Source organism: Acidimicrobiales bacterium, assembly GCA_035531755.1.
Lineage (GTDB): Bacteria > Actinomycetota > Acidimicrobiia > Acidimicrobiales > UBA8190 > DATKSK01.
Genome location: DATKSK010000005.1, coordinates 1 through 57,671, shown reverse-complemented (window position 1 = coordinate 57,671; position 57,671 = coordinate 1). Strand labels below are relative to the sequence as shown.

The following is a 57,671-nucleotide window of genomic DNA, read 5'->3' as shown; positions in this document are numbered from 1 at the left end:
AAGTCTCTTGGGGCCACCACCACGACCGGTGGATGTTTCTTGCTCAGGTCCGCGCCATCAATGTCCTGGTCACTGGACTACTCACCTATCCGCGCGGCCTCTTACGTGGTCTCGACGAATTCGGCCACGATCCGGCCGAGCTCCTCCCCGCGCTCCTCCGGGACGAAGTGGCCGGCACCGCGGATCGTGGGGTGGGCCCGCCCCTCCGCCCCCGGCACTCGTCGCCGGAAGACGGTCTCCCACCCCCGGGTGGCCGGATCGGCGTCGGAGTAGGCGGTGAGCAACGGCCGGTCCCACTGCTCGAGCGCCTGCATGGTCCGGCGCCCGATGGCGGCCCCGGGGTCGTTGCGGGTCAGGGGGATGAGCCCGGTCATCTGCCGCATGCCGGCGGTGAAGGCGCGGCCGGGGAAGGGCGCGTCGTACGCGGCCCGCACCGCCGGGGAGAGCGGGCCGGCCGCCGAGTACACCAGATGGCTGGCCACCAGGTCGGGCACGCGCTGGCAGTACCGCACGTAGTCGAGCAAGGCCTCCTCGAGGACGACGCGGGACTCGCCGAGCCCGTGGTTGGCCCAGGTGAGGACACCGTCGAGCGCGGGGTCGGCCGTGTGCAGGACGGTATTGGCGACGACCACGCGGGCGAAGCGGTGCGGGGCGCCCGCCAGCACGCTCAGCCCGATCGGGCCTCCCCAGTCGTGCACCACGAGCGTGGCGTCACGCAGGTCGAGTGCGTCGACGAAGCTCGCCACCCATTGGACGTGGCGCTCCAAGGTGTAGTCGGTCGGTTCGGCCGGCTTGTCCGACCGGCCGAAGCCGATGTTGTCGGCGGCGATGGCCCGCAGCCCTCGTCCGGCCAGCTCGTCGATCACCGTCCGGTACATGTAGGACCACGTCGGCTGGCCGTGGACGAGGAGCACGACCGGGCTCTCGGCCGGGCCCGACTCCACGTAGTGCATGCGCAGCGGCTCCACGCCTTCGGCGCGCACGGTGACGTAGTGCGGCTCGTACGGGAAGCCCTCGAGCCCGGCGAAACGCTCGTCGGGGGTCCGCAGCACCACCGCCTGCAGATCCTGCGACGCCCCCGGATCGGCGTCGGTCACCCGTCCGCGGCCATCGGGTCAGGCGTCGCTCGGTGAGTGCGCCTTCTTGGCCGCCACCCACGCCTGCACCACCGGGGCGAAGTTGGCGGGGTTGTAGACGTCCTCCTCGGAGGAGAAGCGCATGCCGCCCGCGTACTTCAGGATCGTGACGTTCGGGGACTGGTAGACCTCTCCGTCACCGGGGTCGTTGAACCTGTTCTCTATCTGGCAGATCCACCAGCCCCGCTCCTCGTCGCAGACACACCAGTCGTGGGGGAACATCGTCATCTCGGTGTTCGGCCACTGCGCCATGGTCGTGGAGATCCATCTCAGGATGGCGTCGCGCCCGACAAACCGACCGAAGAGGTGTTCGACGTACTCCGCGTGCTCGGTGAACAGGTCCACCCACGGGCGCCAGTCACCGGTGCGCCCCGCCTCGTTGGCGACCGCCAGGTAGTTGTCGTGTGCCGCCTGGAGCTCGGCGCGATCCCACGTGCCCATGTGTGCCCGCTCTCGTCAGATCAGTCGAGGGCCAGGCTGGCGGCCCCGAACCCCGCCGGGTCGACCCGATCGGCCACGAGCCGGTAGAAATCCACGGTGTCGGCGACGATCCGGACGTCGACGGGGCCCTCGGGGACCAACCTGGCGATGAGCGTGGTGTCCGGCGAGCCCACGGCGCGCACCATACCGCCCGATGGGCGCTCGTGCCGGGTTCGCCCGGCCGCCCCCGTGGGCGAGCGCGCCGGGGCGCGCCTACCCTGGCCTCATGACGACGCGCACCGCGGGCCTGCCGGGTCCCTCGTCGGGGGCCTGACGTGCGCAGCGGCAACATCGTCCTGGTGGTGTCGGTCTTCCTGGCCAGCGCCGTGGAGATGGTGGAGGCCCTGACCATCGTCGCCGCCGCCGGTGTCACCCGGGGGTGGCGCTCCGCGCTGCAGGGGGCCGGCACCGCCCTGGCCGTCTTGGCGGTCCTCGTGACCGCCATCGGGCCCGCACTCGTCCACTACGTGCCGCTCGGGGGACTGCGGGTCGTCGTGGGCGGCCTCCTGCTCGTCTTCGGCCTGCAGTGGCTGCGCAAGGCCGTGCTGCGTGCCGCGGGGCTCAAGGCCAAGCACGACGAGGACGCCATCTTCGCCGAACAGGTGGCGCAACTCTCGACCGGGCGTGACACCACGGCCTTCGTCGTCGCCTTCAAGGGCGTGTTCCTCGAGGGCCTGGAGGTGGTGGTGATCGTGCTCACCCTGGGTGCCGCCTCCCACCGGCTGGGCCTCGCCGCAGCCGGCGCGGGCGCCGCGGTCGTGGTCGTGGGAGCGGTCGGCGCCGTGGTGGCCCGACAACTCGCCGGGGTGCCCGAGAACGCCATGAAGATGGCCGTCGGCCTCATGCTCGTGAGCTTCGGGACCTTCTGGGCGGGGGAGGGTGTCGGCGTGCGCTGGCCGGGCGCCGACCTCGCCATCCCGGTGCTCGTGGCGGCATACGGGGCCGTGGCGTGGGCCACCGTCGCGTTGTCGGGGCTCGCCACGACGCGCGCCGTGAGCGGTGAGGGCGAACGGAGCCCCGGTGTCGAAGTCGCCTGAGGCCGCCCGCCCCGACGGCGGGTCACCTCCCGCCGGCACGCCGCCGACCGCGTCCTCGCGGTGGATCGCCGCCTTCGGCCACTTCTGGTGGGACTTCCTGATCGGCGACACCCCCGAATTGCTGGCGGGTGCCGTCCTCGCCGTGGGGGTGGTGGCGCTGCTGGCCCACAACGGCGTGGCGCGGGCGGTGACCGTGGGCTCGATGCCGGTGCTCGTGACCGCGCTGCTGCTCGTCTCCGTGCGTCGGGCACGCCGTGCGCAACGAGTGCAACGAGTGCAACGAGTGCAACGGTCGCGCGCCGTGAAGGGCGGGCAGGAGGCCCAGCACCCGACGGGCGGATAATGCCGCCGGGCCGACGCCCCCGTCGGTGGCGGGACTTGTCCCGCGACCGATCCGGGCCCCGACGGCGATCGTGTGGTCGTCGCTCGGGGGGTCAGCCGTCGAACGGTTTGGCCGCCAGCTCCTCGCGCAGCTTGTACTTCAGCACCTTGTTCAGCGTGTCGTTGCGCGGGAGGGCGTCGACGACCTCGAGCTGCTCGGGGACCTTCTGGGTCATCAGCCCCGCGGCGCGCAAGTAGGCCACCATCTCGTCGAAGCCGAGCGGCTCCGCCCCTTCGGCGGTCTCGACCACCGCGCACACCCGCTCGCCGCGGGCGCGGTCGGGCAACCCGACGACCGCCACGTCGCCCACCTTGGGGTGGGTGTAGAGCAGGTCCTCGATCTCCTTGGCCGAGATGTTCTCGCCCTTGCGGATGATGATGTCCTTCAGCCGTCCCGTGAGCACCACGTGACCGTCGGGCCGGACGTGCCCCACGTCGCCGGTGCGGAAGTAGCCCATGGCGTCGAACGACTCGGCGGAGAGCGCCGGGTCGGTGTAGCCCTTGCACACCATCGGGCCCCGGACGCGCACCTCGCCGTCCACGCCGGTGGGGGCCTCGTCCTCGTCGAGGGTCACGATGCGGATCTCGGCGCCCGACACCGGCTTGCCCACGGTGTTGGCGAGCTGCTCATCGGTGTCGGTGGGCGAGCCCATGCAGATCATGGGGATCTCCGTCATGCCGTAGCCGTGGGCCACCGGCACGCCGATCTCGCGGCCCACCTCGTGGAACACCTCCGGCGGCATCGCCGCTCCGCCGCCCGACAGCAGCCGCAGTGACGGGATGATCTTCTTGCCCGGCTGCTTGCGCTGCTCGTTGAGGTACGCCAAGTAGAACGCCGTGCTGCCGCCGGCCATGGTGACGCCGTGCCGTGAGAACACCTCGACGGCGGTCTCGGGCACGAACGATTCCAGCAGCACGGCCGAGCATCCGTTGGCGAGCACCATGACCAGGTAGTCGGGGCCGGCGATGTGGGCGAAGGGGAAGGCGATGGACCCGACGTCGTCCTCGCTCATGTCGAGGGCGATGGCGAGCCCCCGGCCGCCGGTCACCAGGGTCGTGTCGGTGTGGCGCACACCCTTGGGGTCCGAGGTCGTGCCCGACGTGTAGTAGATCCAGCGGACCTCGTCGTCACCCCCCGCCGGCGGGGGCGGCAGCGTCGCCGGGTCGCCCTCGGGCAACGAGTCGTAGGCCACGACGACCGTCGGTCGCCGGTCGAGCCCCGCCGCCATCGACTCGGCCATGGCGACGTAGTCGAAGCCCTTCCACACCCCGGGCACGAAGAAGAACTCCGCGCCGGTCTGGCGCAGGGCGAAGGCCACCTCGCGCTCGCGGTAGATGTGGATGATCGGGTTCTGCACCGCACCGAGGCGGGCGAGCGCGCACGAGAGCACGACCGTTTCGAACCGGGTCGGCAGCTGCCACGACACCACGGTCGAGGACCCGACGCCCATGGCGTGCAGTCCGGCGGCCACCACCTCGCAGCGGTCCCGGAACTCGCCGAAGGTGAGCGCCCGGTCGGACTCGTCGACGAGCATGCGCCGGTCTCCGGACGCCCCCGCGCGCGCCGCCACGAGCTCCCAGATCGATCCCACGTCGTAGATGGCGCCGCTCACGTGGAATCAGCCCTCGTGCCCTGTGCCCCTGTCCGCCGACTCAGGACAGGCGCTCCACGACCATGGCCATGCCTTGGCCGCCGCCGACGCACATCGACTCGAGGCCCCAGGTCTTGCCGTCGTCCTCGAGCGCGTTCAGCAGGGTCGTCATGATGCGGGCGCCGGTCATGCCGAAGGGGTGGCCCAGCGCGATGGCGCCGCCCTTCACGTTGAGCTTCCCCCACTCGATGCCGAGGTGCTTCGCCGACGGGATCACCTGAGCGGCGAAGGCCTCGTTGATCTCGACCAGGTCGATGTCGTCGATCGTCTTCCCGGCGCGCTTGAGGGCCTGGCGGCATGCGTCGACGGGGCCGAGGCCCATGATCTCGGGGTCGAGCGCGGAGACACCGCTCGACACGATGCGCGCCAGGGGCGTGATGCCGAGCTCGCTCGCCTTGGTGTCCGACATGACGACCACGGCGGCGGCACCGTCGTTGAGGGGGCAGGCGTTGCCCGCGGTCACCGTCCCACCCTCACGGAACACCGGCTTCAGCTGCGCGAGCTTCTCGACCGTGGTGTCGGGCCGGGGGCCGTCGTCCTCGGTGACCACCGTGCCGTCCTCGAGCGTCACCGGGATGATCTCGCGCTCGAAGAAGCCGTTCTTCTGCGACTCGACGGCGAGGTTCTGGCTGCGCGCCCCGAACTCGTCCATCTCCTGGCGGCTCACCTTCTCGTACTCGGCCACGTTCTCCGCCGTCTGGCCCATGGCCATGTACACGTCGGGGAGCCCCCCGAGCGGTGTCCAGGGCTCGGTGACCGCCGGGCCCCGGGCCGTGGTGCGGGCCTCGGCCTCGGCGAACGCCAGGTTGTGCGGACCGGTGTCCGAGGCCCCGAACTGAAAGCGACTGACCGTCTCCACGCCGGCGGCCACGAAGACGTCACCCTCGCCGGCCCGGATGGCGTGGGCCGCCATGCGGATGGTCTGCAGCGACGAGGAGCAGTACCGGTTGACGGTCACCCCGGGCACGTCCACCCCGGCGAGGATGGCGGCCACGCGGGCGACGTTGTAGCCCGCCTCGCCCGCCGGCTGCCCGCACCCGAGCATGACGTCTTCGACGAGCGCCGGGTCGAGCTGCGGCACCTTGGCCAGGACCTCTCTGATGACCAGGGCGGCGAGGTCGTCGGGCCGGCAGCTCACGAGGGAGCCCTTCATGGCGCGCCCGATGGGCGTTCTTCCGGTGGCGACGATGACGGCGTCGGGCATGCGTGTCGGCTCCTCGGTGTGTGCTGGGGAAGGGCCCTAGGTTGGCACAGGCCACCGGGTACGACCCAAGCCGGGCTCAGCGGTGCCCCGTCGTCTCGAGCCGGTGCAGGTCGCCGGGCGTGATCCGCACCGACGGGACCACCCCCCGCATGGGGCCCACGGCCACCGTGCGGGTGGCCACGCCCCCGCGGGCGAGGACGGCGGCGAAGCGCGCTGCGCTCAGACCGTCGGGGTCGGCGGCGTTGGGGAAGCCGGCGGTGGTGCGCCGCACGTCGGACGCCGTCGGGCCCGGGAACAGCCAGGCGGGGTTGCCGGCGCCCGCCACGTCGGCGGCGACGTCGGGGGCCCGGACCGAGTCGGTCGGCGAGGCCGTCACCGACCCGCCGGAGACGAAGTCCAGCGCGTAGGCCACCCAGTACTCGGCGTAGGCGTCCGTGATCCCCGCCCGGCGCAGCCCCGAGGCGACCGACGCCGGGGTCGCTTCGGTCCTTGCACCCGTGATGGCGAAGGGTCGGGCGGCGAACGTCGTCACCACGTCCAACGTCTGCACGGCGGACACACCGGCCGCCGCCACGACGGCGGTGACCAGGACGGCCCGGGCCGTCCGGCGCCACGGGCCCCGGGCGACGACGCCGATGACCTCGTTGCCGGCGCCCAGCACGGCCAGGGCGATGAGCGGCGGGAAGTACACGGCGAAGCGGCCGTCCTGCCAGTAGCCGGTGGGGGCCCGGGCATAGAGCCAGGGGAAGGCCACCAGTGCCACGACGAGGAGGCGCGCCCGGGGCACGCGGCGGGCGAGCACGACCAGCGACAGCACCAGCACCACCAGGAGCACGCCGTAGAGGACCGGTCCGGCCGCGCCGCCCAGCCACGTGCCGCGTTGCATGGCCCGCGTCCCCAGGATGATCGGCAGGGTCTTCGAGAACAGGATCCCCAGCCGGTGCAGGTAGGTGCCGTCGGCGGCGCCGTAGTGCGACCCGACGCGCAGCGACGCGAAGTGCGTGTGCGCGTTGGTGTACAGCCACGGGAGCATGCCGGCGACGAGCGCGCCGAGGAGGACGCCGCCGTCCGCCGCCACCGCCCGCCCACCCCGGCGCCACGCCGACCACGCCACGAAGGGCGCGGCGGGGACCGCGAAGTAGAGGATCTCGGGTGACGCCCACCACCCGACGCCCGCCGCCGCGCCGAGGAGCGCCCACGTCGAGCGGCGGTCCTCGCCCGTGGAGATGCGGAGTGCCGCCAGCAGCACGAGGAGCCCGCACACGAGTTGCGCACCCCGGAAGCCGAAGGCCTGCACGGAGTTTCGGACGTCGGACTCGGGCCATACCCACGCCAGCGCCGCCGCCACGCCCCCCACCCCGGTGCCGAACATCCGCCGCCCGAGGCGCCACAGCACGACGCACGCCGCCGCCTCGATCAGCCCGGGGCAGGCCCGGATCAGCCAGGCGTGGGTGCCGAACACCCCGAAGAGCACGGCGAGCCCGAGCGGCTCGACCCCGCCGTAGTCCTGGCCCCAGTAGAAGGTGTGCAGGTGCCCGTGCAAGGCCTGCTTGGCCATGAGGCCGACCACGGCCTCGTCGGAGTTGACCGGCGAGTTCGACAGCAGCCACAAGCGGGCGAACACGCCGAGCCCGACGGCGGCGAGGCACACGAGGCCCACCCACGCCGTGGCGGCGGGAACGCCGGGCCGCGGGCACCCGAGCGGCGCCGGGGTCTCCACGGCGCGCAGGTTAGCGGCCGGCGACCGGCATGGCGCGGGCGCGAGCTACGGTGGCCGGCGTCGCAGCACCGGGAGGGGAGAGCACCATGCCCGTCGACCCGCAGGTACGGACGTTCCTGGACGGCTTCGAGGATACGACCGAGCCGATCTCGACGTCCTCCCCGGCAGAGGCCCGCGAGGTCATGAAGCTCGCCGCCCTGCTGGCGCGCGCCCCCGAGGCACCCGCGCCGACATCGGACCGGACCGTGCCGGGCCGGGGCGGGGACATCCCGGTGCGCGTGTACCGCCCCGACGCCGAGGGGCCGCTGCCGGTGGTGGTGTACTTCCACGGCGGCGGCTTCGTGATCGGCGGGATCGAGTCGCACGATCCCCTGTGCCAGCAGCTCGCCACGAGGGTGCCCGCCGTGGTGGTGAGCGTCGAGTACCGGCTCGCCCCCGAGCACCGCTTCCCGGCCGCCGTCGACGACGCCTTCGACGCCCTGCGGTGGGTGTCGGCGAACGCCGCCGCGCTGGGTGGCGATGCCGCCCGGCTGGCCGTGGCCGGCGACAGTGCCGGGGGCAACCTCTCGGCCGTCGTCAGCCTGCTGGCACGCGACGCCGGGGGACCGCCGGTCGCCTTCCAGCTCCTCATCTATCCGGCCACGGACCTCACCATGTCCACGCCGTCGCACCGGCTCAACGGCGAGGGCTACCTGCTCACCCGGGAGGAGATGGACTGGTTCATGGGCCATTACCTCCCCGACGACGTCGACCGGCGACTCCCCACGCTGTCGCCGCTGTTCGCCGACGACCTGTCGGGGTTGCCTCCCGCCCTGGTGGTCACCGCCGAATTCGACCCGCTGCGCGACGAGGGCGAGGCCTACGGTGCACGCCTCGAGGAGGCCGGCGTGGAGGCCCGCGTGGCGCGCTACGACGGCATGATCCACGGGTTCGTCAGCCTCGACGCCATCGTCGACGGCGGGGCACGTGCCATCGACGAGTGCGTGAGCGCGCTCCAGGAGGCCCTGTCGTGACCACCCGCCCCGACCGCCGCCCCTGACCGCTTTCCTCCGGGTGCCCGACCCCCGTCAGCCGTCGGGCAAGCCGTCGGGCGAGCCGTCGAGGGCGTCGTCGGGCGAGCCGTCGAGGGCGTCGACGGTCCGCCACATCTGCAGGTGCGGGCCGATCCCGGGCACGTCGACGGCACCGCGCGACACGAAACCGGCACGTTCGTAGAGGGTGGAGGCGCGGACGCGGGCGTTGCACCACACCAGGCCACCCCCCTGGGCGCCGACGTGGTCGAGGAGGGCCCGCACCACCAGCGTGCCCAGTCCGGCACCGCGCTGATCGTCGCGGGTCGCCATGCCCCGGATGCGCCAGGCCCGAGCCCGGGCGGGCTCCCACGGTGGGGCCTCGGGAAGAACGGTCCCGACCGCCACGATCCCGGTCGTGCCCGGCGTCGGACTCCCGGCGTCGGCGTCGTCGGCGTCGTCGGCGTCGTCGTCGGCGATGCGGAGGGCGACGTGCGCGCTCGCCGGGTCGTCGTCGCGCTCGTAGGCGGACTCGGCGTCAGGCCACCCCGGTCGCAGGACGGCGTGGCGCAGCGGGCGCACCACGGCGGCGGCCACCAGCTCGACTACCGGCGGGCCGTCCACGGGCCCGAGCGTAGGGGCGGCAGCTGGCCCTTCGAGCGGGCAGAACTGTAACCTGTTCCAAGTTCGACCCGGAAGAAGGGCAGGGCGGGCATGGAGATCGGGTACACCGAGGAGCAGCAGGCGCTTCGTCAGCAGCTGCGCGACTACTACGCCACCCTGCTCACCCCCGAGGTCGAGGAGGAGCTGTCCCAGAGCCACGGCATCGGGCCCACCGTCCGCCGGATCGTGAAGCAGATGGCGGCCGACGGCTGGCTCGGGATCGGCTGGCCCGAGGAGTACGGGGGCCAGGGCCGCTCGGCCATCGAGCAGTTCATCTTCTTCGACGAGTCGATGCGCTGCGGTGCCCCGGTGCCCATGCTCACGATCAACACCGTCGGCCCCACCATCATGAACTTCGGCAGTGACGAGCTGAAGGCCTTCTTCCTGCCGAAGATCCTGGCGGGGGAGATCCACTTCTGCATCGGCTACACCGAGCCCGGCGCCGGCACCGACCTCGCCGCCCTGCAGACGCGCGGCGTGGTGGACGGCGACGAGCTCGTCATCAACGGTCAGAAGATCTTCACGTCCCTCGCCGGTGACGCCGACTACTGCTGGCTGGCGGTGCGGACGGATCCCGAGGCCCCGAAGCACAAGGGTATCTCCATGGTGATCGTCCCCATGAACACGCCCGGCGTGCGCGTGGTGCCGATGTCGCTCATCGGCGACCACAACATCAACACCACGTACTGGGAGGACGTCCGGGTCCCGCTGACCAACGTGGTGGGCGGCCTGCACAACGGGTGGAGCCTCATCACCAACCAGCTCAACCACGAGCGAGTCACGCTCTGCTCGCCGGGCATCATCGAGCGCGCCCTCGGGGACGTGCGCACGTGGGCGCAGGACACCACCCTCGCCGACGGGCGCCGGGTGATCGACCAGGAGTGGGTGCGCATCCACCTGGCCCGCGTCCACGCCAAGCTCGAATTCCTCAGGCTCATCAACTGGAAGGTCGCCTGGAACGGCACCCAGGGGCGTCTCGACGTGGCAGATGCCTCGAGCATCAAGGTCTTCGGCACCGAGTTCTACATGGAGGCGCTCCGGCTGCTGTCCGAGGTCGTCGGCCAGTCCGGCTACCTGCGCCGGGGCTCGTCGGCCGAGGTCCTGCACGGTCGGCTCGAGGCCTACACCCGGGGCCTCGTCATCCTGACCTTCGGCGGCGGCACCAACGAGATCCAACGCGACCTGATCGCCATCTTCGGCCTCGGCATGCCGCGGTCGCTTCGCTAGGCAGGAGACGACATGGACTTCTCCTTCACCGAGGAGCAGGAGACCCTCCGCGAGCTCGCGGCGCGCCTCTTCTCCGACCTCGCCACACCCGAGCGCCTGAAGGAGGTGGAGGCCACCGACGACCGCTTCGATCGCACGCTGTGGGCCGCGCTGGCCTCCGCCGGGCTGCTGGGCGCGTCCCTGCCCGAGTCGGCCGGTGGCGCGGGGCTCGGCTTCGTGGCCGCCGGCATCGTGGCCGAGGAGGCCGGGAGGGCCGCGGCGGCGGTGCCCGTCGTGCCCGCCGTCGTCCTCGGTGCCGCCCCGATAGCGCAGTTCGGCGACGAGTCGCAGCAGCGACGCTGGCTCGACCCCATGGTGGCCGGCGACCTGGTGCTCACCGCCGCGCTGGTGGAAGAGGGGGGTGACCCCGCCGACCCCGCCACCACGGCCACCCGCCAGGGCGACGGGTGGCGCATCGACGGCGCCAAGTCGTACGTCCCCGCCGGCATGCTCGCCGGTGCGGTGATCGTCTCGGCCCGCACCGACGACGGCATCGGGCTGTTCGTGGTGGACACCGCCGCCCCCGGCGTGATGCGTCGTACCCAGGAGGCCACCAGCCGCCAGATCGAGGCCGAGATGGACCTGGCCGGCGTGGTCGTGGGGGCGGGCGAGGTCCTCGTGGCCGGTCCCGACGGCGCCGACGCCCTGCGCTGGCTGCTCGAGCACGCCGAGGCGGCGCTGTGCCTCCAGGTGGCGGGCGCCTGCAAGGCCGCCGTGAAGCTCACCGCCGAGTACACGGCCCAGCGCGAGCAGTTCGGCAAGCCCATCGCCACCTTTCAGGCGGTGGGCCAGCGCGCCGCCGACGCCTACATCGACGCCGAGGCCGTGCGGCTCACCGCGTGGCAGGCGGCGTGGCGGTTGTCGGAGGGCCTGCCGGCGACGGCGGAGGTCGCCGTGGCCAAGTTCTGGGCCGACGACGGCGCCCAGCGGGTGGTGCACGCCGCGCAGCACCTCCACGGCGGTGTGGGCGTCGACCGCGACTACCCGTTGCACCGCTACTACCTGCTCACCAAGCACCTGGCGCTGTCCCTGGGCGGTGCCACGGCCAGCCTGCTGCGGCTGGGCGAGGTGCTCGCCACCGAGCCCGCCTGACCGTTCGGCGTACTCCGCCGTCAGCCGATGGCGTGCACCGTGGCGCCGTCGAGCTCGCGCACGAAGTCGGCCCCGAGGGCCCTCGACGGTGTGTACGCCCCGGGGGCGACCGCACCGGCGCCCAGGCGATCGGCGATCCGCACCACGGCATCGGCGGTCAGGTCGTAGGGGTCGAGCGTGGTCACGGTGCCCGCCACCGACCGTCCCGAGGCGTCGGTGACCTGGCCCCACAGCTGGCCCTGCGTCTTCGCCCGGGTCTGCGCCGACGGTCCGGGTAGCCGGCCGACCACGCGTTTGAGCATCCCCTGGACTACCCGGCTGCGGGCCGCCGGCCCGGCGACCTGGGCCAGCGCCACCATCGGCACGAGCGCAGGCGGCAGGGCGGCGTACACCACGACGTTCGGGATCCCGGTGGAGTGGTACGCGGTGGAGACGTCGCCCCAGGCGATGGCGTGCGCCGTGGCGCGCCCGTCGGCGAAGTCCACGGTGCGCCGGCGGCGGTCCCCGGGCACCGCGGCGATGATGCCGGCGACCCGGGCACGCCCGGCCGTGCCGAGCGACTCCATCGCCGTGCGGGCCGTGCCGGGGCTCACGCCACCGGTGGCGCGGATGGCGAGCTCCAACGAGACCGCGTCCGGCATCGCCCGCGCCAGCAACGCGGCCAGGCAGTCGGAGGGGACCACGTCGAAGCCGGCCCCGGGCAGCAGGACGACACCCCTGTCGCGGGCCTCGTCGTCGCGGGCGAGCACCGCCTCGAATACGTCGATCTCCCCGGTGATGTCGAGGTAGTGCGTCCCGGTGGCCAGGCAGGCGTCCACCATGGCGAGGGACGTCGCGGAGAACGGGCCGGCACAGTGCGCCACGACGTCGATGCCGTCCAGCGCGGCCCGCAAGGCGGCGGCGTCGGACAAATCGACGATGCGGTGTTCGAGCTCGAAGCGTTCGCCGAGGGCCCGCAGCCGCCGCTCGTCGCGCCCGGCGAGCACCGGAAGTCCGCCGCGCTCGGCGGCCAGCGCGGCCACCAGGCGCCCGGTGTACCCGTAGGCGCCGTAGATCATCCATGTGGTCATACGCTCACCTCGGGCCCCGGTCGTCGCCACCCTACCGGCCGCCGTGGGCGTCGACGTGGTGTGTCGGGCGCCCCACCACCGGCTACAGCATGAACTCCGCCATCATCCGCAGCGTGTCGGGGCTGCCCGCCACCAGCAGGGTGGTGGCGATCGACTCCTGCCAGGCGTCGAGCTCGTCGCGGATCTTGTCGCGCGGGCCCACCAGGGCGATCTTCTCCACCATGGAGGTCGGCACCACGGCGGCGGCCTCGTCCTTGTGCCCGTCGAGGTAGAGCTCCTGGATCTTCTGCGCCTCGGCCTCGAACCCCATGCGCACGAACACGTCGAAGTGGAAGTTCATCTCCCGTGCGCCCATGCCCCCGATGTACAGGGCGAGCATCGGCCGGTAGAAGTCGGCGGCCCGCTCGACGTCGTCGTCGACGACCACCGGGCAGAAGGCGATCACCTCGAAGTCCTCCAGCGAACGCCGGGCGCCGGGCCGGGCGAACCCCTCCTGGAGTGACGACGCGAATTCCCCCATGTGGTTCGGCGAGAAGAAGATCGGGAACCAGCCGTCGGCGATCTCCGCCGCCAGCGCCACGTTCTTGGGCCCTTCGGCGCCGAGGACGATGGGGATGTCGTTGCGCAGCGGGTGCACGATCGGCTTGAGCGGCTTGCCCAGGCCCGTGCCCCCCGGGTACGGCAGGGGATAGTGCGGCCCGTCGTTGGTGACGGGCGCCTTCCGGGCGAGCACCTGGCGGACGACGTCCACGTACTCGCGCGTGCGGGCCAGCGGCTTCGGGAAGGGTTGCCCGTACCAGCCCTCCACCACCTGGGGCCCCGACACGCCGAGGCCCAGCACGAGGCGCCCCCCGCAGAGGTGGTCGAGCGTGAGGGCGGCCATGCCCATGGCGGTGGGCGTGCGTGCCGACAGCTGGCACAGGGCCGTGCCCAGTCGCACGCGGTCGGTGCGCGACCCCCACCAGGCGAGCGGGGTGAGGGCGTCGGACCCGTAGGCCTCGGCCGTCCAGATGGAGTCGAACCCGAGTCGCTCGGCCTCGGCCACGAGCTCGGGGGCGTTGGCCGGCGGGCCGGCTCCCCAGTACCCCAGTTGCAGTCCGAGCTTCAGGCTCCCCATCGGGCCCTCCTCGTGGCGTGGCGTCGGTCCCCCGGCCCGTGTGCCGGGCCGCGCTCAGCGCATCTTGGCCAGGATCTCGTCCGCGAAGCGAGCCGAGGCGTCGACCCGGGCGCGCAGCTGGGCCTCGGGCGGGTCCGACGGGTCCACCGTCGCCAGCATGGCCGGCGCGCACAGGACGTCGGTGACCCCGTGGTCCTCCTCGAAGCTCCGGTACAGCGCCGCATCGGGACGCGCCCACAGCGACAGGTAGATCGAGAACGGCTCCTCCGCCCGCCCGGCGCGTCGGCGCTCCTCGGCCAGGGCGCCGAGGTACGCACGGGCCTGGTCGGGCTTGTAGGCGCCCGCCGCCACCCAGCCGTCGCACAGCGTGGCCGCCCGCCGTAGCGCCGGCGCCGAATGGCCCCCGCCGATGATCGGGATGGGCCCCGGGGGTGCGGGCTCCATGCGCATGGCGGGGACGTCGTAGACGGGCCCGTGGTACTCGACCCAGCCGCCTGCCCACAGGGCGCGCAGCGCCGGGATCATGTCGTCGAGCCGCTTGCCGCGGGTGTGGAAGTCCTGGCCCGTGGCCTCGAACTCCTCGGCGCACCACCCCACGCCGACACCGAGGGCGACGCGGCCCGAGGAGATCACCGCGGCGGTGCCCACCTGCTTGGCCACGGTGACGAGGTCGCGTGCCGGCGCCACGTAGACACCGGTCGTGAACTGCACGCGCTCGGTCACCGCCGCCATGGCGGAGATGAAGCACCAGGCGTCGGGCCAGTGCGTGTCGGGGTCCCAGTGATCGCCGAACCCCGGCGCACCGTCCTCGCGCGTCGAGTAGGTGTAGCGCGACTGCCGGTCGCGCGGGAAGAACATGTGGTCCGACACGTACAGGCCGTCGTAGCCCTGGGCATCGGCCGCCTTGGCCAGCTCGAGCGCCTGCAGCGTGGGCAGGAACGTCACCGACTGGTGGAACCGCATCATCTTCCCGCCCCCTCAGGTCGCCTGCGCCCGGCGACCGCTCGTCAGCGCCCGACCGGGGCGCCCGGGGTGAACGCCACCGGGAGGTGCTTCACCCCGTTGATGAACGCCGACTGCAGGCGCTGTGCGTCCCCGTCGAGGCGGATGTCGGGCATGCGGTCGAGGATGTGCTGGAACATGACACGGATCTCCATGCGCGCCAGGTTCGCCCCCAGGCAGAAATGCGGGCCGCCGCCCCCGAAGGCCATGTGGGGGTTGGGCGTGCGCCCGATGTCGAAGGTGTCGGGGTCGGGGAAGACGTCCTCGTCACGGTTGGCCGAGATGTGGAAGAAGACGACCTTCTCGTCCTCCCCGATCTGCTGCCCCCGGATCTCCACCGGCCCGGTCGTCTGGCGGCGGAAGTTCATCACCGGGGTGACGAAGCGCAGCATCTCCTCGGTGGCGCTCGGCAGCAGGGAGCGGTCGTGCACGAGCCGCTGCCACTGGTCGGGGTTCTGGAAGAAGGCGTGCATCGCCCCGGAGATCAGGTTGCGGGTCGTCTCGTTGCCGGCCACCGTGAGGAGGAGGAAGAACAGCTCGAGCTCGAGCTCCGAGAGCGTGTCTCCTTCGAGCTCGACGGTCGACAGCACGCTCATGAGGTCGTCGGCGGGGTTGGCCCGCTTCTTGGCGAAGAGCTCGGCCGCGTAGGCGTACAACTCCATGGCGGCTTCCTGGGCGTACTCCTCACCGGCGGCGTCGGTCTGGAACTCGGGGTCCTCCTGGCCGATCATGCGGTTCGACCAGTCGAACATGTTGTGGCGGTCCTCCTGGGGCACGCCGAGGAGGTCGGCGATCACCTGCAGCGGGAGCTCGGCGGACATGTCGGTGACGAAATCGGCTCGGCCCGTCTCGATGACGGCGTCGATGATGGCGTCGGCCGACTCGTGGATCTTCTGCTCGAGCTGGGCGATCATGCGGGGGGTGAAGCCCTTGTTCACGAGGCGCCGGTACCGGGTGTGCAGGGGCGGGTCCATGTTGAGCATCATGAGCCGCAGCTGCTCGATGGCATCGTCGGGCATCTCCCACAGGAACGTGGCCCGCTTCGCCGAGGAGAAGTGCTCGTAGTCCCGGTTCACGGCGACGCAGTCGTCGTACTTGGTCACGCACCAGAAGCCCGGGCCGTCGGCCTCCTCGTGCCAGTAGACGGGCGCGTTGCGGCGGAGGTGGGCGAACCACTCGTGGGGGACGGCGGGGACGAACTTGGTCGAGTCGGTGAGGTCGATCTCGCTGAGCTCCATGGCGGGCGCCTCCTCGGTGTTCCGGTGATCCGTCCCGGCCCGCCTCGCAGGCTCGTGGCCGCCATGGGCCGCGGGCCGCCGGTGCCGGACCCGCGTTTTCAGAACGTGTTCCAGTCATGTTATGCCCCCGTGGGGGCACCGGCCAACGACCGGGGCAGGGTGGTGGCGGGTCGCCGGACCTGCAGGTGGGGTGGCGCGGCGGCTCCGTCGGGGTGGCGACCCGGGCCGGTGGGCCGGCGGGGCGCGGTCCCCGGGCTGCGATTGTCGTGCCCGCCCGGACGGCTGGTACCGTGGCGAAACTAGAACGAGTTACAGCCATGGCCGGAACCGGGCGAGCCGGTCCGGACCGGCAGACGGACGGCGCCATGTTCCTGGAGGAGACCCCCGAGCAGCTGGCCCTGCGCCAGGAATTGCGCGCCTACTACGCCGAGCTGCTCACCGACGAGGTGCGCGAGGGCATCGGTGACGTGGGGGAGGGCGGCGAGCTGTGGCGCCAGGTCGTCCGGCGCATCGGCAGGGACGGCTGGCTGGGAATCGGGTGGCCGAAGGAATTCGGGGGCCAGGGGCGCCCCGCCACCGACCAGTTCATCTTCTTCGACGAGACCCGCCGCGCCAGCGCCCCGTTCCCCTTCGTCACCGTCAACACCGTGGGCCCGACGATCATGCGCTACGGCAACGACGACCAGAAGGCCTTCTTCCTCCCGGCCATCCTGGCCGGGGACGTCAACTTCGCCATCGGCTACACCGAGCCGGAGGCGGGCACGGACCTGGCGTCGCTGCGCACCCGGGCGGTGCGCGACGGCGACGAATACGTCGTGAACGGGGCCAAGGTCTTCACGAGCGGCGCCGACCTGGCCGACTACGTGTGGCTGGCGGTGCGCACCGACCCCGAGGCCCCCAAGCACAAGGGGATCTCCATCCTGTGCGTCTCCACCGGCTCGCCGGGGTTCTCGTGGAGCCCCATCGTCACCGTGGCCGGGGCGTCGACGACCGCCACGTACTACGCGGACGTCCGTGTGCCCGTCGAGCGCCGGGTGGGCGAGGAGAACGAGGGGTGGCGGATGATCACCACCCAGCTCAACCACGAACGTGTGGGGCTGGCGGCGTGGAGCGGGTTCGCGTCGCAGCTCTTCGACGAGGTGGCGGTGTGGGCGGTGGCCACGCCCTCGCCCGACGGCGGCGCCGTCGTCGACCTGCCCTGGGTGCAGTCGGACCTGGCCCGGTGCCGGGCCGAGCTCGACGCCATGTACCTCCTCAACTGGCGCATGGCGGCGTCGCTGGCCGCCGACACCATGAGCCCGGCGGACTCCTCGACGGTGAAGGTCTTCGGCGTGGAGCGCTCCATCGACATCTACCGCCGGCTGCTCGGGATCGTGGGCGCGGCGGCCGCCGGGTACCTCACGCCGGGATCGCCCGGTGCGGTGATCCAGGGCCGGCTGGAGCGCACCGCCCGCCACGCCCAGATCAACACCTTCGGTGGCGGCGTCAACGAGATCCAGCGCGAGATCGTCGCCATGGCGGGCCTCGGCATGACGAGGGCCGCACGGTGAGCGCGGCGCGCGCCCAGGACGCCGGCACAGGGGGGGACGCCGCCGCCGGCACAGGCGGGGACGCCGATGCCGGCACCGGTGGCGGCGCCGACGGGCTGCTGGCGCGGCTGCGGGCCTTCGAGGGCATGCCCACCGGTATCCCGGGGGAGGCCCGCGACGAGGTGAACCAGGCGATGATCCGCCACTGGGTCGACGCCATGGGTGACGACAACCCCGTCTACGTCGACGAGGAGGCGGCGCGCGCCAACGGGTTCCCGGGCATCGTGGCGCCGCCCACCATGCTGCAGGCCTGGATCATGCGCGGCTACCGCTCGCAGCCCGACGGGCGCTGGACGGCCCCCGACGACGGGTCGGGGCCCTCGGCACAGGAGCAGCTGTTCACACTCCTCGACGATGCCGGGTTCACCTCGGTGGTGGCGACGAACTGCGACCAGGAGTACGCCCGACCGGTCGTGCTCGGCGACCGGCTCACCGTGACGTCGGTGATCGAGTCGGTGTCGCCCGAGAAGCACACCGGGCTCGGTGACGGCCACTTCGTCACGACCCGCATGGACTACACCGACGAGCGCGGCGAGCAGGTGGCCACCATGCGGTTCCGCATCCTGCGGTTCCGGCCCCGGGCGCGGCGCGCCGAGACGGCCCCCGCCGGGACGGCCCAGACCGGATCGGCGGCCCGCCGACCGCGCCCGGCCGTCACCCACGACAACGCCTTCTTCTTCGACGGGGCCAAGCAGGGCGAGCTCCTCGTGCAGCGGTGCGCGGCGTGCGGCACGCTGCGCCACCCGCCCCGACCGGCCTGCGCGGCGTGCGGATCGTTCGACTGGGACACCGTCACCGCCAGTGGGCGGGGGACGGTGTACAGCTTCGTGGTGGTCCACCACCCGCAGGTGCCGGCGTTCGACTACCCCCTGCCCATCGCCGTGGTGGCGCTCGAGGAGGGCACGCGCCTGGTGGCCGACCTCGTTGGCGTCGACCCCGCCGACGTGCGCATCGGCATGCCCGTGGTGGCCGAGATGGTGGCCGTCGACGACGAGCTCACGCTACCCATGTTCCGCCCGGCCTCGCCCGTCGGTGCCGGGGCGGGCCGGGCGGCCGGGGACGCGGGGAGCGCCTGATGGACTTCACCTTCACCGAGGAGCAGTCGGCGGTGTCCGAGGCCGCGGCGGCGATCTTCGCGGGCATGGCGGCCACCGAGCGCGTGGCCGAGGTCGAGCGCACCCCCGACCGCTACGACGCCGAGCTGTGGTCCGAGTTGGCCAAGGCCAACCTGCTCGGCCTGGCGGTCCCCGAGGAGCACGGCGGGTCGGGCCTGGGCCTCACCGAGGTGTGCCTCGTCCTCGAGCAGCAAGGCCGCGCCGTGGCGCCCGTCCCGCTGTGGGCGACGCTCGTGTCGGGTGCGATGCCCGTCGCCCGTTTCGGCACCCCCGAGCAGCAGGCGCGCTGGCTCCCGGCGGTGGCGGCGGGCGACGCCCGGCTGTCCGCCGCGCTGAGCGACGTGAGCGCGGCGCGTGCCCGCCCCGTCGTGCGCGCCGAGCGCGACGGCGACGGCTGGCGGCTCCACGGCACCGCCCACGCCGTGCCGCAGGCCCATCTCGCCACCCGGGTGCTCGTCCCCGCGGCCGTCGACGGGGCCACGCCCGGTGCGGGGGGCGCGGTGATCGTGGCGCTCGTGGACCCGGCGTCTGCCGGCACGACGCTCGAGCGGGCGACCACCACCGATCGCCAGGTCCATCCCCACGTCACCTTCGACGGCACCCGGGTGGAGGCTGCCGACGTCCTGGGCGGGGCCGCCGACGGCGCCGCCGTGGTGGCGTGGACGCTCGACCGGGCGCGCACCGGCCTGTGCGCCGTCCAGCTCGGGGTGACCGAGGAGGCGGTGCGTCGGACGGCCGCCTACCTGAACCAGCGGCACCAGTTCGGGCGCCCCTTGTCGTCGTTCCAGGGCACCATGCTGCGCGCCGCCGATGCGTACATCGACACCGAGGCCATCCGGGTGACGGCCTGGCAGGCGGCGTGGCGTATCGACGAGGGGCTCCCCGCCGCCGAGGCCGTCGCCGTCGCCCACTGGTGGGCGTCGGAGGCGGGCCAGCGTGTGGTGCACGCCACGCAGCACCTCCATGGCGGCATGGGCGCCGACATCGAGTACCCGATCCACCGCTACTTCCTGTGGGGCAAGCAGATCGAGCTGATGCTGCAGGGCCCGAGCGCCGAGCTCGCCCGCCTGGGGTCGATGGTGGCGGCGAGGCTCAGCGGCGCGGGCGCCGGGACGTCGCCGTGAGCGCGCCGCGCGCCGGGACGTTGCGCTTCGGGGACGTCGCCGTGGGCGACACCCTGCCCGAGCTCACCATCCCCCTCACGCGCACGCTCATCGTGGCCACCGCCATGGCGTCACGCGACTACCAGGACGTGCACCACGACCCGTCCCTGGCGCAGGAGCGCGGCTCGCCCGACATCTTCATGAACATCCTGACGACCAACGGCTTCGTGGGCCGGTTCGTCACCGACTGGGCGGGCCCCGGCGCGCGCATCGAGTCGGTGTCCATCCGCCTCGGCGCCCCCAACTACCCCGGCGACACCATGGTGCTGTCGGGCACCGTGAGCGCCACCGACGTCCCTGCCGGCCGCGACGACGGGCGCGGCGTGGTGGAGGTGGCCGTGCGCGGCGCCAACAGTCGCGGCGACCACGTGACCGGGACGGTCCGGCTGTCCGTGCCCCGCGACGGTGCGAGCACTTCATGAGGCGGGTCCCATGAGCACGAGGTCCCCCCGCCGCCACACCTTCGCCGGCACCACCGCCATCAGCGGCATCGGCGCCACGGAGTTCTCCAAGGACTCGGGGCGAAGCGAGCTGCGCCTGGCCACCGAGGCGGTGCGTACCGCACTCGACGACGCCGGCATCGCGCCGTCGGAAGTCGACGGCCTGGTGACGTTCGCGGCCGACACCAACCCCGAGACCGAGGTGGCCCGCACCCTCGGCATGGGGGACCTCACGTTCTTCAGCCGTATCCACTACGGCGGGGGCGCGGCGTGCGCCACGGTGCACCAGGCGGCCATGGCCGTGGCCAGCGGCGTCGCCGACGTCGTGGTCTGCTACCGGGCGTTCAACGAGCGCTCCGGCCACCGTTTCGGGACCGGGGTGCAGGGCCGGCCCCCGGTGCCGAATGCCGAGAACGCACAATTCGCGTGGTACGCGCCGCAGGGCCTGCTCACCCCGGCGTCGTGGGTGGCCATGTTCGCCCAGCGCTACCTGCATGCCGCCGGCGCCACCACCGAGGACTTCGGCCGGGTGGCGGTGGCCGACCGTGCCTTCGCGGCGACGAACCCGGCCGCGTGGTTCTACGGCAAGCCCATCACCCTCGAGGAGCACCAGGCGTCGCGCTGGATCGTCGAGCCGCTGCGGCTGCTCGACTGCTGCCAGGAGTCCGACGGTGGGCAAGCCATCGTCGTCACGAGCCTCGAGCGCGCCCGCGACTGCCCGCGCCCGCCGGCGGTCATCCAGGCCGCGGCCCAGGGCTCGGGGGCCCAGCAGGACATGATGACGTCGTACTACCGCGACGACATGACGCACCTGCCCGAGATGGGCGTGGTGGCGCGCCAGCTGTGGGAGACGTCGGGCCTCGGCCCCGACGACATGCAGTGCGCCGTGCTCTACGACCACTTCACACCGTTCGTCCTCTACCAGCTCGAGGAGCTCGGCTTCTGCGAGTGGGGCGAGGCCAAGGAGTTCCTGCGCGACGGGCACATCGGGCCCGGCGGCAAGCTGCCGACCAACACCCACGGCGGCCAGCTGGGCGAGGCCTACATCCACGGCATGAACGGCATCGCCGAAGGGGTGCGCCAGGTGCGGGGCACGGCGGTGAACCAGGTCGAGGGGACCGAGCACGTGGTGGTCACCGCGGGCACCGGCGTCCCCACGAGCGGCCTGGTCCTCGGCACCGACCGCTGACTCCTGGGCGGAGGCTACGCGTCGAACGGCGCGACGACCCGCCGGAGGAGCCCGGTCAGGGTGGAACGCTCGGTGGTGTCGACCGTCCCCGGGATGGCGTTCTCGGTATCACCCACGGGCCCTCGATCGAGCGGTGCCCTGTCTGCAACAACAACAGAGGGGGCCCGGTTCCCCTCCGCACCCGAGACCCGGGTCGGGCGGGCGACGCCGTTCAACCGCGGTGCGGAAAGGGAACCGGGGAGCTGTCGATCACGCCCTGCGCTTGCGGGTCGTGACCAGAAAACGGCAGTGGACGACGTCGGGGCCACGGGTGGCCCGCGATCGATTCGGGGACGGCCGGAGACGGGGAGCGGTGGTTGGAGCCACCGTGGTGCAGACATCTCCGTTGCCTCCCTTCCACTGAACGGCGCTCGAGCAACATGCTCGGCGCCTTCGTGGCCAGGGTCCGGGGCAACGATGTCGCAGACAGGACCGAAAGGGTCTCGGCCGCACCTGCGGTCACCCGTTCTTACCACCGACGGCTTCGCCCTACAAGGGCCACGTGGTGAGGTTGCCCGCATCGACGGATCGTCCTGGGCCCCACTCGTGGCGCGGGCCGCCGTCACGAACGAGTGCCACTGATGCTATGATGAGAGAGCTGAAGGGTCCCAGACCCCGCCTCTTTCGCACTTGGCCGACGGCCAGGCAACGAAATGGAGGCACGACAGATGGGTCTCGCAGGAATGGTCTTCAGCATGATCTCCATCGCGGCGGGTGCCGTCATGTACTGGGCGGTCACCTCCCAGGGGCACGGATTCCGGCTGTCCACGGTGGGGGTCATCCTCATGGTCGTCGGAGCGGTCGGGCTCGTCATCTCGGCGATTGTCTACGCCACGTCTCGCCGACCGGCCGGCAGCGGGCATCGCACCTTTGACCGGCAAGTGACCGACACGGCGGGTCGCACCGCCGAGGTGCACGAGGAAGTGCGCTGAGCGACCCTTCATCCGTCGCCGAGCGAATCTTCCGGTCCCGGGCCATCCCACAGAGAGAACGGGTAACTCATGAAGAACGCCTGGAAGGGTCTCATCGTCGGCGCATTGACGGGGATGGTCGGTGGCTCTGTCATGGACATGGCGTCCGGCGCCCGGCGCAAGACGGCCGAGTTGGCTCATGACGTGATCGACGGGGCCCCCGCAGTCGCCAAGGCGGCGACGCACAAGGCGGCGACCATGCTCCACGACGCCGATGTCCCGGCACGAGGGCGCGATGCGGCGCCGGGGGTGGGCGATCCCGAGGTCGCCAAGAAGGCGAAGAGAGCCACGCCACAGGTGGCCGCGGGCTCGGAGCCCTGACGCCGACCGGCCGATCCTGCCCACATCCCAGATGTCCGGTCCCCGCCACAACCGGCGCCGGCCGGGCGCTCTGACATCGAGACCGCCATGGTCCCGGCCCTCCGACGGGCACCGCTCGCCGATCCGAGGTGACAGGAGCAGCCGCACCAGCTCACCGCGTTACCGCCTTTCCGGTGTACCGGTTTGCCGGTCGGAAGGAAGCGGGGTGAATCATGAACGCCGAGGATGCCGACCAGTTCCTGGCCGCACTGGTCGCGCACACTGAAGATGCCGTGCCGTCGCTTTCCACCATCTGTCGAAGGGCGAGCCGGCTGCTCCACATGCGTGGCGCTTCGGTGGTGTTGATGAATGACGGCACGTTGTCGAGTGTCGCCAGCGCGTATGGCGTGCCGGTGATCGTCCAAGACCTGGAGTTCACATTGGGCGAAGGCCCGGCGAGCGACGCCTATACCGAAGGGCGGCCGGTCTTCGTCGACAAGCTCACCTCGTTCACCAGCCGCTGGCCGCAGTTCGCCCGGGCGCTGGTCGAGACCGAGATCCGGAGCGTCTATGCGCTCCCGCTTCAGCTGGGGGCCATCAAACTCGGGGTGCTCGTGCTCTACAGCGACCGGCCCGGTGCCTTGAAAGGCGATGGGCTCTCCGCGGCGGTGTTGGTCGCCGATCTGGTCACCGATCAGGTGCTGGCGATCCAGGCCGGAGCGGCTCCGGAGGTCTTGGCCTGGGGAATCGCTGTCGATGACGACCGGGCGGTCGTGCACCAGGCCACCGGGATGATCTCCGCACAGCGTGACTGCACCATCGGCGAAGCCATCGTGCGGCTCAGGGCATACGCATTCGCCGCCGAGCGGCCCATCGATCAGGTGGGCGCCGACGTGGTGGCCGGTCGACTGAGGTTCGACAGACCATGACTTCTCCGCTCACCGAGAAGCGGCTGACGGCGTCGCCCGACGCAGCGAGCGGTGGCCAAATAGCATTGGTTCCCTCGAGACAAGCCTCCAGGGATCCACTGGGGTGCTTCCAGGCGTCGGGAGTGATCATGGACTCACGCGAAGAGTGGCTGGCCAGGACGTTCGTGGAGCTGGCCGACACGCTCGTCGCCGACTTCGACGTGATCGAGTTCATGTCGATGCTGGTCGACCGGTGCGCCGAGCTACTGGTCTCGGCGGAAGTGGGCATCGCTTTGGCCGCCACCCGCGGGGAGCTGCGAGTCGTGGCGTCATCCACAGAGCGCATGCGAGCGGTCGAGTTGATCGAGTTCCAGAATGACGAGGGCCCGTGCCGGGACTGCCTGCGCAGTGGTGAGCCGGTGCTGAACGCGCGACTCGACGACTCCCGAGCCCGCTGGCCGCAGTTCACCGCCGGGGCTCGGGAAGCAGGATTCGAAATGGTGCATGCCCTGCCGCTCCGGCTACGCAGCGATGTGATCGGGGCCATGAACATCTTCAGCACCGTTCTCCGAGAGCTGTCTGCCCAGGATGTGAACCTCACGCAGGCGCTCGCCGACGCGGCGACCATCGGTATCCTCCAAGAGCGGGCCATCAAGCATGGCACCGATCTGGCCGGCCAGCTCCAGAGCGCACTCAACTCGCGGATCGTCATCGAACAGGCCAAGGGTGTCGTGGCCGAACGGCGGCACGTGGGCATGGACGAGGCGTTCGCGTTGCTCCGCGGTCATGCTCGGAGCAACGGCATCCCGCTGAGCGATGTGGCCCGGGCCATCATCCACCGGTCGCTTGCACCCGCAGAGCTGCAAGACAATACGCGTGCTGCACGCCACGAGCGCGAGTCGAAACGCACGACCTGAGGGACTCGGCTTCGGCTCTGAACCGGTCAGCGCCGCACTGACTCCTCGAGGTCGGCGACGTCGGCTTCGAGCAGCGGCTGGTAGCGCGTCCCGGTGGCCCGGCCCGGCCGCCACCACACCGGGTCGGCGCAGTTCCACCGCTCGGCGCGCAATGCCCGTACGAGCACCTTGGACGTGGCGGTGACGGGCAGCACCGTGCACACGCGCACGAAGCGCGGCGCCCACTTGGTGCCGAAGTCGGGCTGGGCGGCGATGAAGGCGGCGAACTCCTCGGCGTCGAACACCGCCCCCGGGCGCAGCTGCAGGGCCGCCATGACCTGGTCGCCCACCACCGGGTCGGGCACGGCGTACACCGCGGCGAGCACCACGTCGGGATGCCGCTCCACGATGCGCGCCACGGGCGCGGCCGCGAAGTTCTCGCCGTCGACCCGCAGCCAGTCGTCGGCTCGGCCCGCGAAGTAGAAGAAGCCATCCGGGTCGCGGTAGGCGAGGTCCCCGGTCCAGTACCACCCGTTGCGCAGGCGGGCCCGCTCGGCCTCGTCGTTGTGCCAGTACCCCTCGAATCCCGCCGCCCCGCCGGCCGACACGAGCTCGCCGATGGCCTCCTCGGCGTTGACCAGGCGGCCGTGGGGGTCGAAGCGCGCCGGCGGGCACTCCTGCGCGGTGTCGGGGTCGACGACCATGGTGCCCTCGGGGGCCCGGCCGAGCGCACCGCGCGGCGTGTCGGGCGTCCGCTGCACGGTGGCGCCCCCCTCGGTCGACCCGTAGCTGTCCACCACCACACAACCGAAGCGCTCGCCGAAGCGCACCACGTCGGCCTCGGCGCCCTCGTTCCCGAACACGCGCACCAGCGAATTGTCGGCGTCGTCGGGACGCTCGGGCGTGGCCAGGATGTACGACAGCGGCTTGCCGACGTAGTTGAAGTAGGTGACGCCGTGGCGCCGGACGTCGGGGAGGAAGCCCGACGCCGAGAACCGCCCGCCGGTGGGCAGCGCCACGGTGGCGCCGGCCGCCAGCGCCGGTGCGAGGCCGGCCATGAGGGCGTTGGAGTGGAACAGCGGCATCGACACGGAGCAGACGTCGTCGGGGGTGAGCCCGAACATCTGGGCGACGATCCCGCCGATCCGGGCGAGTCGGCCGTGGGTGCAGCGGCACGCCTTGGGGGCCCCCGAGGTGCCCGAGGTGAAGATCAGGTACCCGAGGCTGTCGTCGGTGACGCCGCTCACGTCCGCGGTGGGCAGGGGGGCGCCGACGTGCTCGGCGAGGGCGGCGTCGTCGGCGGGGTCGTCCACCACGAGGACGCGGGGGCTCGACGCCGAGACCGTCCCGATGGCGGGCCCGAGGTCGAGGCCGTCCACCAGGGGCAGGTGGGCACGGTCGGTGACGAGGAGCTGGCACTCGGTGTGGGCGAGGTCCCGGGCGAGGTCGGCGCCCCGGTGGGTCGGATTGCCCCCGACGAGCACCGCGCCGGCGGCGGCGGCGGCGCCCAGCCACAGGACGTGCTCGGGGACGTTGTCGAGGAGGGTGGCCACGTGGAAGGCCCCCGGTGCCCGCAGCTCGGCGAGGAGGGAGGCCCGGGCGCCGGCGCCTTCGACGACCTCGGCCCAGCTCCACGTGGCGTCGCCCGCCACGAGCCCCGGGCGAGGGTCGCCGGCGCGGGCCCGCAGCAGTTCGGCCATGGTGTCCATGTCGGGCCCGTCCTCGCAGTCGTGGGTGGTGGCGGGGCGGCCCGGAGTGGTCGCCGGGTCACGAGGCCCTGGTCAGAGCCCCTGTCGGTGGCCGGTGCGGCCCCGCCCCAATATTGGAACACGTTGCATTTTCGATGGCAAGCTGGTACGGTCCCGCACCGAGCGAGAGGAGCTGCCGCCATGGAGTTCGGGATCTTCAACGCTGTCAGCCTGCTACCGCAGTACCGCCAGGCCCACGGCGCGGCGGCCGAGCACGACCGCATCATGGACGAGCTCGCCTACATCCGGGCCGCCGATGCCGCCGGCTTCAAGTACGCCTGGGCCTCGGAGCACCACTTCCTCACCGACTACTCCCATCTGTCGGCGAGCGAGTCGTTCCTGGCCTACGCCGCCGCCCAGACGTCCAACATCCACCTCGGGTCGGGCATCTTCAACATCACCCCGCCCGCCAACCACCCGGCGCGCATCGCCGAGCGCGTGGCCATGATCGACCACCTCTCCGAGGGCCGGTTCGAGTTCGGCACCGGCCGCGGCTCGTCGACCACCGAGCAGAAGGGCTTCGGCATCGAGGACCAGGAGCTCACCCGCGAGATGGTGGCGGAGACGCTCCCCCAGATCGTCCGGATGTGGAAGGAGGAGGACTACTCCTACGACGGTCGGTTCTTCACCATGCCGACGCGCAACGTCCTCCCCAAGCCGTACACCGACCCTCACCCGCCCCTGTGGGTGGCGGCGGGCAGCCCGGGCACGTTCGAGCTGGCCGCCCGGCAGGGGCTCGGGGTGTTGTGCTTCGCGTTCGGCAAGCCGGAGGGCTTCGCACCCCTCATCGAGAAGTACAAGAAGGAGATCGAGAACGCCGACCCCGTGGGCGGCTACGTCAACAACAACATCATGATCACCACCCAGATGCTCTGCCTCGAGGACGGAGGGCGCGCACGGGCCGCCTTCACCGGCATCGACACCGGCACGCACCTGAGCCTGGTCTTCCGCTACCTGGACACCTTCCCGCGTCCCGCGGGAGTGCCCGAGTGGCCCGACCTCATCCCGGACTCGACGCCCGACCAGATCGACAAGAACATCGGGAGCGGGCTCATCGCCGTCGGCGACCCCGACGAGGTCACCCGGTGCATCCAGCGCTTCGCCGACACCGGGGCCGACCAGCTGAGCTTCGGCATGCTGTCGTCCTCCATGCCCATCGAGGTGTGCGAGGAGGCGGTGGCGACCTTCGGCAAGCACGTGCTGCCGCAGTTCGACAAGGACCCGGTGCACAGCACCAAGCGCCAGCGCGACGCCCAGATCGGCGCCTGAGCAGCGCCTGAGCAGCGCCGCTCAGTCCCCGGCGCCCGCCACGGGGAAGAACATCTCCCAGGGGCCCACGAAGTGCTTCAGAAAGCGCGGGGTGAGGCCCTCGGTGTCGTCGTTGTGGGCGGCCAGCTGCGAGGGGTAGGCGGCCACCGCAGCCCGCTTGCGTTCCAGGTAGCCCTGCGTGCTCACCAGCTCGGGCCGACCTGATCGGCGCACCTGGCGCACCAGGCGCGGGGGCCGGTCGAACTGCCAGATCGGGTAGGCGAGCAGCCGGGCCCCGCTGCCGGCGAGGGCACGGCGGGTGGCCACCCCCAGGGCCCCGTGGTCCTCGTGGGGGTCGGTCTCGTCCGTGACGAGCACGTCGGCGGGGCGCACCGCCGCCACCACCCCGGCGATGGCGCTGACCAGCGCCTCGTCGCCGGCGTCGAGCTCGGCGTCGACGAAGTCCAGGTGCGTGACCTCGGACGGGGCCAGCCCGAGGACCGCGCACGCCGCCCGGAGCTCGGCCGCCCTCAGGGCGGCCACCTCGGCGGGATCGCCCGGCGGCGACTTGCTCCCGTCGGTGACCACCAGCAGGTGCACGGGGGTCCCGGCGTCGATCTTGCGCATGATGGTGGCGCCGGCACCGAGCGTCTCGTCGTCGGGGTGGGGTGCCACCACGAGGCACGACCGCCGGGCGCTGGACACGGTGGTGTCGTTCCCTATCCGGAACAGCGCATGGTGCAGCACCACGGCGAGTGCGGGGTTGAACGGTTCGAGCGCGTCCCCGAGGACGGCACGCGCCGGCTGGCTCACCACGGGCCGAGACACTACCGGGGCGGTCTCGGTTTCAGGAGCCCAGGTCAACTATCGTCGTGGCCGGTCGCCCTGTGCGTTACGTGCGGGGGGCTCGGGCGTCGTCGCCTGAGGCGGGTCCTCGGTGGTGCCGGCGCTTGGTCGGGTCGCCGCTGCGGTGTCACCCTCGGCCCCCCCGGGGTCGGCACTCGCGGCGGCGGTCCCGACGCACCGCACACGGGGTCACGCCAGCGAGCAGTCAGGCGAAGGTCGACACGATCTCGTCGACCGTGGCGAGCGCCGCCACCAGCGCCACCGTGTGCCGCATGACGGCCTCGGCGTAGTCGGACGGGACGCCGGCGACGGCATCGGTCGCCACCACGACGCGGTACCCGAGGTCCACGCCCTCGATGGCGAGCCCGGGGATGCCGAGGTTCAGCGACACGCCCGTGGCGATCACCGTGGACACGCCGAGCGCGCGCAGCGTGGCGTCGAGCGTGGTCCCGACGAACGGTGACACGCCGTGGCGGCGATGCGACACGAGGTCCTCGGGTGCGGGGCCCAACGCGGAGACGAGCTCCACGGCGGGCGTGCCGTCGACGAGATGCTCGGGTCGCCGCAGCATGGCGGCGATGAGCGGGGCGTTGCGGGGCGAGCCCCGCCGGTCGGGCCGGAACCCGGCGGTGCAGTGCACGACCGGGACGCCCGCGGCGCGTGCCCCCGCCAGCAGGCGCGCCGTGTTCTCGATGACGCCGCCGTCGCGTACGGCGGCGGCGAGCTCGGGGAAGCTCGACAGGTCGCCCACGACGCCGCGTTGCAGCTCCATGGTGAGCACGGCGGACCGGCCCCCGCCCACGAGCTCGGCCAGGTCGACGGGCATGCGGCGGAGCGTAGCGGCGGGGCGGCGGGGCGGCGGCGGGGCGGCGGGGCGGCGGGGCGCTGGCGGAGCCGGTGGCGGAGCGGTGGCGGAAGCGCCCGTCAGTCCAGCGAGGGCTGGGAGGTGACGATGGCGTCGGCCCAGCGGTAGTCGGGCTTGCCGCTCGGTGAGCGCTCGATCTTGTCCACGCTGTGCAGCTGCCGCGGCACCTTGTAGCCGGCCACGTGCTGGCGGCAGTGGTCCTGCACCGTCTCGAGCGACGGGACGGCACGTCCGGGCCGGACCTCGACGATGGCCGCCACCCGCTGGCCGAAGCGCTCGTCCGGCGCGCCCACGACGATGGCGTCCATGACGTCGGGGTGCGAGCGCACGACGGCCTCCACCTCCTCGGGGAAGATCTTCTCGCCCCCTGAGTTGATGCAGATCGACCCCCGCCCGAGCAGGGTCACGGCCCCGTCGGCCTCGACGGTGGCGAAGTCGCCGGGCATCACGTAGCGCGTGCCGTCGACGACGATGAACACCTCGGCGCTCTTCACCGGGTCGTTGTAGTACCCGATGGGGATGTCGCCCGAGCGGGCGATCTTCCCGATGACACCGGACCCCGGCTTCACCAGCTCGAGGTTCTCGTCGAACACCACCGTCCCGCCCGTCGACGACACCGTCGGGCCGCTCTTCATCGCCGTCGCGCCGGGACGGACCATCGAGATCCCGTTGTTCCCGGACTCCGACGACCCGATGGCGTCGGTCATGATCAGGTTGGGGAAGTGCCGGAAGAACTCGTCCTTGACGGCGGGGGAGAACAGCGCCGCCGTGGAGGTGATGCCGATCAGCGATGACATGTCGTAGGCGGTGTCGGGGTCGTCGAGCGCCTCGATCAGCGGCTTGCCCATGGCATCACCGGTGATCATGACCATGTTGACCTTCTCGCGCCCGATGAGGGTCCACACCTCGTGGGGCTCGAACTTCGGGACGAGCACGATCCGGTTGCCGACGAAGCTCTGGCCCATCACCGCCCACTGCGTGGCGCCGTGCATGAGCGGCGCGATGGGGAGGAACGTGAGCTGGCCGCCGGCGGCGACACCCTTCTCGACCATCTGCTCGGGTCGCTCGACGCGCACCCCGGTCAGCGCGTCGATGCCGCCGCCGAGGGCGTAGAAGACATTGCGGTGCGGCCACACGACACCTTTGGGCATCCCGGTGGTCCCGCCCGTGTACAGCACGTAGAGGTCGTCACCCGACCGGGGCCCGAAATCGCGCTCGGGCGAGCCCCCGGCGACGGCCGCCTCGTAGTCGACGGCGTCGTGGCACGGGTCGGGCTCCTGGCTGTCGTCGTCGATCACCACGACGTGGCGCAGGCTCGGGAGCTCCGGCAACAGGGTGGCCACGTGGGGGGAGAACTGCCGCTGGTGGACGAGGGCGACGAGATCGGCGTTGGAGAACAGGTACCGCAGCTCGTCCTCGACGTAGCGGTAGTTGATGTTGATCCACACGGCCCGCAGCTTGAACACGGCCCACGCCGTCTCGACCCACTCGGCGCTGTTCAGCGCGTAGATGCCGACGTGGTCCCCCGGGCCCACGCCCACGGCGGCCAGATGGTGCGCGAGCCGGTTGGCGCGCTCCTCCATGTGGCCGTAGGTGAGCCGCCGGCCGTCGGCGACCAGGTACTCCCGATCGGGGAAGGCGTCGACGGCGGCCTCGAACAGGTCGGCGAGGTTGAACTCCACGGCCCCAAACTAGAACAAGTTCCCGTCGCCGGCACAGCCCGGCGAGGTGGCGCCGATCGGCCGGGCGGTGGGGCCGCCGCGCGGGGCGGGTGGTCAGGGCAGGCGCAGGCGGTCGCGCTCGGTGCCCAGGGCCTCGGTGACCGCGGCCGCGATGCCCGGGCCGTCGAGGCCGAGGTCGGCCAGGATCCCGTCGGGCTTTCCCTGCGGGATGTAGGCGGGCGGCACTCCGAGCACTCGCACCAGGGGGAGCGGGTCCGCCAGCTGGTGCCGTTGCAGGGCATCGACCAGGAAGGCCCCCGCCCCACCCACGCGGATCCCGTCCTCCACGGTGACGATCAGGCCGTGGGTGGCGGCGTCGGTCAGCATGGCGGGGTCGGGGGGCGACACCACCCGGACGTCCCACACCGTGGCGTCGACACCGTCGGTGGCCAGTTTGGCGGCGGCCTCCTCCGCCGCCTCGACCATCTTGCCCACGGCCAGGAGGCACACCGAACCGTCGCCCCGGTGGACCTGGCGGGCCTGCAGGCCGCGGCCCACGGCGCCGGCGCGGGCCTGGCGGGCCGGGGTCTTCGGGAACCGGATGGCGGCGGGGCCGTCGAGCGACAGCGCCTCCTCCAGCATGACCGGCACCTCCTGGGCCGACGACGGGGCGAACACCGTCATGCCCGGGATCGACAGCATGAGCGACAGGTCGAGCACGCCGTGGTGGCTGGGCCCGTCGTCACCCGTGATACCCGCCCGGTCGAGGGCGAAGACCACGGGCAGGCGGTGGAGCCCGACGTCGAGGTTGGCCTGGTCGAAGGCGCGGCTGAGGAAGGTGGAGTACACGGCCACGACAGGCCGTAGCCCCGCCATCGCCATCCCCGCCGCGGCCGTGACGGCGTGCTGCTCGGCGATGCCGACGTCCAGGAAGCGGTCCGGGAACTCCGCCTGGAAGGGCAGCAGCCCCGTCGGCCCGGGCATCGCCGCGGTGATGGCCACCACCTCGGGATGCCGGTGGGCGGCGTCGAGCACGGCGCGGGTGAAGGCGTCGGTGTACGACACGGGCGCGATCGAAGCCGAGGGCGCCACCGAGGAAGGCTGCACCTTGAAGTCGTGGAGGCGCTGCACCTCGTCCTCCTCGGCGGGGGCGTAGCCCCGGCCCTTCTGGGTGAGGACGTGCACGACGATGGGGCCGTCCCACTCGCTGGCGTGCGCGATCGCCTGCTCCATGCCGGCGATGTCGTGCCCGTCGATGGGGCCCGCGTAGCGCACGCCCAGCGCCTCGAAGAAGCGGTGTGGCGTGACGATCTCGCGCACCGCGCTAGTGAGGCCGTGGAGGCTCGAGTAGGCGAGCCCGCCGAACCCCGGGATCGCCCGCAGCACGTGTCGGGCGCGCTCCCGGGCGTGCACGTACGACGGGCTCAGGCGCAGCTGCGTGAGCCCCGACGACAGCCGCGACACGGTGGGCGCGTAGGACCGGCCGTTGTCGTTCAGGACGATGACCACGCGCGTGCCGGCGTGGCCGAGGTTGTTGAGGGCCTCGTAGGCCATGCCGCCGGTGAGCGACCCGTCGCCCAAGACGGCCACCACCCGCCGGTCGTGCTCGCCCCGGCGGTGCATGCCGATGGCCAGGCCGTGGGCGTAGCTGAGGGCCGTCGACGCGTGGCTGTTCTCGATCCAGTCGTGGGGCGACTCGGCCCGTGACGGGTACCCCGACATGCCGCCGGGCTGGCGCAGCGTGGCGAAGGCGTCCTGGCGCCCGGTGACGAGCTTGTGCACGTAGGCCTGGTGGCCCGTGTCCCAGAGGATGATGTCGCGTGGCGAGTCGAACACGCGGTGGAGGGCGAGGGTGAGCTCGACGACGCCGAGGTTCGACCCGAGGTGCCCCCCGTTGGCCGTCACCCGCTCGACGATGCACGTCCGGATCTCCGCCGCCAGCTGGGCCAACTGGTCATGAGAGAGCTTCCGGAGGTCGGCGGGTTCGTGGATGTCGTCGAGGAGCATGGGCACCTGGCCGGGGGACGCCGGCGGCGGCGACCCCCGGTCACGCTACCGCGGACCACACCGGGCGGGGATACCGGCGGCGGCGTCGCGGGCACCTGCCGGGGCCGTCGCGGGCACCCATCGGGCCGGGCCCGGGCCCCCGTCGGGCACCCGGGACCGCGCCGGGGCACCCCGGGACCGCGCCGGGGCACCCCGGACCGCCCGGGACCGCGCCGGGACCGCCCGGGACCGCGCCGGGGCACCCCGGGACCGCGCCGGGCACCCCCGGTGTCCGGTGCCCGGCGCGCGCGGCGGAGTGCATGCCTGCAAGAGACGCGACGGCGGTGCAGACTCTGCGCGGGTGTGCGTCCGGGCGCTCCGGGCGCCGGTCGAGAGGAGCGAGTGATGCAGGCCAACGTCAACGGGACGACCATGCCGGTCCTGGAGATGGTGCTCGAGCCGGGCGAGGCGCTGATCTCCACCCACGGCGACCTGTCGTGGATGACGGCGAACATGCAGCTCTCCCAGACGACCTCGACCGGGTCGGGCGGGGGGATCATGAAGGGCCTGAAGCGCATGGCCGGCGGCGGCGGCCTCTTCCTCACGCGCTACGAGCCCCAGGGCGGCCAGGGCATGGTCGCCTTCGCCAGCAAGGTGCCCGGCCGGATCTTCCCGATCGACGTCACCCCGGGCCACGGCTACGTCGTGCACCGCCACGGCTGGATGTGCGGCACGCCCGGCATCACCCCGTCCGTGGCCCTGCAGCAGTCGTTCCGCGGCGGGCTGTGGGGCGGCGAGGGCTTCATCCTCCAGAAGCTCGAGGGCGAGGGCAAGGCGTGGGTCGAGCTGTCGGGCGAGATCGCCACCTACGAGCTCGCCGCCGGGCAGTCGCTGCTCGTCCACCCCGGCCACGTCGGCATGTTCACCGACAGCGTGACGTTCTCGGTGATCCGCCTGCCCGGCATCGCAAACCGGTTCTTCGGCGCCGACGGGCACCACCTCGTGTCGCTCACCGGGCCGGGCAGCATCTGGCTGCAGTCGATGCCGCTCCCGGTCCTCGCCCACGCGCTGTCGGAGTACATCGGCGGCGGCGAGACCGGTCGCGATGCCGCCACGGGGGGCGTGGTGGGCGGGGTCCTCGGCAACGTCCTCGGCCGCTCGGTCTGACGGGCGGCCGGCGCCGCCGGCCGTCAGCGGCCCTTGGCGAGGAAGTCCTCCACCTCGACGACGACCCGGGTCATCTTCCCCGCCCCCACCAGGCCGGCGGCGTCGGTGGCGGTCACCGTGAAGATCAGGCGGCGGCCCTCGACCTTCTCGAGGGTGGCTTCGGCGGTCACCTCGGAGCCGACGCGCACCGGCGCCAGGTGGTCGAACTGCACCCGCACGCCGACGCTGGTCCGGCCCTCGCCGAGGGTGCCGGCCACCGCCAGGCAGGCCGCCTCCTCGCACAGGGCGACGAGCCGCGGGGTCGCCAGCATGGGCACGTCGCCCGAGCGCATCGCCACCGCGGTGTCGCCCGGCGCGACCACGAGGGACGTGCGGGCACTGAGACCGGGTTGGACGGGCACGGCGGTACGATACGAAACACAGGCGCCGCCGGCCACACGGCCGGCGGCCTGCGCGACCGGGCCCGTCCGTGGTCTGGCCGAGGGCGGTCTGGCCGGGCGGCCACGGCCGAGAGCCAGAAGGGGGTGGCCGGTGGCCGACTCAGCGCCGGGCGGGGCATTGCTCGTCGAGGCGCCGGTGGTCGAGCGTGTGCTCGGAGCGGCCTTGCGCAACGGCGGTGACTTCGCCGAAGTGTTCGCCGAGGACCGCCAGTCCACCTCCGCCGTGCTCGACGACGGCCGCGTCGAGGAGCTGTCGTCGGGCCGCGACCGCGGCGCGGGCGTCCGGGTGGTCGTCGGCGACACGACCGGGTTCGCCCATACCGCCGACCTCTCCGAGCGCGGGTTGCTCGCCGCCGCCGAAGCCGCCGCTGCCGTCGCCCGCCGGGGTGGTGGAGGAAGGGTCGTGGCGTTGGAGCAGCGCGACAGCGTGCCGCGCAACGAAGTGGTCCAGCTGCCCGAGAACGTCGCCAAGGCGCGCAAGATCGAGTTGCTCCTGCGGGCCGACGACGCGGCGCGCACCGCGGGCGGAGCAATCGCCCAGGTGTCGGCCTCGTACGGGGACGGGCGCCGGCGGATCCAGGTGGCCAACAGCGACGGCGTGCTCGTCACCGACGACCAGGTCCGGTCGCGCTTCAGCGTGTCGTGCGTGGCGGTCGGCGACACCGGCATGCAGACCGGCTACGAGTCGAGTGCCTTCACGGTCGGGTTCGAACTGTTCGATACCGTCGACGTGGGGGAGATCGCCACGGCGGCGGCGCGCCGCGCCCTCGTCAAGCTCACGGCGCGCCCCGCGCCGAGCGGCGAGGTCCCGTTGGTGCTGGCGTCGGGGAGCGGCGGGATCCTCTTCCACGAGGCGTGCGGCCACGGCCTCGAGGCCGACCACATCGCCAAGGACGCGTCGGTCTACACGGGCCAGGTCGGCCAGCGGGTGGCGAGCCCGCTCGTCACGCTGGTCGACGACGGGACCATGGGGCCCGAATGGGGGAGCTTCGCCGTCGACGACGAGGGGAACCCCGCCCAACGCAACGTCCTCATCGAGGACGGTGTGCTCACCGACTACATGTGGGACTTCCTGCGCGCCCGCAGCGAGAAGCGGGGCTCGTCGGGGAACGGGCGCCGCCAGAGCTACCGCCATCTGCCCATGGTGAGGATGACGAACACGTTCCTGCTCAACGGCGACGCCGAGCCCGACGAGCTGCTGGCCCAGACGCCCACCGGCGTCTACGTCGCCAAGCTCGGCGGCGGGCAGGTCAACACCACGACCGGCGACTTCGTGTTCGGCACGGTCGAGGCCTACCTGATCGAGGACGGCCACATCACCGAGCCGCTGCGCGACGCCAACCTGATCGGCAACGGCCCCGAGGTGCTGCGCCGCGTCGACGCCGTGGCCAACGACTTCGCCATGGGGCCGGGCACCTGCGGCAAGGACGGCCAGAGCGTGCCCGTGGGATGCGGCCAGCCCACCCTGCGCATCACCGGGGTGACGATCGGGGGGACGGCCGGTGACTGACGCCGTGACGCAACCGGGGACGGCGCGAGGGGCGGGCGCCGCCGGGAACGGTGTGGCCGGCGCGGTCGAGGGCGGGCTGCTCGAGCTGGCCGAACGAGTGGCGGGCGCCGCCAAGGCCGGCGAGGAGCTCGAGGTGTACGTGTCGCGAGGCGTCGAGACCGACGTGCGCGCCTACGAGGGCGCGGTGGAGTCGCTGTCGTCGGCGGCATCGGCGGGTGTCGGCATCCGGGTGGTGGTGGGGGGGCGGCAGGGCTTCGCCTACGCCGGCACCCTGGACGAGTCGGTCGTCGCCCAGACCCTGGCCGAGGCGCGTGACAACGCCTCCTTCGCCACGCCCGACGAGCACGTCGGGCTGGCGGGGCCCGACGGTGTGGCGCCGGCGTCGCTCGAGCTGTGGGACGACGAGGTCCCGGGGACCCCGAGCGCGGCCAAGGTGGACCTGGCGCTCGAGCTCGAGCGGCGGGTCCGGGGCGCGGATCCCCGTGTCCGCCAGGTGGCGTTCGCCGACTACGGCGACACGGCGGCGGAGGCGGCCATCGCCACGTCGACCGGGATCAGGGCCACGGCCCGGCGCACCCTGTGCAGCCTGGCGGTCGAGGCAATCGCCGGCGACGACGCCGACAGCCAGACCGGTGTCGGCTTCTCGGCCGCCCGAGGGCCGGGGCAGCTCGACATCGACAAGGCGGTGGCCGACGCCGTGGACCGGGCCACCCGCATGCTCGGTGCCACGAAGGCCCGCTCCGGGCGCTGCACGGTCGTGCTCGACCCCCGGGTCACGTCCACGCTGCTCGCCGTGGTGTCCTCGGCACTGTCGGGCGAAGCCGTGACGAAGGGCCGCTCGTTCTTCGCCGGGCGGGTCGGAGAGGAAGTGGCGGTGCCCTCGCTGGTCCTCGTCGACGACCCCACCGACGCCCGGGCCTTCGGGGCATCGACGCACGACGCCGAGGGGCTCGCCTGCCGGCGCAACGTGCTCATCGAGGGCGGCGTGCTGCGCGGGTTCGTGTTCGACACCACCGCGGGACGCCGGGCGGGCGCCGTGTCGACGGCGTCGGCCGTGCGGGGCGGCTACGCCACGACCCCGGTGGCGGGGTGCCGGGCGCTGCTGTTGGCGCCGGGGCCCCTCGGGGCCCGGGAGATCCTGGCCGAGGTGGACGAGGCGCTCTACGTACAGTCGATCACCGGGGTGCACTCGGGGGTCAACCCGGTCAGCGGCGACTTCTCCGTCGGAGCCGAGGGGCTCATGGTGCGGGGCGGCGAGCTGGCGGAGCCGATCCGGGAGATCACCATCGCGTCGACCCTCCAGCGGATGCTCCAGGCGGTCCTCCACGTGGGCGCCGACGTCGAGTGGCTCCCGGGTGTCGCCGCGGGCCAGACGCTGGCCATCGGGGACATGTCCCTGAGCGGGGCCTGACCGGCCCCTGACCGGCCCCTGACCGGCGGCGCCGCCGCCGGGGGCCCGGCTCAGGACGCCGCGGCGGCCTTCCCGGCGGGCTTGGCGGATTCGGTGCTGGCGGGCGTGGACGACGAGCCCGACGTGTCGGCGGGCGTGGACGACGAGCCCGACGAGTCCGAGGTGCTGGAGCCACCCGTGTCGGCGGCGGCGGTCTTCTTCTCGGCCTTCTTCGAGGACGACCGGCTGTCGGTCTTGTAGAAGCCGCTGCCCTTGAAGACGACGCCGACGGCGCCGAAGACCTTGCGCAGGGGGCCGCCGCAGGAGGGGCACTCGGTCAACGGGTCGTCACCGATCGACTGCACCACGTCGTGGTGCTCGCCGCAGGATCTGCACGCGTATTCGTAGGTCGGCATGCGGCGTCCCGGCTCCTTTCGGCGTCCTCGGGGGCATCGTGCCTGGCACTCGTGGCCCGTGAGTGCCAAGTCTACCGCCGCGGGCCGCGGTACCGCTCGCCCGTCGACGGTCGGAGCCACGAAGGCCCTCGTGCCCTAGACTCGCGCCGTGGTCGACCGGAGCTTGACGCATCTCGATCCCCTCGGCGGCGCCCGCATGGTGGACGTCGCCGCCAAGGAGCCCACCCACCGCAGGGCGCTCGCCCGCTGCAAGGTGATGATGGCGCCGGAGACCACCGCCAAGGTGGTGAGCAACGCGATCACCAAGGGCGACGTGCTCGGGGCCGCCCGGATCGCCGGCATCCAGGCGGCCAAGAAGACCCCCGACCTGATCCCCATGTGCCGGCCGTTGCTGGTCGGGGGGATCCACGTGAACTTCACCATCGGGGACAACTTCGTCGAGGTGGAGGCCCAGGTCGAGACCATCGACCGGACCGGCGTGGAGATGGAGGCGCTCACCGCGGCCACCGTGGCGGCACTCACGATCTACGACATGTGCAAGTCGTCGGACCGCTCCATGAGCGTCGGCGAGCTGGCACTGTGGGAGAAGACGGGCGGCAGCGTCGGGACCTGGCGCCGAACGGCGCTCTGAACCCCTCCGACGATCCCGCAGGTTCCGCCGCGTCGCGCGACGCGACGCTCAGCGGAGCCGGAACCGCTTCTTGCGCCCCCGGGCGATCAGGGTGAGATCCTTGCTGATCAGCTCGGACTCCCGCATGTCGGGCACCGCCACCGTCGGGATGTCGGGCGTGGCGGAGAGGATCTCGGTGGCCATCGACGCGACCGATGTCACCACCCCGTCCGTGGGTGCCTCCGTGGCCCCTTCGTCTGCCGAGTGTAGGAACGGGGTCAGGGGCTCCTCGGCGAAGACGGGCTCGGCGCCGATCACCTCCGTGGCGGCCATCGGGTGCAAGGGTGGCGGTGGCGGGGCAGCCATGTACGGCACGGGCTGGTCGTCGGTCTGTGGCCCACCGGTGAAGACGGACCCGGCTTCACGCGTGGGCTCAGCGGTGAAGGTCGGTTCCGGGGTGAACGCCGGCTCCGCGGTGAACGGTGAGGGCTCCGCGGTGAACGCCGGCTCAGCGGTGAACGGTGAGGGCTCCGCGGTCAGGTTTGCAGGCCTCTGTGCCCCGGGGGCGAAGGCCACAGGTGGGGGGATCGGCGCCGGAGGCGGCGGAGGCGGTGGGACCTCGGCGGTGAACGTCGGCGGAGGCGGTGGGACCTCGGCGGTGAACGTCGGCGGAGACGGCGGGACCTCGGCGGTGAACGCCGGCGGAGGCGCCTCGGTGGTGACGGAGGGCTCCGCGGTGAACGCCGGCTCGGCGGTGAACGTCGCCACCGACGCCGCCATCGGAAGTGGCTCGGATGTGACCGGGGGCGGTGTCGCGGCCGTCGACAGGTCGTAGGTCGGGTGGGCGTCGGTGGCATCGCGGCCGTCGGCACGGTCGGCGGTGCGCCGGGTTCCCAACAGGATGTCGAGTATCTCGTTCGGGTCGGTCGTGCGAACAGCGCGCTTCGGGTCGGGACGGGCGGTGGTGGCCTCGCTGTCCGCCCTGCGGGTGTCGACGTCGTTCGCCGCCGGAGGCACGTCGGCCGGCATCTGTGTCCCCGGGGGGACGACCATCGGCGCGACCTGTGGCGCCGGGGCGACATCGACCGGCGTCACCTGGGCCACGGCCACGGCCACGGCCACGGGCACGCCGTCGCCGGCGGCCGGAGGGGGAGGAGGCGGGGGCGGGGGCGGGGGCGGCGCCTGGTGCGCAACGGGCGGGGGCCCGAACTCGGCCGCCAGCACTGCGTCGAGGGCGCTCGACGTCAACTCGACGACCGAGGTGGCCGGGAGGACTTCCTCGTCGAAGGGGGGGACGTAGAACAGCGGTTCGGGGACCTCAGTTGCGAAGAGTGGCTCAGTCACCTCGGCGGCTCCGCTCCGTTGCATCGGCGCCGACGTCTCGACGCTGCTCATGAGACTGTCGGCAGGAGCGGGCGGAGCCTTGAATCCCAAAAGTGCATCCAGGGCAGGATCGGTGCCGATCCCGATCCGGGCACCGCCTGTTCCTCGGGCGCCCGGGTCCGCGACGGTGGAAGGCCGACCCACACGCTCCGGATTCTTCGGGGGAGCGTCGAGGGGGTTGCGGGGGCCGGCCTGCGGGTCGACCGGGCCTGCCCCGGCGACGTCCGGGCCCGTCGACGGCGCCGCGGTGAACGGCGTGGCCTCGAAGTCCGTGGGCGCCGCGGTGAACGCGGTGGCCGGAGCGTCCGCCGGCGTCGCGGTCAGGGCCGTGTCGTGGTCGGTGCTGCGATGCGAGGGCTCGAGGGCGCTGGTGGCCCGCTCGGTCGTCAGGGCCAGGCCCGCCCCGCGGTCGCTCGACGTCTCCAGGGACGGATGCACGGCCCCTGCCCCGAGTGCATCGCGCACCATGAGGCCCAGTCCTTCGATGGCGGCGGCCAGCCGCACCTGGCTCTCCTGGACGTCGCGCAGTCGTTCGAGGATCTCGTGCCAGAGCTCGGCGGACGACAGGGCCGCCGAGCGGACGAGGTCGGCCGTCGATGCCGACTGGTCCTCGTGGTGGCTGCTGTCCTTCGTCATCCCCGGTGTCTACTCCGATGCCCGGCGTGCTGCCGCCTGACCAACGCCGTGAGCCCCGGCGCCACGAGATCATCGAGACTCGCGAGCCGCCCCCGGCGGGCCTTCCCGAATGGCCCGAAGGACCAGACGCGAAGCGTAGTCAGCCGGCTACGTCGCAGAAAATCGCCCGGGGAGAACGGGGTCGACGCCGGTGTGACCAGGGACACGCCAGAACGAGGCCGGCGGCAGGCAACGGCTCGTTCCGGGTCAGGCGCGGGTCGCGCTCCGGAGCTCGTCGAGGGACAGCTCACCGGTGGCCTCGCCGCCGCACTGGGCGCAGTGTTCGACGTGTCGCCACGAGCGCAACAGGCGCGTGCCCTCCGGGTTGAGCAGGACGACGAACGACTCGGACACGGGGTCGATGTCCAACCCGAAGTACGGCCGCCATCCTGTCGATGCCGGGTGGCTGTCGAGGTCGAGACCCTTCAAGACGCGCCGGAATCGCATTCTCTCCGTATCGAAGAGCCAGGTGCTGTGGCAGGACTCCAGAACGAGCGGTTCCATACGTGGATCATTGCCCCAAAACGCGACGATCTATGCTCAACGGCATTGCGATTCTGTGACGATCCCCTTCGGCGTGGCCGTCCCGCCACCCTTCGTCGGTTCGGTATCCGCAGGTCAGAGGATCACGGTTCCGGTCGCGGCGAGGACTGGGCGCGCGATCCGCGCTTCCACCAGGACCGGCGGTGGGCCCTGCCGGCGCGCCGACCGCCCTTTCCGACCCCGGCCTCGGCGGCGAAGCGCGTGAAGTCGCGCTCGAGCGAGTCCGGATCGTCGGTCGGGACCACGAACCGGTGCGACCGGGAGGCGGTCGTCGTCTCGACGACGATGCCGGGGTTCCCCGCCGGCGTCCTCATCCGCCGGGAGGCGACGAGCTCCGTCATGTCGGACCAGGCCACGACGGCGGCCACCACCCCGTCGGGCCGGTGGACGGTGAGCCCGGTCGCGTCGATGACGAGGGACAACCCCGGCACGGCCACCTGCCCGTTGCTGTCGGCGGTGAGCAGGTAGACGTCGGACACCACGAACGGGGCCCCGGAGGGACCCGGCGGGGCGGGTTCCTGCGGGTGCATCTGGTCGGTCATGTCCACCACCTGCATCGCCTCTCGGTCCGGCCGCACCTGGTGCTCGTCCGTGCTCATGACCATGACGCGTGCGCCGGCCCGGGTCAACGACCGTCGGGCGGTGGGGCGCCCGACGCGTGGGTCGCAGGTCCCCTTTTCGCGGGCGCCCAGCTACGGAATCCCGTTCCTACCACGCAGAGCGCTGAAATAACCACGAAAACGGTTGGAGTAGAAGAGGACCTCACGTAGACTGATGCCCATATGAACCGCGATGACCTCGACCGACTCCTCCATCTCCTCGCCGACGTCGACGGCTCCGACCTTCACATCAAGGCCGGCGCCCCGCCGCGCGTCCGGGTGGACGGCCTCCTGCGAGCGCTCGACGGCGAGCCCGCCTTCACGGCGGAGGAGACCGAGGCGATCGCCAACGAGATCATGCCCCCCCGGATCCGCGACGTCTTCGAGGAGAAGCACGAAGCCGACTTCGCCTACAGCGTCGCAGGCCTGGGTCGGTTCCGCACGAACGCGTTCTTCCAGCGCTCGTCCGTCGCCCTCGCCATGCGGCGGGTGCGGACCAACGCCGCGACCTTCGGGGACCTCGGCCTCCCCGACGTCGTGCGCCGACTGAGCGAGCACCACCGGGGGCTCGTGCTGGTGACCGGCCCGACGGGCTCGGGCAAGACGACGACGTTGGCGGCCATGGTGGACCACATCAACCACCTGCGCTCGTGCCACATCATCACGATCGAGGACCCCGTCGAGTACCTGCACAAGGACGACCTGGCGGCGATCGACCAGCGCGAGGTCGGGTTCGACACCGAGAGCTTCACCTCGGCGATGCGCACGATCCTCCGGCAGGACCCCGACGTGATCCTCATCGGCGAGATGCGCGACCCCGAGACCGTGTACACCGCGCTCACCGCCGCCGAGACGGGCCACCTCGTGTTCTCGACGCTGCACACCACGACAGCGACCGAGACCGTCAACCGGATCGTCGACTTCTTCCCTCCCCACCAGCAGGGTCAGATCCGGGTGAGCCTCTCGGGCGCCCTGACGGGGACCATCTGCCAGCGCCTCATCCCGCGCACCGACGGCAAGGGCCGGGTCCCGGCGCTCGAGATCATGGTGGTGAACGGGCGGATCCAGCAGGCCATCCTCGACCCCGTGCAGACGTCGGACATCGACGAGATCATGGCCGAGGGCGAGTACTACGGGATGCAGACCTTCGACCAGTCGCTCGCAGAGCTGCTGCGCGACGGCACGATCGACCTGCGCGAAGCCATGAACGCCGCCTCCAACCCGCACGACCTCAAGGTGAGGCTCGAGCGCCTGGGCATCGTGCCGACCGGCCGGGGATTCGTCTCGGCCGCGGCCTCCTGACGACGGCCGGCGTCAGCGCCCGATCGGGCTCCCGGCGGCGAGGGCGGCGGCCAGCGCGGCGGTGACGCCGAGTGCCACGGCGACCGCGACCCCTGCTCGTCGGTGCCCGCCGCGGCGAATCCGGGCCCGCATCGCCGTGGCCAGGACCACGAGCACGCAAGCCGCGACGGGCACTCCCACGACGATCCCGCGCAGGCCCACCCATCCCCACGCCGCGCCGGCGGGCAGCAGCGCCCACGCCACCACGCGCCCGGCACCGGCTGCGCCGCGACCCGCCCGCCGGGTGAAAGCGAGCACCGTTCCCGCCAGCGCCGTCCCGATGAGCGCCCCCCCGAGGTGCCACCACCGGCCGTCCGCGGTGGCGGCTGCCGCCAGCAGGGCCACACCGAGCCCCGTGCCGATCAGCGAGACCGCCGCGGGCCCCGGGATGCCGTCGGCCTCGATGGCGGCGAGCGCCAACAGCGTGGCCGCCAGGGCGCACATCCCGGGCACCGCCCAGTGCGGCCCCAGCGCCCACGCCAGGATCCCGAACACCACCCCCGTGAGCAGTTCGACCAGGGGGTAGCGGGCCGAGATGGGCTCGCCGCACCGGCGGCAGCGGCCCCGCAGGACCACCCACGACACCACCGGCACGTTGTCGACGCCCCTGATGGGCGTGCCGCAGGCCGGGCAGAAGGATCCGGGCCTGACCACGGACAGGCCGCGGGGGACCCGGTAGACGACGACATTCAGGAACGATCCCAGCAGGAGTCCGATCACCGCCGTGCCGGCGGTCACTGGGAGGCGGCCGCCCACGACGGCGATCTCCATGGTCGGGCTCAGCAACGGGGCCTCTGACCAGGGAAAAGATCGCCAGGCACCCGCTCCGCCACAGGGCGATGACGCTAGCACGGCCGATTTCTCGGCCCTCCCCGCGCAGAGCGGGCGCCGGGCGGCGACCGAGAGCGTTCAATCCCGGCTTCCTACGTGCCGATGCATCTCGTCATGAGCAACGCGGATGCCGTCCGGATGCTCGCGGACGAACATCACCTCGAATTCGTGGATCTCGACCGCTTCAACGTGGACGCCAGCGCGTCCTCGGTGATCCCGGTCGCGGTGGCGCGCCGTCACCACGTCGTTCCCATCGGCCGCAAATTCGGTGCCCCGGTGGTGGCCATGTCGAACCCGGCCGACGTGATGGCGATGGACGTCCTGCGTGCGGTCATCGGACGCGAGTTCGTCGCGGTCGTGGCCAGCGACGACCAGATCGACGCGTGCCTGTCGCGCATCTACGGCGCGCCTCCCCCCGATTCGGGGAAGAAGAAGGCCGCGGCGTCCTCCCGACCACCGGCCACGACAGCCTCCAACGGGTCCTCCAACGGGTCCTCCAACGGGTACGGGCCAACGACCCCGCCACCGCCGCCGGCGGTGCCATCCCCCAAGGCGCCCCCCAAGCCGGCTGCCTCAGCCGCGCCAGCGCCTGCGCCGACTCCGTCGGCCCCGCTCCCACCGCCCGCGCCGGCGATGCCGCCGATGCCCGCCTCCGCCTCGGTCGCGCCGCCGGCCGCCGCTCCCTCCTCGACCACAGCGCCGGCCCCCGCCGCACCGGCCGCCCCCGGCTCGCCGACCACGTCCCCCAAGCCCCAGGTCTCCGGGGACGCCCCTGCGGCGGCTGTGCGGCCTGAAGCGCCCACAGCGTCCCCCTCGTCCGCAGCGCCGGCCAAGACGGCCGAGACGGCCGAGACGCCGACGCCCGCATCCGCCGACGCGCCCGCGGCGCCGTCGGTGCCACGCCCCACGGGCGGTGACGGCAAGAAGGAGCGGGCCGAGGACGTCCTCGCCGCCGCGCTCGAGGTGATCGACTCGTCGCTCGGGGAGAGCCGCCTGACGATGCCGCCGGCCGACGGCGCCCCCGTCGCCGCCATGACGCTCGACATCGAGGAGCCGGGCGAGCCCGCGCAACCGAGCGCCCCCACGGCGGAGCAGGTCGCCGACACCGTCCGGGCCGCCGACCTCGTCGAGGAGGTCGTCGCCGAGTTCGAGCACAGCGCCGAGACGACGGACACCGACGACGTCCCCGCCGGGCTGGGTGGCTTCCCGCCGCTCGCCCGTGTGCTCGTCGAGGGCGACCGGGTGTCGCTCGACGACATGGAGGAGGTCCTGGCGGAGCGCGACCGGACGGGTCAGGCGATCGCCCGGATCCTGACCATGCGCGGCCTGGTCACCGAGGCCGACCTCATGTGGGGCATGGCCCAGGAGATGGGCCTCGAGTTCGTCGACCTCGAAGTGCAGAGCGTGGACTTCGGTGCCGCCTACCACCTGCCCGAGACAACGGCCCGGCACCACAACGTGTTGGTGATCGGCATGCGCGACGGCGTCGTCGTGGTGGCCGCCTCCAACCCCACCGACGTGTTCGCCATGGACGACCTGCGCACGATCATCGGGCGCAACTTCGTCACCGTGGTGGCGACGCGCTCGCAGATCAACGCGTTCATCGACAAGGCGTACCACCAGGGTGGCGACGCCACCGAGGTCGCCAACACGGCGGCGTCGGACTTCGAGGACATGGCCGACGAGGAGCTCGGCAACCTCCAAGCCGTCGTCGACGACGCCCCCATCGTCCGCTACGTCAACCTCCTCATCCTGCAGGCTCTCAACGAGCGGGCGTCGGACATCCACGTCGAGCCGACAGGGGAGAACCTGCGGATCCGCTACCGGATCGACGGCGTGCTCCACGACATCTCGACGGCACCGCGCGCCATCTCGGCGGCTGTGACGACCCGCCTCAAGGTCATGGCGGACATGAACATCGCCGAGCACCGCCTTCCCCAGGACGGCCGCATCTCGCTGACCGTGGGGAACCGCCCGATCGACCTCCGCATGGCCACCCTCCCGACGATCTACGGCGAGAAGGTCGTCATGCGAGTCCTCGACAAGTCCAACGTGGTGCTCGGCTTCGAGGACCTGGGCTTCGACAGCGACCTGCTGGAGATCTACCGGAAGCTCTTCACCAAGCCGTACGGGACGATCTTCGTGACCGGCCCCACCGGCTCGGGAAAGACGACGACGCTGTACGCCACGCTCGCCGCCCTCAACGACGCCGACAAGAACATCATCACCGTCGAAGACCCCGTCGAGCTTCGCATCAAGGGGATCAACCAGGTCCAGCTCAACATCAAGGCCGGCCTGACCTTCGCGTCGGCACTGCGGTCGATCCTGCGGTCCGACCCCGACATCGTGCTGGTGGGGGAGATCCGCGACCGGGAGACGGCCATGATCTCCGTCGAGGCGGCCCTCACCGGGCACATGGTGCTCGCCACCCTCCACACCAACGACTCCGCCAGCACCCCGATGCGGCTGGTCGAGATGGGCCTGGAGCCCTACCTCGTGACATCGGCCATCAGCGGCGCCCTGGCGCAGCGGCTGTCACGGCGGCTGTGCGTGCACTGCAAGGAGACCTACGAGCCCACCGAGGCCGACATCGTGGCCGCCGGCTGGAAGCCCGCGGAAGTCTTCACCGACAACGACAAGCCCCTGCTCTACCGAGCCGTGGGCTGCTCGGCATGCTCCAAGACGGGGTACCGGGGACGCAAGGCGCTCCTCGAGCTGCTCGTCGTCACCGAGGACGTCGAGCGCATGATCATCGAAGGAGGCACGGCTGATGACATCCACAAGCTCGCAGTCGAACAGGGCATGGTGACGCTCCGGCAGAGCGGCCTCCGCAAGGCACTCGAGGGTGAGACAACCCTCGAGGAAGTCCTCCGGGTCGTCGCATGAGCCCGTCCGCCACCACCCGGGTCGAGTGGGCCCGACGCCTGGCCCACTCGATCGTCTCCGACGGCTACGCCGACGAGGCGGTCGTCACCGCTGCCCTCGACCAGGCCTGCAGCGCCAACGAGTCCTTCGCGGCGCTTCTCATCTCCCGTGACGTGACGTCCCAGGAGGTCGTGCTGGGGCTGCTGTCGCAGCTGGCCAGGCTGCCCGTCGTCGACCTGCACACCGACCGCCCCAGCGACGCCGCCCTGGCGGCCACGCCCGTGGCCGTGGCGCGCGAGTACGGCGCCGTGGGGTACCGATTCGACGGCGACCAGCTCACCATGGCGTTCGGCGACCCCCCCGACGAGGGCGACGTCCGGGCGCTGTCGGTGCTCGTCGGCCACGAGGTCGTCCCCGTGCTCGGCAACCCGATCGCCATCGAGCATCTCCTCGCCTCGGTCGAGCCGGTCGCCCCGGCCGGACCGCCCCTGGCCAACGGCTCGGCCAACGGATCGGCCAACGGATCGGCCAACGGCTCGGCCAACGGTCATTCGGCGTCGGGCAACGGCAGCCACGGCGGCGACCGCCTCCCGGCCGTGGCGCGCACCGAGGACGATATGCCGCTGCACCTCGACGACCTGCTGCGCTACGCCGTCAGCGTGGGCGCGTCGGACCTCCACATCACGACCGGCCTGCCGGCCTGTATCCGGTTGCACGGCGCCGTCCGGCCCATCGAGGGATGCCCGGTGCTCGACAACGAGTCCATCCGCGACATGGTGTTCGGCATCCTGCCCCAGACGCTGCGGGAGCGATTCGAGGCCGAGAAGGAGCTCGACACCTCACACTCCATCGCCGACGTGGGCCGGTTCCGGTTGAACGTCTTCCAGCAGCGCGGCACCGTGGCCGCCGTCCTGCGCGCCATCCCGCACGAGATCCCCGCTTTCGAGGTGCTCGGGATCCCCGAGTCGGTCCGGGTCTTCACCGAGATGCGCCGCGGGCTCGTCCTGGTGACGGGGCCCACGGGGTCGGGCAAGTCGACCACGCTGGCGTCGCTGGTGGACATCATCAACAAGACCAAGCCGCTGCACATCATCACGGTCGAAGACCCCATCGAGTTCCTCCACACCCACAAGCGGGCGTTGGTGAACCAGCGCGAGGTGGGCCAGGACACCCTGTCGTTCTCCGAGGCCCTGCGGCGCGTGCTGCGTGAGGACCCCGACGTCATCCTCGTCGGTGAAATGCGCGACCTCGAGACCATCTCGATGGCGCTCACCGCGGCGGAGACCGGCCACCTGGTGTTCGGCACCCTGCACACCCAGGACGCCCCGCAGACCATCGACCGCATCATCGACGTGTTCCCCACCAACCAGCAGGAGCAGGTGCGCACCATGCTCGCCGGCTCCCTGGAGGGCGTGGTCACCCAGCAGCTGCTCCTGAACGCCGACGGCACGGGCCGCCTGGCCTGCTGCGAGGTGATGATGTGTACCGCCGCCATCCGGAACCTCGTGCGGAGCGCCAAGACGCACCAGATCTACTCGCTGATGCAGACCGGTGGTCAGTACGGCATGCAGACCATGGACCAGGGTCTGGCGAAACTCGTGCGGGAGGGGCGGATCACCGAGGCCGTCGCCTTCGACCGGTGCCGCAACGAGGAAGACCTCCGCAACCACCTGAGCTCGTAGGAGCCTGCCATGGCACTGACATTCGATTACAAGGTCCGCGACCGCACCGGCAACCTGGTGGAGGGCCAGCTCGAAGGCGACAGCCTGTCGCTGGTCGTCGGCAAGCTGCGCGAGATGGGCTACCTGCCCATCGCCGTCACGCCGAAGTCACGGACCAAGGTCAACCGGGAGATCACCATCCCCGGCTTCACCAACCGGGTGAAGCTGACGGAGATCGCCGTGGCCACCCGTCAGCTGGCCACCATGATCGACTCGGGGCTGTCGGTCGTGCGGGCCCTGTCGATCCTTGCCACGCAGATCGACAACAAGGAGCTCGGACGCGTCCTCGGTGAGGTGCGCCTCGACGTCGAGCGCGGCTCGTCGCTGTCGGCGGCGTGCGCCAAGCACCCCAAGATCTTCAACACGCTGTTCATCACCATGGTGCAGGCCGGGGAGGCCGGCGGCCACCTCGACTCCGTCCTGCTGGAGCTGGCGGGCACCATGGAGAAGCAGGCCGTGCTGCGCCGCACGATCAAGTCGGCGATGACGTACCCGATCGTGGTCCTGTCCGTCATGACGCTCATCTTCCTGGCCCTGCTCATCTTCATCGTCCCCGTGTTCCAGAAGCTGTTCGCGTCGCTGAACGCCAAGCTGCCCGTACCGACGCTCATCGTCATCGGGATCTCCAAGATCATCCTGAGCGCCTGGTCGATCCTCGTTCTGGCGGTCATCGTCACGGGCGTCGTGCTGTTCCGTCGGTGGATCAAGACCGAGAAGGGCCGCTTGAAGTTCGATGCGTTCAAGCTCAAGCCACCGATCTTCGGGCCGCTCTTCCACAAGGTGGCGCTGGCGCGCTTCGCGCACACGTTCGCCTCGCTCATCGAAGCGGGGGTGCCGATCCTGGAGTCACTCGACATCGTGTCGGAGACTGCGGGCAACCGGGTCGTCGGCAACGTGCTCCTCAGCGCCAAGGCAGGGGTACGCGAAGGCCGGGCCCTGGCCGACACGCTGCACGAGCACGAGGAGGTCATCCCGACGCTCGTAACGCAGATGGTGGAGGTGGGCGAGCAGACGGGTGCCCTCGACGCCATGCTGCACAAGGTGGGGCAGTTCTACGACGGCGAGATCGAGACGACGGTCAACAACCTGACGTCCATGCTCGAGCCCCTGCTCACGGTCGTCATGGGGGCAGGTGTGGGCATCATGGTGGTGAGCATGTACCTGCCCATGTTCACGTACATCAAGCACATCCCACAGAGCTGAGTAGGGGCTCGACCTCGTGGAACGACGCCTCGGCGCGTCCTGCGCAACAAGCCTCCGATGAATCGCGCGCGGCGTCGCGCCTGGCCCATCGCCGTGACCGTCGGTATCCTCGTGACCGCGCTCGCGTATTGCCTGCTGTGGGGCCCGGTGGTCGGCCATCGCAATTCGTGGACGTACCCTGGCGACATCTGGGGCGCATACCGCTCCGCGCACTTCATCGCCTGGGGCGCGTTCGGGAGTGTCTATGCAGCGGGCACCGGGCTCGTGACGTTCCCGGGCGTTCTGTTGTTGCTGACGCCGCTCGCCAGCCTCACCGGACACCTGGGCATGAGTGAGGGATTTCCGAATCGCGTCCCCCATCCGACGTCCTGGCTCTTGCTGGGGCCGTACGAGATCATCATCGGATGCGTGGCGCTCTTCGCCTGCGACGCCCTGGCGGAGCGTATGTGGCTCTCTCGAGGTCGGCGATCGTTCCTCTGCGTGGTCGAGGGCGTCGTGCTGTGGCCGGTGCTCGTGATGTGGGGCCACCCAGAGGACGCGCTGGCAGTGGGTCTCGCCGTCTATGCCCTGGTGTTCGCGCTGGACGGTCGCTGGACGGGAGCCGGATGGCTGTTCGGTGCGGCGTTGGCGACCCAGCCACTGGTCGTGCTCATGCTGCCGGTGCTGCTGGCCATGTCGGGGAGATCTCGAGTGCTCGGCCTCGTCGTCCGCTCCGGCCTCCCCGCCGCCCTCTTGCTCGTCACGCCGGTGCTCGCCCAGTTCCACACGACGGTGCACGCGCTGGTCGACCAGCCGAACTTCCCGGTTCTCGACCATGCGACGCCGTGGACGGCCCTGGCGCCGCGGCTCGGGGGCGCCGGGAAGGATGTGGCGGTGGCGGCAGGGCCCGGCAGGCTCGCCGCCGTGCTCGCCGCCTGCGCGCTCGGTTGGTGGGCGCGCCGCTGGCGAGACCGGCCGGACCTCATGGTGTGGGCGGTCGCCGCGGCCCTGTCATTGCGCTGCTTCACGGAATCCGTGATGGTGGCCTTCTACCTCTGGCCGGTTCTCGCCGTCGGGCTCGTCGTGGTGGCGTCCTCTTCGGGACGGAGAGTGGCCTTGGGTGTGGCATCCGCCGTGGCGGTCACGGTGTGTGGCGAATTCCGGCTGGGCGAGTGGGAGTGGTGGGCCACCATGGCTCTCGGCCTGGTCGTTCTCCTTGTTTCGGGCTTCCCGTCGAGATCGTCAAGAGTCCCAACCGAGGTGCCGATAGATACGAACGCGGCAGGAGGGACGGCCCTCGGTGGCCCTGCCGGCGCCTTAGTGGGAGCTACGCGATGACCAGGAGATCGGTTCCATGGCACAGGTAGTCGGACTCGATATCGGTACCAGCGCCGTTCGTGCCGCCGAGCTCGACCTCGGGTCGGGTGCCCCGGTGCTCGTAGCGTTCGGGCAGGTCGGCCTCCCCTCCGGCGCCATCGTGGACGGCGAGGTGCAGGACCCGTCGGCCGTAGCGGATGCCATCACGCGGCTCTGGCAGAACGGCAAGTTCCAGTCGAAGTCCGTCGTGGTGGGGATCGCGGGACTGCGCGCCATCACCCGTGAGCTCGACCTGCCGTGGGTACCCGACGAGGACGTCGACAGTGCGGTGCGCTTCCAGTCGGAAGAGGTCATCCCCTTCCCGCCGGACAAGACCATCCTTTCGGCCCAGGTGCTCGCCGACCAGACCGCACCCGACGGCACGAGGACCCGCCGGGTGCTCGTCGCCGCCGCACACCGTGATCTCGTCGACGGGGTCGTCGGCGCCGTCGACAAAGCCGGGCTGATCGTCGAAGGCGTGGACCTGGTGTCGTCGGCGCTGGTACGGGCGCTTGGAGACCCGTCCGTGGCAGCCGAGCGACCCGAGGCCATCGTCTCCATCGGCGCCGGCCTGACCGTCGTCGTCGTCCACCAGCACGGGCGGCCCCAATTCGTCCGGACCATCGGCACCGGCGGCAACGCCGCCACCGCCGCCGTCGCCTCCGCCCTCGACCTGCCCATGGTCGACGCCGAGAGCCTGAAGCGCCGTCTCGGCGAGGCCTCCCCCCAGGTGCAGTCGGCCGAGCAGGCCGTGCAGGCCAGCATCGCCGAGCTGGTCGGGGAGATCCGCAACTCGGTGCAGTACTTCGCCACGCTCCCCGGACGCGTCCCCATCGCCCGGGTCCTCCTGACCGGCGGCGGCGCCCGCCTGCGCGGCCTGGTCAAGGAATTGCGCGCCCAGGTGCGCATCCCGGTCGAGCACGTCTCGCCGTTGGCGCGGCTCGACCTCACGAGGATCGACCTCGACCCCGAGCAGGCTGCCAGCATCGACCCGGTGCTGGCCACCCCGATCGGCCTGGCGCTGCCCGAGCCGAACGCGTCCGTCCGGAAGTTCAACCTCGTTCCCCCGGAGGTGACGCAGAAGGCCTTCGAGCGCCAGGTCGCCCGCAAGACGTTCGCCGCAGCCGGCGCCCTGGCCCTCGTTCTGGTCGGGTTCAGCGCCTTCCGGTTCATGCAGGTCAGCAGCGCCGAGAACGGCGTCAACGGCCTGAAGACCAATGTCGCCCAGCTGAACAGCCAGATCCCCACGTTCGACAAGGTCGTCGCCATCACCAACGAGCTCCGCACGGCGCAGACCCAGGTGGCGAGTCTGTCGGCGACCGCGGTCGACTGGTCGGCCGTGGTAAGCCAGCTCGGGCAGCGGATCCCGGCGGGGCTCGCCATCAATTCGCTGACCGGCACCAGCACCGCAGCCGGGACCGCAGGCGGGACCGCACCTGCGGCACCCGCCTCCACGACGGCGTCCGTCGGAACGACCACGGCGCCGCCGGGAGCGATCGGTTCGCTTGCCCTGGGAGTCGGAGGCACGTTCCCGACCACCGCGCACTTCGACCCGGTGGCGCAGTGGATCGACGGGTTGACCGCGTCGTCGATGTTCACGCCGCCTGGTGTGGCCTCCGTGGCCAACGCACCCACAGGCGGGAACACCTCGGTGACCTTCCAGTCGACGCTGTGGCTCACTGCTGACGCAAACCTCACAAAGAACGCAGGATCGTGATGGAAAAGCTGACTCGATACCGCATTCCGCTCTTCACCGCGCTCGGCGCACTCGTCGTCGCCATCATCGTCGTCGCGGCGTGGATATCCCCGGAGGGCAGCAAGCTCTCGAGCCTCAAGGCTCAGCAGACCCAGCTGCAGTCCCAGGAGAGCCACCTCCGGACGGAGCTGGCGACGCTCAAGCACGACAAGGCCCATCTGGCCACGAACTGCGCCGAGTTGACGAAGGACCTGACCCAGGTTCCCGGCACGCCCACGGTGGACGACTTCTTCCACCAGGTCACCGCGCTTGCGGTGGCGGCAGGCGACCCGACGACACCCAGCATCAGCGTCACCCAGGCGCCGGGCGCCGCCAGCGCCGTCAAGATCGTCGCGGTGAACCTGTCATTGACCGGCACCTACGGGCAGATGTCGTCCTTCTTGAAGGGCCTCGACGGCTTCCCGCGGCTGTTCACCGTGACCTCCATCACGGTCACCGGGGGGCCTGTCGCCGTCGGCGGAAGTGCCGTAAATCCCAGCACCGCCGGGTACACGTTGTCTCTCGTCGGCAACATCTACTACAGCACGGGACAGACGAACGTGTGCGCCGACGCTTCGACGACGTCGGCGCCCTGAGAAGAGCGGGCCCGATCGGCGGCAAGCGCCTGACCGGTCGACGGGGTCCCCGGGTTCGAGGGCCCGAAGGTCTCCGGACGGCCCAAAAGCTTGCCCGCAGGCCTAAAGCTTCCCCGACCCGCTGCCGATAGTTGTTCCGATATCCATTGCACATCAAGGAGGCAGTCCATGTTCAAGTCCACGCTCGCGCGCGTGCGCGAGACCCGCATGCGAGAGATCGAGGGAGAGACGGCTTCTGAGTCCGGTTTCACCCTGATCGAACTGATGGTGGTCCTGCTCATCATCGCCATCCTGCTCGCCATCGCCATTCCCACGTTCCTCGGCGTGACCGGATCGGCCAACGACCGGGCAGCGCAGTCGAACCTGACCAACGCCCTGACCGAGCTGAAGGCGCTGTACCAGAACGGCCAGACCTACTGCGAGGCCAACTGTGCAAGCGGTGTGACGCCGCTCGCCCTGACTGGAGCCAACAGCATCCAGTCGTCGGCGCCCGAGTTCACGTGGACCACCGGTGCCAACGTGACGGCCGGCAACAACATCAGCATCGTCCCCGTCGACGTGTCGAGCCCGGGCATGGGTGACGGCGTCATCATCGCCACCCAGAGCAAGAACCAGAACACCTGCTGGTACGCGGCTGACCTCGAGACGACGCCGGTGGTTGCGTTCACCGACGTCGGCAACACGGACTTCGCGGCGGCCACTGCTTCCGGTGCGGCCGGTCAGTGGCAGTCTGCGCCGCTCAGCCAGGCTCCGCAGGCGGGCGTGTTCTACGCCAAGGTGACCAACGACGGTGGGACGTGCAACGCCACGGTCCCCGTCGCCACCACGTCCACGAAGTGGAACTGGGGAACCAGCTTCGCCAACGCCCCCATCAGCTGATCCTGAGCTGACGGAGCTCGCCGGACTCGCCTCCGGCGCAACGTGAAGTGACCGTGGCCCCCGCTGAGGCGGGGGCCACGGTCGCGTCCCGGCCTCCGCCGCCCGCGCCGGCGCCGCGCCCTCCGACGTGCCCGGTCCTCGAGCGCCCGGGCGCCGGGCGCACCCTCAGTTCGACAGGTCGAGGGCGGCGGGCTGCGCCGTCGAGATGACGTCGAGGATCTCGCCGCCGACGAGCTCGTCGCGCTCGAGCAGCGCGTCGCGCAGCGCCTCGATGACGGCGCGGTTGGCCTCGAGCATGGCGCGCACGGCCGCCTTGGCGTCCTGCAGCAGCCCGTCGACCTCCTCGCGCCCGGTGTCGACGCTCGTCACCTTGGCCACGATGTTGCCGGGCATGTCGAGCGCCGCGCTGGAGATGAGCGTGCTGCCCATGCCCAGCGCACCCACCATCTGGCAGGCGGCCACCGTGGCCGCCTGGAGATCCGAGGCCACGCCGGAGCTGGTCTCGCCGAAGAACAGCTCCTCGGCCACCATGCCACCGAAGGCGATCTGGACGAGGGCCTCGATCTCCGAACGCGTGGTGGTGAAGCGCTCCTCCTCGGCGGAGTGCGCCAGCAGCCCCAGGGCGTCCTTGCGCTTGACGATGGAGAGGACCTCGAGCTTGCGGCCCTTGCCCACCAGCCAGGCGACGGTGGCGTGCCCGGCCTCGTGGGTGGCGATGGTGCGGCGCTCGGCCTCGGCGTACTCCACCGGCTGGGCCAGGCCGATCTCCTCGGTCATCTTGGCCTGCTGGAGGTCGCCCCACGACAGCTGCGTGGCGTCCCGGCGCAGCGCCCACACCAGTGCCTCGTCGAGCAGGTGCTCGAGCATGACCGGGGAGTAGCCGAAGGTCATGGCGGCCAGGGCGTCGCGGCGCGACGGGTCGTCGAGCTCCGTCTCGTGCGCCTTCTTGTCGAGGTAGTAGTCGATGATCTCGCGCCGTCCCGACCTCGAGGGCAGGTCGAAGTAGATCGAGCGGTCGAAGCGCCCGGGGCGCACCAGTGCCGGGTCCAGGTCGGCGGCGCGGTTGGTGGCCCCGATGACGAGGATGTTGGCCGACGCCGCCTGGGGCTTGTCCATCTGCCGGTTGTGCGGAAGCCAGGCGTTGACGATGTCGACGAACCACCCGCGCAGCCGAATGGACGCGGGGGGCTGGTCGAAGGACTGCAGCTGGATCAGCAGCTCGTTCACGACCCCGGCGACGCCGTCGTGGTGGCGGCCCGATGATCCCATGCCGCCCCGGGCGCCGCCGATGGCGTCGATCTCCTCGATGAAGCCGATGGCACCGCCCTCGCGCCGTGCATAGGTGCGCAGCGCCTTGAAGTAGGAGCGGATCTTGCGGTTGGTCTGTCCGTAGAACATCGACTGGAACGCCGAGGACGACACGAACAGGAAGGGCACGCCCGCCTCCGCCGCCATGGCCTTGGCCATGTAGGTCTTGCCCGTGCCCGGTGGGCCTTCGAAGAGGATGGCCCGGCGCGCCGAGCCGCCCATGTGCTCGGCGAAGGTCTTGTGGGCGAGGAAGAGGTTCAGCGTCTTGATGACTTCGTCGACGACCACCGGCGCGCCGACCACATCGGTGAAGCGCGTCTCGATCTCGTTGGGGCGGTAGAGGATGTGCGGCGAGCGTCCCGCGCCCAGCATGGGCAGGACGATCACCGTCCCCAAGATGAGGATGAGCAGGAGCCCCGGCAGGTAGGGGACCATCGACGACGGGATGTGCGGGAAGCCCAGCGCGCCGCGGTGCAGGACGAGGGCCCGGTAGCCGAACCAGGCCGCGATCGGCGTCAGCACCAGCGCCAGTCGGCGCAGCCGCCCCTGGCGCACTCGCTCGCGTGTGGAGCCGACATCCGCGCCGGACATCCCCATGACCCCGGACTGCCCGATCGTGCGCAGGGCGGCGACCGCCTCCGCCGATGGGCTGCGACTGGTGTCGCGGTGCTGGCGATCGCTCATGGACCTGCTCCTGTTTCCCCCGGGGCCCGGGATCCGGGCACCGCCCCGCCCACTGCGATGCGGACCGGGCCCCAGGCCCGACCGTGCTCACCACTCTCCGCGTCGGTTCTAACGCTGCGCCCAACCGGCCATCAACTCGGCCCCAAAACGGCCCCAGAGAAATCCAAGAGAAAGCAGAGGGAAAAGGCCGCCCCGGCCAGCGGGCGCCGGCCTCACATGGGCCCGGTGTCGTGCTTTCGGCCGGGGATGGCCTCGCGCCGGGACACGAGCACCGACAGGGCCCGGTGCAGGGCCCGTCGGGTCTCCGCGGGGTCGATGACCTCGTCCACGAAGCCCCGCTCCGCCGCCACCCACGGGGTGAGGAGCTCGGCCTTGTACTGCTCCTCCCGCGCTCGGCGCTCACCCTCGTCGGCGCGGCGGTGGAGGATCTGCACGGCCCCGGTGGCTCCCATCACGGCGATCTCGGCCGAGGGCCACGCCAGGCACACGTCGTTGCCGATGCCCTTGGAGTCCATGACGATGTAGGCCCCGCCATAGGCCTTGCGCACCACGACGCACACGCGCGGCACGCTCGCCTCGGCGTAGGCGAAAGCCAGTTCGGCGCCGTGGCGGATCATGCCCCGCCATTCGAGGTCCTTGCCCGGCAGGAACCCCGGGGTGTCGACGAGGGTGACGATCGGGAGGTTGAAGGCGTCACAGAAGCGGACGAAGCGCGCCCCTTTCTGCGAGGCGGCGATGTCGAGGGTGCCCGCCAGGACGCGGGGCTGGTTGGCGACCACCCCGACCGGGGTCTCCCCGATGCTCGCCAGGCCGGTAACGAGCTGGGCGGCCCATCCCGGGCGCAGCTCGAGCAGCTCACCGTCGTCGGCGAAGGTGCGCACGACGTCGCGCACGTCGTAGGAGGCAGAAGCCTCGACGGGCACGAGGTCGCGCAGCTCGGGTGTCGGGCGCTCGTCGGGGTCGTCGCTGCCAATGGGGGCCGCCGTGGCTCCGCTGTTGTCGGGGAGGTACGCCAGGACCGCCTCGAGGAGGCCGTCTATGGCGTCGGCGTCGGGAGCCAGGAGCGTGCACAGCCCGCTGGCGGTGGCGTGCATCGTGGAGCCGCCGAGCTCGTGCAGCCCGATCCGCACGCCCGTGAACCCCTCCACGGCGTCGGGGCCCGACACGAAGGCGAAGGCGTCGGGGGTCATGACACACACATCGGCGAGCCCCAACAGCAGCGCCGGCCCGGACAACGCCGGCCCGGTCACCGCGGCGAGCACCGGCACCACTCCCGAACACCGGGCGACGGCGGCGGCGGCGTGGCCCCAGCCGTGCAGGGCGTGCACTCCCTCGGCCACCTCGGACCCCGACGACGACAGGACGATGACGAGCGGGAGCTGCTCGGCGAGCGCCACGTCCGCGGCGC

Annotated in this window: 51 protein-coding genes; 27 read left to right on the top strand and 24 right to left on the bottom strand. The window is 71.7% G+C overall.

Features of this window, described 5'->3' with window-relative positions; all coding sequences use genetic code 11:
• Positions 1-101: 101 nt before the first annotated feature.
• The 3 genes from VMV22_01395 to VMV22_01385 are packed head-to-tail and all read right to left on the bottom strand — an operon-like array spanning position 102 to position 1,750.
• On the bottom strand, positions 102-1,097 hold the full coding sequence (locus VMV22_01395; protein HUY20972.1) for a haloalkane dehalogenase: 996 nt from the start codon (positions 1,095-1,097) through the stop codon (positions 102-104).
• An 18-nt stretch (positions 1,098-1,115) separates the two neighbouring features.
• Entirely contained in the window at positions 1,116-1,577 is a 462-nt protein-coding gene (locus VMV22_01390; GenBank protein HUY20971.1) for a nuclear transport factor 2 family protein, read from the bottom strand.
• Between the two features lie 20 nt (positions 1,578-1,597).
• On the bottom strand, positions 1,598-1,750 hold the full coding sequence (locus VMV22_01385; protein HUY20970.1) for a hypothetical protein: 153 nt from the start codon (positions 1,748-1,750) through the stop codon (positions 1,598-1,600).
• 141 nt (positions 1,751-1,891) lie between these two features.
• On the opposite strand from VMV22_01385, the gene VMV22_01380 reads away from it, so the two are divergent.
• The gene (locus tag VMV22_01380) at positions 1,892-2,653 is read left to right on the top strand and encodes a hypothetical protein (protein ID HUY20969.1); all 762 of its coding nucleotides are present in this window, start codon (positions 1,892-1,894) and stop codon (positions 2,651-2,653) included.
• Complete coding sequence (locus VMV22_01375) at positions 2,637-2,996, top strand: hypothetical protein (protein HUY20968.1); 360 nt, start codon at positions 2,637-2,639, stop codon at positions 2,994-2,996. Before VMV22_01380 ends, VMV22_01375 begins: the two co-directional genes overlap by 17 nt.
• Before the next feature lie 91 nt (positions 2,997-3,087).
• Here VMV22_01375 and VMV22_01370 read toward each other — a convergent pair whose 3' ends face one another.
• From VMV22_01370 to VMV22_01360, 3 genes are all read right to left on the bottom strand, one after another.
• The gene (locus VMV22_01370) at positions 3,088-4,647 is read right to left on the bottom strand and encodes an AMP-binding protein (protein ID HUY20967.1); all 1,560 of its coding nucleotides are present in this window, start codon (positions 4,645-4,647) and stop codon (positions 3,088-3,090) included.
• A 40-nt stretch (positions 4,648-4,687) separates the two neighbouring features.
• Positions 4,688-5,890 carry an acetyl-CoA C-acetyltransferase gene (locus VMV22_01365; GenBank protein HUY20966.1) on the bottom strand — a complete coding sequence of 401 codons (1,203 nt, stop codon included), beginning with the start codon at positions 5,888-5,890 and terminating at the stop codon, positions 4,688-4,690.
• Positions 5,891-5,966: 76 nt separating this feature from the next.
• A complete protein-coding gene (locus tag VMV22_01360) occupies positions 5,967-7,610 on the bottom strand; it encodes a glycosyltransferase family 39 protein (protein HUY20965.1) in 1,644 nt (547 codons plus the stop codon).
• An 86-nt stretch (positions 7,611-7,696) separates the two neighbouring features.
• Between VMV22_01360 and VMV22_01355 the strand changes: the two genes are divergently transcribed.
• Positions 7,697-8,623, top strand: a complete 927-nt coding sequence (locus VMV22_01355) for an alpha/beta hydrolase (protein HUY20964.1) — start codon at positions 7,697-7,699, stop codon at positions 8,621-8,623.
• A 54-nt stretch (positions 8,624-8,677) separates the two neighbouring features.
• On the opposite strand, the gene VMV22_01350 is transcribed toward VMV22_01355, so the two are convergent.
• Entirely contained in the window at positions 8,678-9,244 is a 567-nt protein-coding gene (locus tag VMV22_01350; GenBank protein ID HUY20963.1) for a GNAT family N-acetyltransferase, read from the bottom strand.
• A 90-nt stretch (positions 9,245-9,334) separates the two neighbouring features.
• On the opposite strand from VMV22_01350, the gene VMV22_01345 reads away from it, so the two are divergent.
• Positions 9,335-10,510: an acyl-CoA dehydrogenase family protein gene (locus tag VMV22_01345; protein HUY20962.1), complete on the top strand. Its 1,176-nt coding sequence runs from the start codon at positions 9,335-9,337 to the stop codon at positions 10,508-10,510.
• Between the two features lie 12 nt (positions 10,511-10,522).
• Positions 10,523-11,641, top strand: coding sequence for an acyl-CoA dehydrogenase family protein (locus VMV22_01340; GenBank protein HUY20961.1), 1,119 nt, complete (start codon positions 10,523-10,525; stop codon positions 11,639-11,641).
• A gap of 20 nt (positions 11,642-11,661) precedes the next feature.
• On the opposite strand, the gene VMV22_01335 is transcribed toward VMV22_01340, so the two are convergent.
• The 4 genes from VMV22_01335 to VMV22_01320 form a co-directional block, all read right to left on the bottom strand.
• On the bottom strand, positions 11,662-12,711 hold the full coding sequence (locus tag VMV22_01335) for a saccharopine dehydrogenase NADP-binding domain-containing protein (GenBank protein ID HUY20960.1): 1,050 nt from the start codon (positions 12,709-12,711) through the stop codon (positions 11,662-11,664).
• An 82-nt stretch (positions 12,712-12,793) separates the two neighbouring features.
• Positions 12,794-13,828 carry an LLM class F420-dependent oxidoreductase gene (locus VMV22_01330; protein ID HUY20959.1) on the bottom strand — a complete coding sequence of 345 codons (1,035 nt, stop codon included), beginning with the start codon at positions 13,826-13,828 and terminating at the stop codon, positions 12,794-12,796.
• 54 nt (positions 13,829-13,882) lie between these two features.
• Positions 13,883-14,794 carry a TIGR03619 family F420-dependent LLM class oxidoreductase gene (locus VMV22_01325; protein HUY20958.1) on the bottom strand — a complete coding sequence of 304 codons (912 nt, stop codon included), beginning with the start codon at positions 14,792-14,794 and terminating at the stop codon, positions 13,883-13,885.
• Between the two features lie 41 nt (positions 14,795-14,835).
• Positions 14,836-16,068 (bottom strand): cytochrome P450, encoded by a 1,233-nt coding sequence (locus VMV22_01320; GenBank protein ID HUY20957.1) that lies wholly within the window; start codon positions 16,066-16,068, stop codon positions 14,836-14,838.
• A gap of 317 nt (positions 16,069-16,385) precedes the next feature.
• Here VMV22_01320 and VMV22_01315 point away from each other — a divergent pair, with 317 nt between their 5' ends.
• The 9 genes from VMV22_01315 to VMV22_01275 all read left to right on the top strand — a co-directional run bounded on the left by VMV22_01315 (position 16,386) and on the right by VMV22_01275 (position 24,699).
• Positions 16,386-17,618: an acyl-CoA dehydrogenase family protein gene (locus VMV22_01315; protein HUY20956.1), complete on the top strand. Its 1,233-nt coding sequence runs from the start codon at positions 16,386-16,388 to the stop codon at positions 17,616-17,618.
• Positions 17,615-18,733: a bifunctional MaoC family dehydratase N-terminal/OB-fold nucleic acid binding domain-containing protein gene (locus VMV22_01310; protein ID HUY20955.1), complete on the top strand. Its 1,119-nt coding sequence runs from the start codon at positions 17,615-17,617 to the stop codon at positions 18,731-18,733. The genes VMV22_01315 and VMV22_01310 overlap by 4 nt, the downstream gene beginning before the upstream one ends.
• Positions 18,733-19,896 (top strand): acyl-CoA dehydrogenase family protein, encoded by a 1,164-nt coding sequence (locus tag VMV22_01305; protein ID HUY20954.1) that lies wholly within the window; start codon positions 18,733-18,735, stop codon positions 19,894-19,896. The genes VMV22_01310 and VMV22_01305 overlap by 1 nt, the downstream gene beginning before the upstream one ends.
• The gene (locus VMV22_01300) at positions 19,893-20,357 is read left to right on the top strand and encodes a MaoC family dehydratase (GenBank protein ID HUY20953.1); all 465 of its coding nucleotides are present in this window, start codon (positions 19,893-19,895) and stop codon (positions 20,355-20,357) included. The genes VMV22_01305 and VMV22_01300 overlap by 4 nt, the downstream gene beginning before the upstream one ends.
• Before the next feature lie 10 nt (positions 20,358-20,367).
• Positions 20,368-21,564 (top strand): lipid-transfer protein, encoded by a 1,197-nt coding sequence (locus VMV22_01295; protein ID HUY20952.1) that lies wholly within the window; start codon positions 20,368-20,370, stop codon positions 21,562-21,564.
• Between the two features lie 707 nt (positions 21,565-22,271).
• Positions 22,272-22,535, top strand: coding sequence for a hypothetical protein (locus tag VMV22_01290; GenBank protein ID HUY20951.1), 264 nt, complete (start codon positions 22,272-22,274; stop codon positions 22,533-22,535).
• A gap of 69 nt (positions 22,536-22,604) precedes the next feature.
• Entirely contained in the window at positions 22,605-22,895 is a 291-nt protein-coding gene (locus VMV22_01285) for a hypothetical protein (protein ID HUY20950.1), read from the top strand.
• A 212-nt stretch (positions 22,896-23,107) separates the two neighbouring features.
• A complete protein-coding gene (locus VMV22_01280; protein HUY20949.1) occupies positions 23,108-23,803 on the top strand; it encodes a GAF and ANTAR domain-containing protein in 696 nt (231 codons plus the stop codon).
• Positions 23,804-23,931: 128 nt separating this feature from the next.
• Entirely contained in the window at positions 23,932-24,699 is a 768-nt protein-coding gene (locus VMV22_01275; GenBank protein HUY20948.1) for a GAF and ANTAR domain-containing protein, read from the top strand.
• Between the two features lie 26 nt (positions 24,700-24,725).
• Here VMV22_01275 and VMV22_01270 read toward each other — a convergent pair whose 3' ends face one another.
• Positions 24,726-26,387, bottom strand: a complete 1,662-nt coding sequence (locus VMV22_01270; protein ID HUY20947.1) for an AMP-binding protein — start codon at positions 26,385-26,387, stop codon at positions 24,726-24,728.
• Positions 26,388-26,567: 180 nt separating this feature from the next.
• Here VMV22_01270 and VMV22_01265 point away from each other — a divergent pair, with 180 nt between their 5' ends.
• Positions 26,568-27,695, top strand: a complete 1,128-nt coding sequence (locus VMV22_01265; protein ID HUY20946.1) for an LLM class flavin-dependent oxidoreductase — start codon at positions 26,568-26,570, stop codon at positions 27,693-27,695.
• A 21-nt stretch (positions 27,696-27,716) separates the two neighbouring features.
• Here the strand turns inward: VMV22_01265 and VMV22_01260 are convergent, their stop codons facing one another.
• From VMV22_01260 to dxs, 4 genes are all read right to left on the bottom strand, one after another.
• Positions 27,717-28,490: a PIG-L deacetylase family protein gene (locus VMV22_01260; GenBank protein HUY20945.1), complete on the bottom strand. Its 774-nt coding sequence runs from the start codon at positions 28,488-28,490 to the stop codon at positions 27,717-27,719.
• Positions 28,491-28,725: 235 nt separating this feature from the next.
• Positions 28,726-29,346: a cysteine hydrolase family protein gene (locus tag VMV22_01255; GenBank protein ID HUY20944.1), complete on the bottom strand. Its 621-nt coding sequence runs from the start codon at positions 29,344-29,346 to the stop codon at positions 28,726-28,728.
• A 98-nt stretch (positions 29,347-29,444) separates the two neighbouring features.
• Positions 29,445-31,067 carry an acyl-CoA synthetase gene (locus VMV22_01250; protein ID HUY20943.1) on the bottom strand — a complete coding sequence of 541 codons (1,623 nt, stop codon included), beginning with the start codon at positions 31,065-31,067 and terminating at the stop codon, positions 29,445-29,447.
• Positions 31,068-31,160: 93 nt separating this feature from the next.
• Complete coding sequence (dxs, locus tag VMV22_01245) at positions 31,161-33,053, bottom strand: 1-deoxy-D-xylulose-5-phosphate synthase (GenBank protein HUY20942.1); 1,893 nt, start codon at positions 33,051-33,053, stop codon at positions 31,161-31,163.
• A gap of 384 nt (positions 33,054-33,437) precedes the next feature.
• Between dxs and VMV22_01240 the strand changes: the two genes are divergently transcribed.
• Positions 33,438-34,199 carry an AIM24 family protein gene (locus VMV22_01240; GenBank protein HUY20941.1) on the top strand — a complete coding sequence of 254 codons (762 nt, stop codon included), beginning with the start codon at positions 33,438-33,440 and terminating at the stop codon, positions 34,197-34,199.
• 23 nt (positions 34,200-34,222) lie between these two features.
• Here VMV22_01240 and VMV22_01235 read toward each other — a convergent pair whose 3' ends face one another.
• Positions 34,223-34,600 (bottom strand): hotdog domain-containing protein, encoded by a 378-nt coding sequence (locus VMV22_01235; GenBank protein ID HUY20940.1) that lies wholly within the window; start codon positions 34,598-34,600, stop codon positions 34,223-34,225.
• Positions 34,601-34,730: 130 nt separating this feature from the next.
• Here VMV22_01235 and VMV22_01230 point away from each other — a divergent pair, with 130 nt between their 5' ends.
• Positions 34,731-36,149, top strand: coding sequence for a TldD/PmbA family protein (locus VMV22_01230; protein HUY20939.1), 1,419 nt, complete (start codon positions 34,731-34,733; stop codon positions 36,147-36,149).
• On the top strand, positions 36,142-37,560 hold the full coding sequence (locus tag VMV22_01225) for a TldD/PmbA family protein (GenBank protein HUY20938.1): 1,419 nt from the start codon (positions 36,142-36,144) through the stop codon (positions 37,558-37,560). Before VMV22_01230 ends, VMV22_01225 begins: the two co-directional genes overlap by 8 nt.
• A gap of 50 nt (positions 37,561-37,610) precedes the next feature.
• On the opposite strand, the gene VMV22_01220 is transcribed toward VMV22_01225, so the two are convergent.
• Positions 37,611-37,955, bottom strand: coding sequence for an FmdB family zinc ribbon protein (locus VMV22_01220; protein HUY20937.1), 345 nt, complete (start codon positions 37,953-37,955; stop codon positions 37,611-37,613).
• A gap of 148 nt (positions 37,956-38,103) precedes the next feature.
• On the opposite strand from VMV22_01220, the gene moaC reads away from it, so the two are divergent.
• On the top strand, positions 38,104-38,586 hold the full coding sequence (gene moaC / locus VMV22_01215) for a cyclic pyranopterin monophosphate synthase MoaC (GenBank protein HUY20936.1): 483 nt from the start codon (positions 38,104-38,106) through the stop codon (positions 38,584-38,586).
• A gap of 48 nt (positions 38,587-38,634) precedes the next feature.
• Here moaC and VMV22_01210 read toward each other — a convergent pair whose 3' ends face one another.
• From VMV22_01210 to VMV22_01200, 3 genes are all read right to left on the bottom strand, one after another.
• Positions 38,635-40,584, bottom strand: coding sequence for a hypothetical protein (locus VMV22_01210; protein HUY20935.1), 1,950 nt, complete (start codon positions 40,582-40,584; stop codon positions 38,635-38,637).
• 246 nt (positions 40,585-40,830) lie between these two features.
• Positions 40,831-41,127 (bottom strand): hypothetical protein, encoded by a 297-nt coding sequence (locus tag VMV22_01205; protein ID HUY20934.1) that lies wholly within the window; start codon positions 41,125-41,127, stop codon positions 40,831-40,833.
• Positions 41,128-41,249: 122 nt separating this feature from the next.
• Positions 41,250-41,765 (bottom strand): hypothetical protein, encoded by a 516-nt coding sequence (locus VMV22_01200; protein ID HUY20933.1) that lies wholly within the window; start codon positions 41,763-41,765, stop codon positions 41,250-41,252.
• Positions 41,766-41,948: 183 nt separating this feature from the next.
• Here VMV22_01200 and VMV22_01195 point away from each other — a divergent pair, with 183 nt between their 5' ends.
• Complete coding sequence (locus tag VMV22_01195; GenBank protein ID HUY20932.1) at positions 41,949-43,067, top strand: PilT/PilU family type 4a pilus ATPase; 1,119 nt, start codon at positions 41,949-41,951, stop codon at positions 43,065-43,067.
• A 12-nt stretch (positions 43,068-43,079) separates the two neighbouring features.
• Here the strand turns inward: VMV22_01195 and VMV22_01190 are convergent, their stop codons facing one another.
• Positions 43,080-43,877, bottom strand: coding sequence for a prepilin peptidase (locus VMV22_01190; protein HUY20931.1), 798 nt, complete (start codon positions 43,875-43,877; stop codon positions 43,080-43,082).
• Positions 43,878-44,051: 174 nt separating this feature from the next.
• Here VMV22_01190 and VMV22_01185 point away from each other — a divergent pair, with 174 nt between their 5' ends.
• The 7 genes from VMV22_01185 (at position 44,052) to VMV22_01155 (ending at position 54,271) form a co-directional block, all read left to right on the top strand.
• The gene (locus VMV22_01185) at positions 44,052-46,823 is read left to right on the top strand and encodes an ATPase, T2SS/T4P/T4SS family (protein ID HUY20930.1); all 2,772 of its coding nucleotides are present in this window, start codon (positions 44,052-44,054) and stop codon (positions 46,821-46,823) included.
• Positions 46,820-48,484: a PilT/PilU family type 4a pilus ATPase gene (locus VMV22_01180; GenBank protein ID HUY20929.1), complete on the top strand. Its 1,665-nt coding sequence runs from the start codon at positions 46,820-46,822 to the stop codon at positions 48,482-48,484. Before VMV22_01185 ends, VMV22_01180 begins: the two co-directional genes overlap by 4 nt.
• A 9-nt stretch (positions 48,485-48,493) precedes the next feature.
• Entirely contained in the window at positions 48,494-49,726 is a 1,233-nt protein-coding gene (locus VMV22_01175) for a type II secretion system F family protein (GenBank protein HUY20928.1), read from the top strand.
• A gap of 57 nt (positions 49,727-49,783) precedes the next feature.
• Complete coding sequence (locus VMV22_01170) at positions 49,784-51,043, top strand: hypothetical protein (protein ID HUY20927.1); 1,260 nt, start codon at positions 49,784-49,786, stop codon at positions 51,041-51,043.
• A gap of 16 nt (positions 51,044-51,059) precedes the next feature.
• Positions 51,060-52,778, top strand: coding sequence for a type IV pilus assembly protein PilM (pilM, locus tag VMV22_01165; GenBank protein ID HUY20926.1), 1,719 nt, complete (start codon positions 51,060-51,062; stop codon positions 52,776-52,778).
• Positions 52,778-53,392 (top strand): type 4a pilus biogenesis protein PilO, encoded by a 615-nt coding sequence (gene pilO, locus VMV22_01160; GenBank protein HUY20925.1) that lies wholly within the window; start codon positions 52,778-52,780, stop codon positions 53,390-53,392. Before pilM ends, pilO begins: the two co-directional genes overlap by 1 nt.
• A gap of 168 nt (positions 53,393-53,560) precedes the next feature.
• On the top strand, positions 53,561-54,271 hold the full coding sequence (locus tag VMV22_01155; GenBank protein HUY20924.1) for a prepilin-type N-terminal cleavage/methylation domain-containing protein: 711 nt from the start codon (positions 53,561-53,563) through the stop codon (positions 54,269-54,271).
• A gap of 165 nt (positions 54,272-54,436) precedes the next feature.
• Here VMV22_01155 and VMV22_01150 read toward each other — a convergent pair whose 3' ends face one another.
• Both VMV22_01150 and VMV22_01145 read right to left on the bottom strand, forming a co-directional pair.
• Positions 54,437-56,263 carry an AAA family ATPase gene (locus VMV22_01150; GenBank protein ID HUY20923.1) on the bottom strand — a complete coding sequence of 609 codons (1,827 nt, stop codon included), beginning with the start codon at positions 56,261-56,263 and terminating at the stop codon, positions 54,437-54,439.
• Between the two features lie 212 nt (positions 56,264-56,475).
• Positions 56,476-57,671: carboxyl transferase domain-containing protein (locus tag VMV22_01145; GenBank protein HUY20922.1), on the bottom strand; the 1,196-nt coding region annotated here is incomplete at its 5' end.

Coding starts and splice junctions, on each gene's coding strand:
- VMV22_01270 (HUY20947.1), bottom strand. CDS start 26,387: ATGGACACCATGGCCGAACTGCTGCGGGCCCGCGCCGGCGACCCTCGC.
- VMV22_01320 (HUY20957.1), bottom strand. CDS start 16,068: ATGGAGCTCAGCGAGATCGACCTCACCGACTCGACCAAGTTCGTCCCC.
- VMV22_01340 (HUY20961.1), top strand. CDS start 10,523: ATGGACTTCTCCTTCACCGAGGAGCAGGAGACCCTCCGCGAGCTCGCG.
- VMV22_01205 (HUY20934.1), bottom strand. CDS start 41,127: ATGGAACCGCTCGTTCTGGAGTCCTGCCACAGCACCTGGCTCTTCGAT.
- VMV22_01275 (HUY20948.1), top strand. CDS start 23,932: ATGGACTCACGCGAAGAGTGGCTGGCCAGGACGTTCGTGGAGCTGGCC.
- VMV22_01155 (HUY20924.1), top strand. CDS start 53,561: ATGTTCAAGTCCACGCTCGCGCGCGTGCGCGAGACCCGCATGCGAGAG.
- VMV22_01265 (HUY20946.1), top strand. CDS start 26,568: ATGGAGTTCGGGATCTTCAACGCTGTCAGCCTGCTACCGCAGTACCGC.
- VMV22_01200 (HUY20933.1), bottom strand. CDS start 41,765: ATGAGCACGGACGAGCACCAGGTGCGGCCGGACCGAGAGGCGATGCAG.
- VMV22_01255 (HUY20944.1), bottom strand. CDS start 29,346: ATGCCCGTCGACCTGGCCGAGCTCGTGGGCGGGGGCCGGTCCGCCGTG.
- VMV22_01290 (HUY20951.1), top strand. CDS start 22,272: ATGGGTCTCGCAGGAATGGTCTTCAGCATGATCTCCATCGCGGCGGGT.
- VMV22_01210 (HUY20935.1), bottom strand. CDS start 40,584: ATGACGAAGGACAGCAGCCACCACGAGGACCAGTCGGCATCGACGGCC.
- VMV22_01180 (HUY20929.1), top strand. CDS start 46,820: ATGAGCCCGTCCGCCACCACCCGGGTCGAGTGGGCCCGACGCCTGGCC.
- VMV22_01190 (HUY20931.1), bottom strand. CDS start 43,877: ATGGAGATCGCCGTCGTGGGCGGCCGCCTCCCAGTGACCGCCGGCACG.
- VMV22_01330 (HUY20959.1), bottom strand. CDS start 13,828: ATGGGGAGCCTGAAGCTCGGACTGCAACTGGGGTACTGGGGAGCCGGC.
- VMV22_01220 (HUY20937.1), bottom strand. CDS start 37,955: ATGCCGACCTACGAATACGCGTGCAGATCCTGCGGCGAGCACCACGAC.
- VMV22_01150 (HUY20923.1), bottom strand. CDS start 56,263: ATGAGCGATCGCCAGCACCGCGACACCAGTCGCAGCCCATCGGCGGAG.
- VMV22_01365 (HUY20966.1), bottom strand. CDS start 5,890: ATGCCCGACGCCGTCATCGTCGCCACCGGAAGAACGCCCATCGGGCGC.
- VMV22_01355 (HUY20964.1), top strand. CDS start 7,697: ATGCCCGTCGACCCGCAGGTACGGACGTTCCTGGACGGCTTCGAGGAT.
- VMV22_01195 (HUY20932.1), top strand. CDS start 41,949: ATGAACCGCGATGACCTCGACCGACTCCTCCATCTCCTCGCCGACGTC.
- dxs (HUY20942.1), bottom strand. CDS start 33,053: ATGCTCCTCGACGACATCCACGAACCCGCCGACCTCCGGAAGCTCTCT.
- VMV22_01175 (HUY20928.1), top strand. CDS start 48,494: ATGGCACTGACATTCGATTACAAGGTCCGCGACCGCACCGGCAACCTG.
- VMV22_01315 (HUY20956.1), top strand. CDS start 16,386: ATGGCCGGAACCGGGCGAGCCGGTCCGGACCGGCAGACGGACGGCGCC.
- VMV22_01170 (HUY20927.1), top strand. CDS start 49,784: ATGAATCGCGCGCGGCGTCGCGCCTGGCCCATCGCCGTGACCGTCGGT.
- pilO (HUY20925.1), top strand. CDS start 52,778: ATGGAAAAGCTGACTCGATACCGCATTCCGCTCTTCACCGCGCTCGGC.
- VMV22_01185 (HUY20930.1), top strand. CDS start 44,052: ATGAGCAACGCGGATGCCGTCCGGATGCTCGCGGACGAACATCACCTC.
- VMV22_01295 (HUY20952.1), top strand. CDS start 20,368: ATGAGCACGAGGTCCCCCCGCCGCCACACCTTCGCCGGCACCACCGCC.
- pilM (HUY20926.1), top strand. CDS start 51,060: ATGGCACAGGTAGTCGGACTCGATATCGGTACCAGCGCCGTTCGTGCC.
- VMV22_01285 (HUY20950.1), top strand. CDS start 22,605: ATGAAGAACGCCTGGAAGGGTCTCATCGTCGGCGCATTGACGGGGATG.
- VMV22_01345 (HUY20962.1), top strand. CDS start 9,335: ATGGAGATCGGGTACACCGAGGAGCAGCAGGCGCTTCGTCAGCAGCTG.
- VMV22_01280 (HUY20949.1), top strand. CDS start 23,108: ATGAACGCCGAGGATGCCGACCAGTTCCTGGCCGCACTGGTCGCGCAC.
- VMV22_01335 (HUY20960.1), bottom strand. CDS start 12,711: ATGACCACATGGATGATCTACGGCGCCTACGGGTACACCGGGCGCCTG.
- VMV22_01305 (HUY20954.1), top strand. CDS start 18,733: ATGGACTTCACCTTCACCGAGGAGCAGTCGGCGGTGTCCGAGGCCGCG.
- VMV22_01325 (HUY20958.1), bottom strand. CDS start 14,794: ATGATGCGGTTCCACCAGTCGGTGACGTTCCTGCCCACGCTGCAGGCG.
- VMV22_01240 (HUY20941.1), top strand. CDS start 33,438: ATGCAGGCCAACGTCAACGGGACGACCATGCCGGTCCTGGAGATGGTG.
- VMV22_01390 (HUY20971.1), bottom strand. CDS start 1,577: ATGGGCACGTGGGATCGCGCCGAGCTCCAGGCGGCACACGACAACTAC.